Source organism: Xanthomarina gelatinilytica (assembly GCF_000348685.1).
GTDB lineage: Bacteria > Bacteroidota > Bacteroidia > Flavobacteriales > Flavobacteriaceae > Xanthomarina > Xanthomarina gelatinilytica.
In genome coordinates, this window is sequence record NZ_ANLA01000010.1 from 55,655 (window position 1) to 113,325 (window position 57,671).

The 57,671-nt window shown below is 34.3% G+C and carries 50 protein-coding genes (2 of these 50 running past the window's edge); 27 read left to right on the forward strand and 23 right to left on the reverse strand.

Annotated features, from left to right (window positions below):
• Positions 1 to 761 carry the 5' portion of a UDP-3-O-(3-hydroxymyristoyl)glucosamine N-acyltransferase gene (lpxD, locus tag D778_RS07405; RefSeq protein ID WP_007649253.1) on the reverse strand. It extends 268 nt beyond the left edge of the window, so only the first 761 of its 1,029 coding nucleotides appear in the window; the start codon lies at positions 759 to 761; its stop codon lies beyond the left edge, outside the window.
• 24 nt (positions 762 to 785) lie between these two features.
• Positions 786 to 2,015 (reverse strand): HD domain-containing protein, encoded by a 1,230-nt coding sequence (locus tag D778_RS07410; protein ID WP_155949912.1) that lies wholly within the window; start codon positions 2,013 to 2,015, stop codon positions 786 to 788.
• 37 nt (positions 2,016 to 2,052) lie between these two features.
• Here D778_RS07410 and porX point away from each other — a divergent pair, with 37 nt between their 5' ends.
• The 6 genes from porX to D778_RS07435 all read left to right on the forward strand — a co-directional run bounded on the left by porX (position 2,053) and on the right by D778_RS07435 (position 6,628).
• Positions 2,053 to 3,606, forward strand: a complete 1,554-nt coding sequence (gene porX, locus D778_RS07415) for a T9SS response regulator signal transducer PorX (RefSeq protein WP_007649255.1) — start codon at positions 2,053 to 2,055, stop codon at positions 3,604 to 3,606.
• A gap of 74 nt (positions 3,607 to 3,680) precedes the next feature.
• On the forward strand, positions 3,681 to 4,103 hold the full coding sequence (tsaE, locus tag D778_RS07420; protein WP_007649265.1) for a tRNA (adenosine(37)-N6)-threonylcarbamoyltransferase complex ATPase subunit type 1 TsaE: 423 nt from the start codon (positions 3,681 to 3,683) through the stop codon (positions 4,101 to 4,103).
• Positions 4,104 to 4,287: 184 nt separating this feature from the next.
• Complete coding sequence (locus D778_RS14685) at positions 4,288 to 4,440, forward strand: hypothetical protein (RefSeq protein ID WP_007649273.1); 153 nt, start codon at positions 4,288 to 4,290, stop codon at positions 4,438 to 4,440.
• Entirely contained in the window at positions 4,391 to 4,939 is a 549-nt protein-coding gene (locus tag D778_RS07425) for a hypothetical protein (protein WP_238307611.1), read from the forward strand. Before D778_RS14685 ends, D778_RS07425 begins: the two co-directional genes overlap by 50 nt.
• 63 nt (positions 4,940 to 5,002) lie before the next feature.
• Positions 5,003 to 6,202 (forward strand): alanine dehydrogenase, encoded by a 1,200-nt coding sequence (locus D778_RS07430; protein ID WP_007649277.1) that lies wholly within the window; start codon positions 5,003 to 5,005, stop codon positions 6,200 to 6,202.
• Positions 6,203 to 6,256: 54 nt separating this feature from the next.
• A complete protein-coding gene (locus tag D778_RS07435) occupies positions 6,257 to 6,628 on the forward strand; it encodes a DUF4258 domain-containing protein (RefSeq protein ID WP_007649279.1) in 372 nt (123 codons plus the stop codon).
• A gap of 56 nt (positions 6,629 to 6,684) precedes the next feature.
• Here D778_RS07435 and D778_RS07440 read toward each other — a convergent pair whose 3' ends face one another.
• Positions 6,685 to 8,193, reverse strand: coding sequence for a T9SS type A sorting domain-containing protein (locus D778_RS07440; protein WP_007649281.1), 1,509 nt, complete (start codon positions 8,191 to 8,193; stop codon positions 6,685 to 6,687).
• Between the two features lie 435 nt (positions 8,194 to 8,628).
• Between D778_RS07440 and D778_RS07445 the strand changes: the two genes are divergently transcribed.
• From D778_RS07445 to D778_RS07495, 11 genes are all read left to right on the forward strand, one after another.
• Entirely contained in the window at positions 8,629 to 9,723 is a 1,095-nt protein-coding gene (locus tag D778_RS07445) for a glycosyltransferase family 4 protein (RefSeq protein WP_007649283.1), read from the forward strand.
• Between the two features lie 68 nt (positions 9,724 to 9,791).
• On the forward strand, positions 9,792 to 11,066 hold the full coding sequence (gene murJ, locus D778_RS07450) for a murein biosynthesis integral membrane protein MurJ (protein WP_238307613.1): 1,275 nt from the start codon (positions 9,792 to 9,794) through the stop codon (positions 11,064 to 11,066).
• Positions 11,067 to 11,146: 80 nt separating this feature from the next.
• Positions 11,147 to 12,106 (forward strand): glycosyltransferase family 2 protein, encoded by a 960-nt coding sequence (locus D778_RS07455; protein ID WP_007649288.1) that lies wholly within the window; start codon positions 11,147 to 11,149, stop codon positions 12,104 to 12,106.
• Between the two features lie 20 nt (positions 12,107 to 12,126).
• Positions 12,127 to 13,245: an O-antigen ligase family protein gene (locus tag D778_RS07460; protein WP_007649289.1), complete on the forward strand. Its 1,119-nt coding sequence runs from the start codon at positions 12,127 to 12,129 to the stop codon at positions 13,243 to 13,245.
• A 5-nt stretch (positions 13,246 to 13,250) separates the two neighbouring features.
• Complete coding sequence (gene asnB / locus D778_RS07465) at positions 13,251 to 15,098, forward strand: asparagine synthase (glutamine-hydrolyzing) (protein WP_007649290.1); 1,848 nt, start codon at positions 13,251 to 13,253, stop codon at positions 15,096 to 15,098.
• Positions 15,095 to 16,183: a glycosyltransferase gene (locus D778_RS07470; protein ID WP_007649291.1), complete on the forward strand. Its 1,089-nt coding sequence runs from the start codon at positions 15,095 to 15,097 to the stop codon at positions 16,181 to 16,183. The genes asnB and D778_RS07470 overlap by 4 nt, the downstream gene beginning before the upstream one ends.
• Complete coding sequence (locus D778_RS07475) at positions 16,184 to 17,341, forward strand: glycosyltransferase (protein WP_007649292.1); 1,158 nt, start codon at positions 16,184 to 16,186, stop codon at positions 17,339 to 17,341. It begins immediately after the preceding gene.
• Between the two features lie 68 nt (positions 17,342 to 17,409).
• Positions 17,410 to 18,501 carry a glycosyltransferase family 4 protein gene (locus D778_RS07480; protein ID WP_007649293.1) on the forward strand — a complete coding sequence of 364 codons (1,092 nt, stop codon included), beginning with the start codon at positions 17,410 to 17,412 and terminating at the stop codon, positions 18,499 to 18,501.
• Between the two features lie 4 nt (positions 18,502 to 18,505).
• Positions 18,506 to 19,711 (forward strand): DegT/DnrJ/EryC1/StrS family aminotransferase, encoded by a 1,206-nt coding sequence (locus D778_RS07485; RefSeq protein WP_007649294.1) that lies wholly within the window; start codon positions 18,506 to 18,508, stop codon positions 19,709 to 19,711.
• Positions 19,708 to 20,298, forward strand: coding sequence for a sugar transferase (locus D778_RS07490; RefSeq protein ID WP_007649295.1), 591 nt, complete (start codon positions 19,708 to 19,710; stop codon positions 20,296 to 20,298). The genes D778_RS07485 and D778_RS07490 overlap by 4 nt, the downstream gene beginning before the upstream one ends.
• On the forward strand, positions 20,295 to 21,278 hold the full coding sequence (locus D778_RS07495; protein ID WP_007649297.1) for a polysaccharide deacetylase family protein: 984 nt from the start codon (positions 20,295 to 20,297) through the stop codon (positions 21,276 to 21,278). The genes D778_RS07490 and D778_RS07495 overlap by 4 nt, the downstream gene beginning before the upstream one ends.
• Here the strand turns inward: D778_RS07495 and D778_RS07500 are convergent.
• Together D778_RS07500 and D778_RS07505 are read right to left on the reverse strand one after the other, a co-directional pair.
• Positions 21,265 to 22,512, reverse strand: a complete 1,248-nt coding sequence (locus D778_RS07500; protein ID WP_007649298.1) for a GNAT family N-acetyltransferase — start codon at positions 22,510 to 22,512, stop codon at positions 21,265 to 21,267. The two genes, D778_RS07495 and D778_RS07500, sit on opposite strands and share 14 nt — an antisense overlap.
• The gene (locus tag D778_RS07505; protein ID WP_238307616.1) at positions 22,502 to 23,632 is read right to left on the reverse strand and encodes a GNAT family N-acetyltransferase; all 1,131 of its coding nucleotides are present in this window, start codon (positions 23,630 to 23,632) and stop codon (positions 22,502 to 22,504) included. Before D778_RS07505 ends, D778_RS07500 begins: the two co-directional genes overlap by 11 nt.
• A 513-nt stretch (positions 23,633 to 24,145) precedes the next feature.
• Here D778_RS07505 and D778_RS07510 point away from each other — a divergent pair.
• Genes D778_RS07510 through D778_RS07525 form a run of 4 tightly spaced genes read left to right on the forward strand, consistent with a single transcriptional unit; the run spans position 24,146 to position 30,371 of the window.
• Positions 24,146 to 25,288, forward strand: a complete 1,143-nt coding sequence (locus tag D778_RS07510) for a DegT/DnrJ/EryC1/StrS family aminotransferase (RefSeq protein WP_007649301.1) — start codon at positions 24,146 to 24,148, stop codon at positions 25,286 to 25,288.
• A complete protein-coding gene (locus D778_RS07515; RefSeq protein ID WP_007649302.1) occupies positions 25,281 to 27,191 on the forward strand; it encodes a polysaccharide biosynthesis protein in 1,911 nt (636 codons plus the stop codon). The genes D778_RS07510 and D778_RS07515 overlap by 8 nt, the downstream gene beginning before the upstream one ends.
• Before the next feature lie 11 nt (positions 27,192 to 27,202).
• Positions 27,203 to 27,991: a polysaccharide biosynthesis/export family protein gene (locus D778_RS07520; RefSeq protein WP_007649303.1), complete on the forward strand. Its 789-nt coding sequence runs from the start codon at positions 27,203 to 27,205 to the stop codon at positions 27,989 to 27,991.
• Between the two features lie 25 nt (positions 27,992 to 28,016).
• A complete protein-coding gene (locus tag D778_RS07525) occupies positions 28,017 to 30,371 on the forward strand; it encodes a GumC family protein (RefSeq protein ID WP_007649304.1) in 2,355 nt (784 codons plus the stop codon).
• A 5-nt stretch (positions 30,372 to 30,376) separates the two neighbouring features.
• Here the strand turns inward: D778_RS07525 and D778_RS07530 are convergent, their stop codons facing one another.
• Entirely contained in the window at positions 30,377 to 31,549 is a 1,173-nt protein-coding gene (locus D778_RS07530) for a proline dehydrogenase family protein (RefSeq protein WP_007649305.1), read from the reverse strand.
• A gap of 93 nt (positions 31,550 to 31,642) precedes the next feature.
• Here D778_RS07530 and aroB point away from each other — a divergent pair, with 93 nt between their 5' ends.
• Together aroB and D778_RS07540 are read left to right on the forward strand one after the other, a co-directional pair.
• Positions 31,643 to 32,710: a 3-dehydroquinate synthase gene (aroB, locus tag D778_RS07535; protein ID WP_007649313.1), complete on the forward strand. Its 1,068-nt coding sequence runs from the start codon at positions 31,643 to 31,645 to the stop codon at positions 32,708 to 32,710.
• A gap of 86 nt (positions 32,711 to 32,796) precedes the next feature.
• Complete coding sequence (locus D778_RS07540; protein WP_007649315.1) at positions 32,797 to 33,099, forward strand: hypothetical protein; 303 nt, start codon at positions 32,797 to 32,799, stop codon at positions 33,097 to 33,099.
• On the opposite strand, the gene D778_RS07545 is transcribed toward D778_RS07540, so the two are convergent.
• From D778_RS07545 to D778_RS07555, 3 genes are all read right to left on the reverse strand, one after another.
• Positions 33,100 to 33,618 (reverse strand): DinB family protein, encoded by a 519-nt coding sequence (locus D778_RS07545; protein WP_007649317.1) that lies wholly within the window; start codon positions 33,616 to 33,618, stop codon positions 33,100 to 33,102.
• A 64-nt stretch (positions 33,619 to 33,682) separates the two neighbouring features.
• Positions 33,683 to 34,162 carry an Lrp/AsnC family transcriptional regulator gene (locus D778_RS07550; RefSeq protein ID WP_007649318.1) on the reverse strand — a complete coding sequence of 160 codons (480 nt, stop codon included), beginning with the start codon at positions 34,160 to 34,162 and terminating at the stop codon, positions 33,683 to 33,685.
• Between the two features lie 71 nt (positions 34,163 to 34,233).
• Positions 34,234 to 35,394, reverse strand: a complete 1,161-nt coding sequence (locus tag D778_RS07555; protein ID WP_007649319.1) for a M14 family zinc carboxypeptidase — start codon at positions 35,392 to 35,394, stop codon at positions 34,234 to 34,236.
• A gap of 301 nt (positions 35,395 to 35,695) precedes the next feature.
• Between D778_RS07555 and D778_RS07560 the strand changes: the two genes are divergently transcribed.
• Positions 35,696 to 36,094, forward strand: a complete 399-nt coding sequence (locus D778_RS07560; RefSeq protein ID WP_007649320.1) for a helix-turn-helix domain-containing protein — start codon at positions 35,696 to 35,698, stop codon at positions 36,092 to 36,094.
• A gap of 67 nt (positions 36,095 to 36,161) precedes the next feature.
• On the opposite strand, the gene D778_RS07565 is transcribed toward D778_RS07560, so the two are convergent.
• From D778_RS07565 to D778_RS07595, 7 genes are all read right to left on the reverse strand, one after another.
• Positions 36,162 to 36,644 (reverse strand): hypothetical protein, encoded by a 483-nt coding sequence (locus D778_RS07565; RefSeq protein ID WP_007649325.1) that lies wholly within the window; start codon positions 36,642 to 36,644, stop codon positions 36,162 to 36,164.
• 23 nt (positions 36,645 to 36,667) lie between these two features.
• Positions 36,668 to 37,309 (reverse strand): hypothetical protein, encoded by a 642-nt coding sequence (locus tag D778_RS07570; protein WP_155949913.1) that lies wholly within the window; start codon positions 37,307 to 37,309, stop codon positions 36,668 to 36,670.
• Between the two features lie 21 nt (positions 37,310 to 37,330).
• Positions 37,331 to 38,125 (reverse strand): (Fe-S)-binding protein, encoded by a 795-nt coding sequence (locus D778_RS07575; RefSeq protein WP_007649329.1) that lies wholly within the window; start codon positions 38,123 to 38,125, stop codon positions 37,331 to 37,333.
• A 65-nt stretch (positions 38,126 to 38,190) separates the two neighbouring features.
• Positions 38,191 to 38,640: an LNS2 domain-containing protein gene (locus D778_RS07580; protein ID WP_007649330.1), complete on the reverse strand. Its 450-nt coding sequence runs from the start codon at positions 38,638 to 38,640 to the stop codon at positions 38,191 to 38,193.
• Positions 38,641 to 38,844: 204 nt separating this feature from the next.
• Entirely contained in the window at positions 38,845 to 40,152 is a 1,308-nt protein-coding gene (locus D778_RS07585) for a 4Fe-4S dicluster domain-containing protein (RefSeq protein WP_007649332.1), read from the reverse strand.
• Positions 40,153 to 40,168: 16 nt separating this feature from the next.
• Positions 40,169 to 41,116, reverse strand: coding sequence for an MlaD family protein (locus D778_RS07590; protein WP_040491819.1), 948 nt, complete (start codon positions 41,114 to 41,116; stop codon positions 40,169 to 40,171).
• A 55-nt stretch (positions 41,117 to 41,171) separates the two neighbouring features.
• On the reverse strand, positions 41,172 to 42,287 hold the full coding sequence (locus D778_RS07595) for an N-acetylmuramoyl-L-alanine amidase family protein (protein ID WP_007649336.1): 1,116 nt from the start codon (positions 42,285 to 42,287) through the stop codon (positions 41,172 to 41,174).
• Positions 42,288 to 42,485: 198 nt separating this feature from the next.
• On the opposite strand from D778_RS07595, the gene D778_RS07600 reads away from it, so the two are divergent.
• Together D778_RS07600 and D778_RS07605 are read left to right on the forward strand one after the other, a co-directional pair.
• Entirely contained in the window at positions 42,486 to 45,236 is a 2,751-nt protein-coding gene (locus D778_RS07600) for a putative LPS assembly protein LptD (protein ID WP_007649338.1), read from the forward strand.
• A 20-nt stretch (positions 45,237 to 45,256) separates the two neighbouring features.
• Positions 45,257 to 45,637, forward strand: a complete 381-nt coding sequence (locus D778_RS07605) for a Rid family detoxifying hydrolase (RefSeq protein ID WP_007649340.1) — start codon at positions 45,257 to 45,259, stop codon at positions 45,635 to 45,637.
• A gap of 201 nt (positions 45,638 to 45,838) precedes the next feature.
• Here the strand turns inward: D778_RS07605 and D778_RS07610 are convergent, their stop codons facing one another.
• Both D778_RS07610 and D778_RS07615 read right to left on the reverse strand, forming a co-directional pair.
• On the reverse strand, positions 45,839 to 46,357 hold the full coding sequence (locus tag D778_RS07610) for a hypothetical protein (protein ID WP_007649342.1): 519 nt from the start codon (positions 46,355 to 46,357) through the stop codon (positions 45,839 to 45,841).
• A gap of 153 nt (positions 46,358 to 46,510) precedes the next feature.
• Positions 46,511 to 48,886 (reverse strand): S9 family peptidase, encoded by a 2,376-nt coding sequence (locus tag D778_RS07615; RefSeq protein WP_007649344.1) that lies wholly within the window; start codon positions 48,884 to 48,886, stop codon positions 46,511 to 46,513.
• A 193-nt stretch (positions 48,887 to 49,079) separates the two neighbouring features.
• Between D778_RS07615 and D778_RS07620 the strand changes: the two genes are divergently transcribed.
• Entirely contained in the window at positions 49,080 to 50,120 is a 1,041-nt protein-coding gene (locus D778_RS07620; RefSeq protein WP_007649346.1) for a GMP reductase, read from the forward strand.
• Positions 50,121 to 50,122: 2 nt separating this feature from the next.
• Here D778_RS07620 and D778_RS07625 read toward each other — a convergent pair whose 3' ends face one another.
• From D778_RS07625 to D778_RS07645, 5 genes are all read right to left on the reverse strand, one after another.
• On the reverse strand, positions 50,123 to 50,485 hold the full coding sequence (locus D778_RS07625) for a methylglyoxal synthase (RefSeq protein ID WP_007649347.1): 363 nt from the start codon (positions 50,483 to 50,485) through the stop codon (positions 50,123 to 50,125).
• Positions 50,476 to 51,348, reverse strand: a complete 873-nt coding sequence (locus D778_RS07630; RefSeq protein WP_040491823.1) for a BadF/BadG/BcrA/BcrD ATPase family protein — start codon at positions 51,346 to 51,348, stop codon at positions 50,476 to 50,478. Before D778_RS07630 ends, D778_RS07625 begins: the two co-directional genes overlap by 10 nt.
• 70 nt (positions 51,349 to 51,418) lie before the next feature.
• A complete protein-coding gene (gene gap / locus D778_RS07635) occupies positions 51,419 to 52,417 on the reverse strand; it encodes a type I glyceraldehyde-3-phosphate dehydrogenase (RefSeq protein ID WP_007649350.1) in 999 nt (332 codons plus the stop codon).
• A gap of 53 nt (positions 52,418 to 52,470) precedes the next feature.
• Positions 52,471 to 53,457: a 6-phosphofructokinase gene (gene pfkA / locus D778_RS07640; RefSeq protein ID WP_007649352.1), complete on the reverse strand. Its 987-nt coding sequence runs from the start codon at positions 53,455 to 53,457 to the stop codon at positions 52,471 to 52,473.
• A gap of 122 nt (positions 53,458 to 53,579) precedes the next feature.
• Positions 53,580 to 57,671: the 3' portion of a translocation/assembly module TamB domain-containing protein gene (locus D778_RS07645; protein WP_238307618.1), read on the reverse strand. It continues 315 nt past the right edge of the window; 4,092 of the gene's 4,407 nt are visible here — the last part of the coding sequence; the start codon falls outside the window, past its right edge; its stop codon occupies positions 53,580 to 53,582.

Here is a 57,671-nt window from a genome sequence, read left to right on the forward strand (position 1 = left end):
TGGGCAGCTATAACTGTATTCTTGCCAATTTCAACATTATGGGCAATTTGAATTTGGTTATCCAGTTTAACACCTCTTCGTATAATGGTAGAACCCAATGTAGCCCTATCTATTGTAGTAGCTGCTCCAATATCTACAAAATCCTCTATAATAACGTTTCCTGTTTGTGGAACCTTATTATATTCCCCTTTTTCATTTGGAACAAAACCAAAACCATCTGCACCAATGATAACCCCTGAGTTAATGACACAATTGTTGCCAATGGAAGTTTCGGAATAAATTTTTACTCCTGCAAAAACAACCGTATCGTTACCTATAACCACATTATCTCCAATGTAACAATTTGGGAAAATTTTTACGTTGTTGCCAATTTTTACATTCTCGCCTATATAAGTAAAGGCACCAACATAAATTTGAGACCCATAAGTAGCAGAGTCTGAAATAAACGAGGGATTTTCTATCCCTTGTTTGTTAAGCTTTACCATATTATAATATTCCAACAACTTAGAAAATGACTTATAGGCATCTTCAACCTTTATAAGCGTGGTTTCTAAATGGTTTTCCGGAACAAAGGTTTTATTAACTATGGTAATGGATGCTTTTGTAGAATATATATAGGATTGATATTTAGGATTAGCCAAAAAGGTTAATGACCCTTTGGTCCCTTCTTCTATTTTGGAAAGTTTAGAAACTTCAACATCTGGATTGCCTACAATGTCGCCTTCTAATATTCCTGCTATTTGTTGTGCTGTAAATTTCATTCCAGCAAAAATAGGAAAAAAGTGCTAAAGTTTTTCTTTAGGATAACAGATATAATATTTTGTGACTGTTTTTGAGAGTGCTTTTAAGTTCAATTGGTCTGAAGCCTTAATAATATCCTGTATTTTACCGTTTTTATACAATATATTAATATGTTGCTTTTTAATTTGATAAGCTTGATTTGAAATCTCCCCAGTAAAGACAAAATAATTCGCTTCTTCGTTACTAATACCATAGGTCTCCATGAGCTTTTGAGCATGAACTTGAAGTTTTTCCTTTTTTATTTTTTTATTTTTAAGCTTTACTTTAAGCAAATCGCGATTAATGAGCATGTCGCAAAGGTTTTTTAGAACAAAATCCTCATGAAACTGCCATTCTTTCATGGCTGCAATAATATCGTAATCGTCCAATCTGGCAAACACGTCTAGCGTTTCCCTGTTAAAATTCTCACTGGTTATTTCCTGTTTTAAAAAGAATTGCAAGGCAGCACTTGCTTTCAAATCCACTCCCAAACTGGTTAGTTCCTTAGCTCGTTTTAACACCCTAATCAACAATTGTTCTGCTGCCAAACTGGTTTTGTGCAAATACACTTGCCAGTACATAAGTCTTCTTGCTACCAGAAACTTTTCTACACTATAAATGCCTTTTTCTTCAACTACCAATTCATTGTCCACAACATTAAGCATGGTAATTAAGCGCTCACTATTAATGTTTCCTTCAGCAACACCTGTATAAAAACTATCCCGTTTTAAATAATCGGCTCGGTCCATGTCCAGTTGTCCCGAAATTAACTGGCAAAGAAACTTTCTTGGGTGTTCGCCTTTAAAAATCTGGATGGCCAGCGTTAAACTTAAGTTAAAGTCTTTATTGAGCTGTTCCATAAAAAGCAGTGAAATTTCCTCATGGGAAACCCCATTTACTATACTATGTTCCATGGCATGGGAAAAAGGACCATGACCAATATCATGCAATAAAATGGCCATATAAAGGGCCTGTTCCTCATCGGCAGAGATGTCAATCCCCTTAAAACGCAACACATTAACAGCTTTTTGCATTAAGTGCATACAACCCAAGGCATGATGAAATCTGGTATGGTGTGCTCCTGGATATACTAAATAAGACATACCCATTTGCGAAATACGTCTTAAGCGTTGAAAGTATTTATGTTCAATTAAATCGAAAATTAACGAATTTGGAATGGTAATAAATCCGTAAATTGGGTCGTTAAATATTTTAAGTTTGTTTTGCACAATCAGGCTTAATCTTTGATATTAAAAATTTAAACAAATATACATGAACCATATAAATATTCTTTGGGTTGACGATGAAATTGATTTGCTAAAACCCCATATCCTTTTTCTTGAAAAGAAAAACTACCAAGTTACCACCTGCCAAAGTGGTACAGAAGCTCTTGAGATTTTAGACGACAAAAATTTTGACATTGTGTTTCTAGACGAAAACATGCCAGGATTAACAGGTCTGGAAACCTTAAATGAAATCAAGGAAAAACGCGATACGCTTCCTGTAGTAATGATTACCAAAAGTGAAGAGGAATATATTATGGAAGAAGCCATTGGCAACAAAATTGCCGATTACCTTATAAAACCGGTAAACCCCAACCAAATTTTACTGAGCATCAAGAAAAATTTGGATCATTCCCGATTGGTGTCAGAAAAAACCACATCCAATTACCAGCAGGAATTTAGAAAAATTGCCATGGACCTAAGCATGGTAAATACCTTTGAGGAATGGGCCAATCTATATCAAAAACTTATTTATTGGGAACTTCAACTAGAAAATATTGAAGATGCTGGCATGTTTGAAATTTTGGAATCTCAAAAAAGCGAAGCCAATACCCAATTTGGGAAATTTATAGACAAGCATTACCCAAGCTGGTTTGAACCACATACAGAAGCCCCAACCTTATCGCATACCTTATTTAAAAACAAAATTGTCCCAGAATTAAGCAAGGAACAGCCTACCCTTTTAGTAGTTATTGATAATTTAAGATATGACCAATGGAAAGCTTTTGAGCCCATAGTGAACAATTATTATAAAAAAGTGACAGAAACCCCTTTTTATAGCATTCTTCCAACAGCAACCCAATACGCTAGAAATGCCATATTTTCCGGATTGATGCCTAGCGATATGGAAAAACTGCATCCAGATTTATGGAAAAATGATACAGACGAAGGAGGCAAAAACCTGCATGAAGACGAATTTTTAAAAGCACAATTAAAACGCTTAGGCTTATCTCATTTAAAGACCGAATATCATAAAATTACCAATTTAAAAACCGGAAAAAAACTGGTTGACAACTTTAAATCCTTAAAAGATAACGATTTAACTGTGGTAGTTTATAATTTTGTAGACATGCTTTCCCATTCCAAAACCGAAATGGATGTGGTTAAAGAACTGGCTTCAAACGACAAGGCCTATCGTTCGTTAACACAAAGTTGGTTTAAAAACTCCCCACTTTTGGAAATGATTCAGCAAGCCCAACAACTAGGTTTCAAGCTGATATTAACCACAGATCATGGAACCATAAACGTAAAAAACCCTTCAAAAGTAATTGGAGATAAAGACACCAGTTTAAACTTACGTTATAAAACCGGTCGTAGCTTGACTTATGAAGACAAGGACGTATTGGTTGCCAAAGACCCAAAAAACATCCACTTGCCGTCCATAACCATGAGCAGTTCGTTTATTTTTGCAAAAGGGGATTTGTTTTTTGCTTATCCAAACAACTATAATCATTATGTAAGTTACTATAGAAATACCTATCAACATGGTGGTGTTTCTTTGGAAGAAATGATTATACCTTTTGTGGTGTTGAGCCCGAAATAAATCTGTGTAATGCAAAAAAATCCGTTGAAATACACAAATTATTAGTTTTTCTAAATTTTTATTCCTATCATTGTATGCAAAAATCAAACAATTTGAATGTTGATTATCGTATTGATGAGTTACAAACTGTTGCCAATCAACTCCTAAAAAACCTAAAAAGTAAAACCATTTTGCTTTACGGAAACATGGGAGTTGGCAAAACAACCTTAATAAAAGCGCTTGTTAAAGCCTTGGGAAGTATGGATGATGTTAGTAGCCCAACCTATTCCATAGTGAATGAATACGAATTAAAAGATGATAACATATATCATTTTGACTTATATAGAATAAAAGATCTTGATGAAGCCTATAATTTTGGCCTGGAAGATTATTTGAATTCTACCCACTGGCTCATTATTGAATGGCCAGAATTGATTGAAGATATAATAACCGATGATTTTGATTGTGTGACATTAACAATGAATGACAATCTCACTCGAAATCTCATATTAAAATAATTGTTTAACGAGCTAAAAAACCAAATAACCACCAAAATCTACCAAAAAAAAAGGTGATTACGGAAAAACCGTAACGAAAAAATGAAAAAAACGTGTTTTTAACACAATTTTAACATTTAAGCCTTTTAGCGTACTAAGTTCTCATATACATTTGGAGTATTAATTAATTAAATCCCTTAAGATTATGAAAACTAAAAAGTATGTAATTGCAATAGCAATTTTCGGTGGCATGTTGTTCACAGCTCAAGCAGCTAATTTATTCCAAACCAATGAAGACGCGCCAAAAATTGAAAGAAGTAAAATTAAAATTCCAGGACAAGGACAAGGACCTCAATAATATTGTCGCTAAAAAACAATTGTTTATAGGAACAATTATAGCTATAATAATTTCATTGACTCCTTATTTTTTTAATTTATACGAAAGTGTTCCAGACACTAAAGTTTGGGACACTTTTTTGTTTTCTTATGACAGTAAGTACTATGAAAGCATCTCTACATTAGCTTGGACTCTAATGAATAAATTAATTCCATTGATGTTATTGTTTATTTGGTTTTTTACTTGCAGACATTGGTGGTATCATACGCTTTTGGTCCCTATTGCCATGTATATTTATCAAGTAATAATAATATTAAATGATGACTTAAGTTTTACAGACAATACAAATCAAATTTTCTATCTATTGCCAATCATGGCATTTATAGTCCCATCTATTTATTTAATAAGGGCCCAAATGTTTAATAAGCTCAATACAGCCAACAAATCGTTGGAAGAGCTAGAGCAAGAGTTTATGATAAAGCCTACAACATTCTGGGAGAAAATAAAGCAGTATTTTTAAATTCCTATTTAACCATTCAAAAATTTATTCGTAATTTGACTCCTTATATAATGTGTGTCAACTATGTCTAAAGCTTTATCGCCATTTACCAAGCAACAATTACTTCCTCAAGAAGAAAAACTGGAAATTTTTAGTCGTAAGGGCAATCTATTTATTGGTATTCCCAAAGAAACAGCTTATCAGGAAAAACGGGTGTGTTTAACACCAGATGCTGTTTCGGCATTGGTTAATAACGGACACAGGGTATTATTGGAATCTGGTGCAGGTATTGGCGCCCATTTTACCGACAAGGAATACAGCGAAGCTGGAGCCGAAATCACAAAAGACACTGCCAAAGTATATGCCTGTCCCATGATTTTAAAGGTGGAACCTCCTACCCTTGAGCAAATAAACCTGATTAATCCGCAAACTATACTTATCTCTGCAGTCCAATTAAAAACCCAAACAAAAAAATATTTTGAAACCTTGGCTGCAAAACGAATCACAGCCTTGGCATTCGAGTTTATTAGGGACGAAACTGGCGCTTTTCCTGCTGTACGCTCGTTAAGCGAAATTGCCGGAACAGCTTCCGTACTTATTGCTTCAGAACTATTAAGCAATGTTAACGATGGAAATGGGCTCATGTTTGGCAATGTATGTGGTGTTCCTCCTATTGAAGTGGTTATTCTAGGCGCTGGAACGGTTGGGGAATTTGCTGCCAGAAGTGCTATTGGACTTGGAGCCAATGTTAAGGTTTTTGATAATTCCATTACCAAATTAAGACGTATACAGGTAAATTTAGGCAAGACCTTATTTACATCCACCTTACAACCAAAAAATTTAAGTAAAGCTTTAAAACGTTGCGATGTGGTAATTGCTGCTGTTAGAGGCAAAAACAGGTCGCCCATTTTGGTTACGGAATCCATGGTGGCCAACATGAAAAATGGTTCGGTTGTTATAGATGTCAGCATTGATATGGGAGGTTGTTTTGAAACCAGTGAAGTAACCTCACACAAAACACCAACCTTTACCAAACATGGCGTTATTCATTATTGTGTACCAAATATTCCTGCTCGATATTCCAGAACAGCTTCAATTTCAATAAGTAACATTTTTACGCCTTATCTTTTGAAAATTGCCGAGGATGGTGGCCTGGAAAATTCTTTGCGTTTTGACAGAGGTTTAAAGAATGGATTGTATTTTTACCACGGAATTTTAACCAGCAAACCTGTTGGGGAATGGTTCGATTTAAAACATAGCGATATCAATTTGCTTATTTTTTAAATTCCCAATAACAGCAAACCATTTTAATTCCTTGAAATTTTTAAGATAACATACATGAAATTACTACATCGAGTTGGGTATTATTTAGGTGGATTTGCCCTTGGATTGATTGTGCTGGCCTTTTTTTTAAATGGCAAAAAAGTGTCTTGCGATTATGGCCCTGAAGCCAGGGTTTTAAAAAACATCAATTTAAAACAGATTCAATATTCTGAAATCATTGAGTCTGCCATTTCCAATAAAAAAATAGATTCCGTAGCCATTAGGGACATTTTAAAGCATGGTGACATAGATTTTTCCAAAAGCGACACCAGAAAGAAACCTTGTGGTATTTATGCTGTTGAAGGAAACATAAATAAAACCGAAGTTTTGTTAACGGTTGAAAACTGCGACAGTATCGCTACCATAAAAACCATTGATTGGCCATAAAAAAAGCCTGAAAAATAAATTTCAGGCTCTGCTATTAAAAATTGATTGAATTTTCCCTAATTCAAAACGATCCGTTTGGTTACCGAACCATTATTTTCTGTTTGAAAAGACAACAAATAAACGCCTTCTGGCAAATGTGACAAATTCAAACTTTTCTCGTTAGAAACCATTTCTTCTGTTCTAATGGTTCTTCCAAGCATATCGTATAATTGTATAGATTTTACAGCAATGTTACCATTTAATTTAATGTGAACCATTCCATCTCTAGATGGATTTGGATACACCTTAATATGGTTGGTAGCAACAGCTTCATTTTCTTCTATACCCAAGGTTGCTGGAGCTTCTACCACAAAAGATGGTGGATGAGCTTCCGTAAATTGGTTATTCCAGTTACTGGCAAACATCACTTTACTTCCATCCCTATTGGGAACAGCATGGGCTTGATGCGCATAACCTGTATTTTCATTGGTATGGTGATAAGCAAATCTTTGGATCATGTCTGAACCATCCAATTTAATTGCAAATACCTCTTTTCTTCCAACAGTTTGACAGCAGCCTTCGTTTACATATGCCCAACCTGGTCTAGAGGTGTTTCTGCAACTAATATGTCCATTCCACACACCATAATCTGAGGTATAATGAAATAGAGGTGTTTGAACTCCATCAGAAAGTCTAATCATTTTCATATAATAGTCGTTGCCTCTTGTTACAGGGTCACCAAAAGTTACATATACATCATTTCCGTTGGCGTCAATACCTAAATCACCATGTTTGGTGTAATCGTCTAAATGTCTTCTGTTTGTAAGATCTATATTGAACACTTTCATACCTTGATCGTCAGCACTTCCATCGGCTAAATAGCAAGACACGGCATATTGTCCAGACTGACTGACAGAAAACCAACCAATGGCAGCAGTTCCAATATTTCGGGTGGCCACAACCACATCGTTTTCAACATCATATACAATTAAAGTACGGTTACTTCCATTTCTTCCAATAAGACCTACATATTTATCGTCTATGGACATGTTTCCTTTTGAACCTCCATATTCAATTACCGAGTAATCACTAAAAGTACGTATGGTCTGTCTGTTGTTTGTGGTAACATCGTAACTCACAAATCTATTTCCAGAGATGCCATACATGATGTTAGGCTCGGAATAAGACCAAGTGGCTGAACTAGGGATTCCAGCCCAATATAAAAACTCATAAGTGTCTGCATCTAAAATGGCAGCTGGATAGCCTGCCAACTTAATTAAAGAACCATCAGAATTCCATGGTTCATCAAGTGAATAGTGATGTCTTACATTAAAGTCTGTTGTGCCAAAAACAGCAGCATCACTGATTCTAGTTAATTTATTACCAAATTCATTGGTGGTTTCCTGCAGATATCCTGGTTTAGGACCTGTAGGGGTTTGATAGGATTCGTATTGCACATTATTTAATTGAACCGTTTCTGGGTAGGTTTGGGCAGTTATAATGATGCTGAAAAATAAAAAATAAATAAAAAATACTCTTTGAAAACCCTCACGATGTGAGAATTTTCCAACATATAAATGTTTCATAATTAGGGGTTTTGCTATTAATCTTTTGCTAATCTATTAAAATACAGTTCATATTTAGGTCAAAAAAATTATAAATTCGATAAAATACATCATTTTTGTAAGTGTAATATTACTTTAAATGTATTTTGTAGTATTTATGTTACTTTTTAACGGTTCGTCGATCGACAAACTGCATGTTAATAGACATCAGGTTTATATACGCAGGGAATCTGGTTTTGGATTATATAAAAAATTAAAAGTAATTAACAGGTTATGAACAATTTATAGAACTTCATACTTCTCCTACAAGAACCATTTTGTGCATTTTAAATTGTAAAATGGTTATTTCATCTAAATAGTTCAAGAGAAATATTTTTAGAATAAAAAATTACATATTTTTAAAGTCTCTTTAAAAGCTATTAATCTATATTTTTTGCAGCCTAACAATTTTTTAAATTGAAACAATCTATTGCTTTTGTAGTGCCCTGTTTAAATGCTGGTGGAGCCCAACGCGTGGTTAGCTCACTGGCCAACTTACTTGTTGATGAATATCAGGTGCATATAATTGCCTTATATCCTTGTGAGCCTTTTTACAGATTGGACAAGCGTATTAAAATAGCTACTTGCCAAGACACCTACTTGCTTGAGCCAACCTTGTTACAGTCGATAAAAAACAATTACCTGTTGGTTAGGAACCTTGCAAAAAACTTAAAAAAATTACAAATAGATATAGCCATAGGTTTTTTGCCTGCTACAAACGTCTATACCATCTTGGCGTGTAAAATGGCCAAAATACCAAGTATTATAAGCGAAAGGGCCAATCCGGAATTTAACCGTATCAACAAAGTCTGGCACACAATCAGAAAGCTTGTTTACCCTTATGCGCATTGCTTGGTGGTTCAAACAGAAGGCACAAAAAATTATTTTAAACACTATGTGAATTCTAAAATCCAGATAATTAAAAACCCCAACAATACAGAACTTTTGGATAAACGCGATGCCAATACTCCAAAAGAAAACATCATTCTTAATGTAGGCAGGTTAATAGACCTTAAAAACCAAGATTTGTTAATTCGTGCTTTTTCCAATATAAAAAATACTGATTGGAAAGTGGTTCTGCTTGGGGATGGCGATAATTTTGAAAGTTACAAACAGCTTATTTCCAATTTAGGGATGCAGGATCAAATACTGTTGGCTGGAAACATTAAAAACATTTCGGAATATTATAACAAAGCAAAAATATTTGCTTTTACTTCCAAACACGAAGGGTTCCCAAATGTTATTATTGAAGCCATGTCCTATGGTTTGGCATGTATTTCAACCAATTGTCCCTATGGACCATCCGAAATCATCCAACATAAAGTGAATGGGATGTTAATACCTGTTGGTGATCAACAAGCTCTGGAAGAAAATCTTTCAAGATTAATGAATGACACCAAGCTACAAGCCAAATTCAGTGAAAACGCCAAAGAATCGGTTGAGGCATACTCACCTACAGAAATAGCCTCGCAATGGCGTAAACTTATCCATAAACTCATTAGCAATAATTAAGTCTTCTTTTGAAATATAAAAAACATATCAGCTCTTTATTTCATAACCTTAGAAAAAACCCTATGGTCATGAATATTGTTGCAGTTGCAGCTGTAACCTTAATTGTGAAAGGCTTTGGTTTTTATAAAGAAGTGGTCATTGCAAGCAATTTTGGACTCTCTGAGCTTTTGGATACATTTTTAATAGCCTCTTTGGTTCCAGGGTTTATATATCAGGTGTTTTTAAGCGCATTTAAGTCGGTTTTTATTCCCAATTATATTATGGAACAAAAAACAGGCAGATCCATAGCATCTTTTCAAGCCACTAGTTTTATTGTAACCATTTCCACCACCTTCTTTTTTATGCTTCTTGCGTATTTGTTTACCAATACGTTTTTGGAACTGTTTTTTCCTAACCATACAGAAGCCTATTATCATCTAATTAAAGTTCAGTTTTTTTTCTTGCTTCCCTGTATTTTGTTTTGGGGGCTTTCCTCTTTGTTAAGTGGTTTGCTGAATATTCACGATGAGTTTAAATATTCTACTATTTACCCTGTATTTACTTCAATTTCCATCTTGATTTTATTGCTTTTTTTTAAAGATGTCTTTCAAGAGAAAGTGCTTGCCATAGGTATGTTAATAGGTAGTATTCTTGAGTTTACATTTTTGGCCTTAATTGCCAAGTCCAAAAAAATCATTCAAATAAGCAAACCGGATTTTAAGACCGATGGCACAAAACTAATGTTCAATCAATTACCCGCAAAAGTAAGTTCTGGGTTTTTATCTGGCTTGATCCCTATTACAGATCAATATTTTGCTGCACAATTGGTAGTGGGCTCCATTGCAGCTTTAAATTACGCCTTAAAAATACCTGCTTTTTTTACTGCCATAGCTGTTTTGGCGTTATCCAGGGTGTTATTGCCCCATTTTTCCAAATTAATAGCCAATAACAAACACGAAGCGTCTAAGCAGTTAAACAGGATGTTGAAATTTGTGTTTATTTCACTTGTGCTTGTCATTATTCCCATCATTGTTTTTTCTGAAAACATTGTATCCTTTATTTTTGAAAGAAACGAGTTTACCTCCCAAGATTCCTTATTGGTTTCAGAATTACAGATTTTCCTGCTAATAGGTGCACCATTTTATATATGCGACAATATAATTGTGCAATTTTTAACCAGCTTGAACAAAAATGCCTTTATGGCTTATGTGTCTTTTGGAAGCATGTTGTTAAATATTATTTTGGATTATATTTTTTTAAAACTATATGGCATTTATGGAATTGTACTTTGTACCACTACTCTATATATTGTAAGAAGTTTGGTGCTTTTTTCCTATGCCAACAAACAAAAGAAGTATTATTGATAGTATGAGACATTTTTTTAATAAGTATCTTGTTCCATTATGTTTAAAAATATGTGTAACCTGTTTTTTATAAGTGCATTATGAATTTGAAAGCGTTGGTACCAACATACAAACCCTTGGAAAAGGCTTCTAGCTTCGACTATAAATTTACTGTTTTCACACCAGTTTATAATCGTGCAGAAACCATTCATCGTGTGTTTGAGTCGCTTGAAAAACAAACATTCAAAGATTTTGAATTGATAATCATCAATGATGGTTCCTTGGATAATTCCCATGAAGTCATTCAAGAATTGATGGGTCCTTCCAATTTAAATATACGTTATATAAACAATGCCGTTAACCGTCATAAAATGGCTTGTCTTATGGAAGCAGTTGCCATTGCCAAAGGAGAGTTTTTTCTTCCATTGGACTCTGATGATGCTTGTGTTGAAAATGCCCTTGAAGTGTTTATTGAAAGGTACAACAGCATTCCTGAGGATAAACGACAAAAAATAAGTGGCGTAACTTGTTTGTGCGCAGATCAAGATGGACATTTGGTAGGCGAAAAATTTAAGGAAAGTCCGATGTATAGCTCTACGTTTGAAAACAGACTTAAAAACGAAAGCCTTAAGGAAAAATGGGGTTTTACCAAAACAGATATTTTAAGAAGCATTTATGTACATCCTGAGAATTTTTCCAAAGGCTGCATTCCTGAAGGTATATTATGGAATCTAATTTCAAAAGAAGGTTTTAAGATTATGTACACAAACGATGTCCTTAGAACCTACTATTTAGACACTTCCAACAGGGTCTCCATAGAAAAGCATGAAAACAATGCGTTAGGAATGGCTATTTTTTCATTATGCTTGCTAAATTGGTTTTACGAAGATTATTTTTGGAAAAACCCAAAGGTTTTTCTAAAAAGGATATTCACCCTTTTACGTTCAGCCAATTATTTAAATTATAAAAAACAGGATTACACCAAAGCGCTAAACAATTTCAGTTTAAGAATTATATTTACCATAGGTTGGCCATTTAAAAAATTAACCACTGTTATTTAAGCTGCAACTTAAATTAAAGAATGAAAATATTAAAATACATATTACTCTCCATCACCTTACTTAACTTTGTATCCTTTAGCGCCATTGCTTTTGGCTCAGGAGTTGGAAGTGTGGTGAGTGCCATGTTTTTTATTTTAATTTTGTTCTATTACTTTGTAAGCCCAAAACCAAAATTGGTTACTTCCTTCATTGTTTTGGGCCTTGCCTATCATTTAATTGCAGGTATAAATTATTCAGGGGAAATAAGGGATTTTTATCTGGATGCATTAAAATATTTCATATTCATAATTGGAATTGTGTATTTGGCAAAAGATACCACGCATACCGAATTGGGCTTATTTGCCTTTATTGGGTCCATGAGCATTTTGGTAAACGCAGTAGCTTTTTCCACTCTTTATGGTAGGTATGGAGGTTTTTATATAAACCCAAACAATGCTGGAATAATTTGTTTGATTGCCTTCTCCTTAACGTTTAACATTAAAAACACCATTTTAAAATTAGGCCTACAACTACTTATAGTCACAGCAGGAATCATGACACTATCCAGGTATTTCATTTTATTACTGGTACTTATTAATGTGATAGCAATTATATCCAACAAAAAAAACAGTGTTAGTTTGGTGGCTGGAAGTATCGCCATAGTGATAGTTTTAACCGTTTCTTCCATTTTTAATCTGAATGCCGTAAGGTTTTCTGCTTTTCAAAGTTTGTTTGGTGGTGATCAAATTGAAACAAAAACCATTACAGAAAATTCCAGAAACGAAACTTGGGCTTTATATACCGATGTTATTTTGGACAATCCAGTATTTGGTGTAGGCTACAATGCACTACACGGCAAAAAAAACAAACATATTGATGTAGGTGTGGGAGTTCACAACACTTATTTAATGGCTATTGGAGAATCAGGAATCATCCCCTTTATGTTATTCATCATTATTTATTTATCGCTTATGTTTAGAAGCTTTAAACACCTTTACTCCAATCCCGAATATGCCTGTATTGCTACCATATTGGCTACATATCTATTGGTATCCCATAATTATTTTGATAATTTCTTGGTACTGTTTACCTCTATTTGGCTTTATCAAAGAGTAAAATACAGTCCAGAAAACCAAACCCTTAACACTTTAAACCCTTAAACAATATGTGTGGAATTTACGGCTCTACAATACCTTACAATAACGCTCAGATCAATGAAAAACTGGAACGCTCTAATTTTAGAGGTCCAGACAAATTGAAGTTTGATTATTTTGGGGACAAAAACCAAGTCATTTTTGGCCATAACAGGTTGGCTATTATAGATTTGGACGAACGTTCCAACCAACCTTTCACCTATCAGGGAAACATTCACCTGGTTTTTAATGGTGAAATCTATAATTTTCAAGAAATCAAAAAGGTTTTGATAACCAAGGGCTACACCTTTAATACAACCAGTGACACTGAAGTTATTTGTGCTGCTTATTTGGAATATGGGGAAGACTGTGTCAGCCATTTTAACGGCATGTTTGCCTTTGTTATTTTCGACCAGGTTAAAAACCTTTTTTTTGGAGCTAGGGACAGGTTGGGACAAAAACCTTTTTATTATTATCACAATGGGAAAGATTTTGAATTTGCCAGTCAACTATCGGTTGTACAACTTTACAATCAAAATTTAAGTGTTTCAAAAAAAGCTATCTCTTTGTACTTGGCTTGGGGAGTGATTCCTGATCCTTATTCCATATTTAACGAAATTAAAAAACTTCGCGCAGGACATTCGTTTGTATTCGATTTAAACACTTACACCTTTACAGAAAAAACCTATTGGGATATTGACTATAAAGGGGAAAATGCATATAAAGGTACGTTTGAAGAAGCTGCTAATGAATTGGACCACACCTTGAAAGACGCTGTTAAACTTCGTTTGTTTGCCGATGTTCCTGTTGGAATTTTCCTTTCAGGTGGTGTGGATTCCTCTGTGGTGGCAGCATTGGCAACCAAAAGCACCAACAGTAAGGTAAAAACGTTTTCGGTGAAATTTAATGAAAAAGGATTTGACGAAAGCCTTTATGCACAACAGGTGGCAGATCATTTACAAACAGACCACCATGTGATAGAATGCAATTACGAGGAAGGCAAAAGCCTGATAAAAAACTTTTGCCATTTTTATGATGAACCGTTTTCAGATTCGTCTGCCATCCCTTCCATGCTCTTGGCAAAACATACAAGAGAAAAAGTTACCGTTGCGCTTTCTGGGGATGCAGGAGACGAAAGTTTTATTGGCTACCACAGATACAACTGGATTAAAAAAGGTCAGAAAATAAATATGTTACCTTTGTTTTTCAGAAAATTTTGCGCTTCTATTTTAAACCTATCCTCTAATTATAGGCTTAAAATAATAGCCAAGGCACTAACCTATAAAAACACAGATGATGTGTATTTGGCATCTATGACCAATCTAGATTTTTCATGGATTAAAACCAATGTCGATGTTTACGATTTAGAAGAAATAAAATACCTGAAACACAAAAAGAAGAATTTATTTGAACGCATTTCGGATTTCGATTTGAAAACCTATCTCATTTGGGATATAAACACTAAAGTAGACAGAGCAACCATGGCATTTTCCTTAGAAGCCAGAGCACCTTTACTGGATTACAGAGTGGTGGAATTTGCAAGGTCCTTACCTACTTCCTTTAAATTTAAAGGGAAAAACCAAAAACGTATTTTAAAGGAAGTTCTTTATAAATATGTGCCCAAGCATATTTTTGACAGACCAAAATCTGGGTTTTCCATGCCTTTTGCCGAATGGTTTAAAACAGATTTAAAAGACTTTGTACTTACTGAGTTAAGTGATGAGAACCTTAATAAAATACCTTGTATTGAACCTGAGATTATTAGTGCATACATTAAACAACACATGGATGGCAGCTGGAACCGGTTTACCATTATTTGGCAAGTATTGGTGTTAAAACAATGGTTGGACAATAATGGAAAAGGCTACGAAGTAAAATGAGATCCAAAAAAATAAATATTGTTTTTGTAATCCCTTCCCTTGCTGCAGGAGGAGCCGAACGCATATTGTCTTTTGTGGCTCAAAATGTAAACAAAGAGCTTTTTAAAACAACGCTCTTGGTTACTGGTTACCAAAAAGACACAGTATATCATTTAACAGACCTGGAGATTGTTTACCTAAACAAACCAAGGGTTTTAAAATCGTTTTTCAGTATTTTTTCGTATATAAAAAAGAACAAACCAGATGTGGTTGTAAGCTCCATAGTGCATTTAAATGTGTTAATAGCCTTTATGTCGCCATTTTTTAGCAATACCAAATTTGTGGCTCGTGAAGCCAATGTGCTGAGTGTTTTAAACAAATACAACCCTTCCTCCTCCATATTCTTTTCAAAACGCGTGATCAATCTGGCTTACAAACTGGTGGATTGTATTATTTGCCAATCAACAGACATGCAACAAGATATGGTAACCTATTTTCATGTTAAAAAAAGCAAAACGGTTCTCATTAACAATCCCATTACAAACAATTTCAATTTAAAAACCAGAACAAAAAGTGAGCAAGACACCATTAGGTTTATTACCATTGGGAGGTTGAGTAAAGAAAAGGGGCACCTAAGAATTATTGAAGCCCTCTCTCAAGTAGATTTTCCTTTTAAATATACCATTATTGGCAATGGCAAAGAAAAAGAAACCATCTTTGAGAGCATAAAACAAAATGGATTTATGGACAAGATTGAATATGTTGCATTCACCAAGGAAGTGGATACCTATTTAGCAAAAAGCGATTTATTTTTGCAAGGTTCTTTTGTAGAAGGGTTTCCAAATGTGCTTATTGAAAGCTGTGTTGTTGGCACACCTATTTTGGCTTTTAGGGCACCAGGTGGTTTGGATGAAATTATTGAAATTGGAGAAAATGGCTATATTGCAGAAACAACCGAAGAATTTATCAATTATTTAAACAACATAAACAAGAGTTATGATTTTAATCCTGAAACCGTTAGCCAAGTAGTAAAACAGCGTTTTAGCAAGGATAAAATTATTTCTAAATACGAAAGTTTATTTCTAAATTTGGTTAACTCAAACTAAATGACAAACAAAAAAAAGATTGCTTTATTTGTTCCTGCAATAGGATTTGGTGGAGCTGAAAAAGTTGTTAGCCTGCTTACTTTCGAATTGCCAAAATATTTCGATGTCACCTTGATATTGCTTTACGATGTTAAAAAACTTCCCATCTCAAACGATGTGAAAGTTATTTTGCTCTCCAAGGAAGGTGAAACATTCAAAACCTCTCGCATCAGTCATTTTACAGACTATTTCAAATTTCTTTTTCAATACACAAAAGTTTTGAAAGCCGAAAAAATTGATGTGGTTGTTTCGTTTATGCTTCGTCAAAATATCATGACAGGATTTGCAAAAATGTTCAACCCTCATTTAAAATCCATTATCAGTGAAAGGTGCTTTCCCTCTAAACGTTACACAAACACCAAGCTGACTTCGCTTATCACCAAAACCATGATTCCTTTGTTTTACAATAGGAACAACAAGCTTTTTTCAAATTCTATTTATATAAACGAAGATTTAAAAAAGCACTTTAATGTTAACATTGACACAAGTGTTATTTACAATCCAACTGTTTTAAACAAGGAAAAGTTACACATAGACAACCACAATCACTTAACAGAAACCTTTAAAGTGGTTACTGTTGGACGTTTAATTCCGGTAAAAAACCAACAACACATCCTGAAGAGCTTAAGTATTCTACCCAAAAACATTCAATTGGATATTTATGGAGATGGCGACCTGCTCGAGGAATTAAAGCAATTGACTACAGATTTAAACTTGCAGAACCATGTTGATTTTAAAGGTAATGTGCTTAATGTGCATTCAGAAATTATAGATAGCCACTGTTTTGTGTTAAGCTCTTCGACCGAAGGTTTTCCAAACGTACTTCTTGAGGCCATGTCTGTTGGCTTACCAGTAATAGCAACTAACTGCATGTCTGGACCCTTGGAACTGTTAAATGAGAACGAACCTGTAACTATTGAAAAAGGAGGGTTTTACAAAGCCAAATATGGTTTATTGGTAAATGTAGATGATGTAGAAGGTTTGGCCGAAGCTATCAAATATTTTCAGGAAAACAACGAACAAAGAATGGTTTATGGTGGTTTGGGCTATTCACGTTCCAAAGATTATGGGATTGATAAAATTGGATTACAACTAAAAACACTTATTGACAGTGTTTGATAAATCATAATAATACAAGAAAACAGATACTTAAGTAAGTATCAAAAACTTGAACTGATTATAATTCTATGGCAAAAAAAATCTGTTTAGTAGGTGGCGAGGATGTACATAAAAGGATTCTTTTGTCCAGCTATTTAATGGATGCCGGTTTTCAAGTAACCATAGTTGGAACAAGTGACCATAAGTTCCCTAAATCTGTTAACTATATTTCCTACAACCTAAACAGGAGCTTCTCTCCTATTGCTGATTACAAAACAATTGTATGGCTTAAACGGTTTTTTAAGGATAATGCGTTCGATTTAATTCATACGTTTGATACCAAGCCGGCATTCTTGGTGCCATTATCGCAATTAAAAACCAATACACCTATAACCAGGACAGTCACAGGCTTGGGCACCATTTTCATGTCCCAAAGCCTTTTTAGCCATATTTTAAGAAAGGTTTATATCCTGCTTCACACCTTGGTAAAAAACAGAATAACCAATACCATTTTTCAAAACGAAGACGATAAGGACCTATATTTAAAACACAACTTGATCTCAAACTCCAATTACAGTTTAATATTAAGCAGCGGCATTGAATTAAAGCAAATAACCCAAAAAGCCAAACGGAACAACAATCCCTTCACCTTTATTTGTGTTGCCAGATTGGTTTATGAAAAAGGCATTATCAATCTATTGGAAGCAGCCAGGATATGCCGTGACAAAGGCCACGATTTCAAATACTTATTGGTTGGTCCTTTAGAAGAAAATTCCAAAAAACTAAACAAAGATATCCTCCTGCAATATTCAGATATCGTAGATGTATTGGGTTCCAGAAACGATGTTTTGAATTTACTGGAATCATCTGATGCTTTTGTGTTACCTACCTTTAGAGAAGGGTTTTCCAGGGTTTTACTGGAAGCAGCTGCAGTTGGTTTACCCATAATTTCAACAAATGTTACAGGTGTGAGGGATTTTACCAGACATGGCAAAGAAGCGCTTTTGGTTGAGCCAAAAAATTCGCAAGCTTTGGCTGAAGCCATGATTAACATAGCCACAAACAAGGAATTAGCCGATAAATTAGTCGAAAATGCCTTAAAACACGTTAAAGAGTTTAGTCTTGAAAATGTATCTAAACAATATATAACTATATTTAACACAGCTATTAATCATAATTAAAATCATGAAAATTCCATTTTCACCTCCATACATTAACCAAGATGTCATTCAGGAAGTTAACAGTGCTTTAGAGTCTGGTTGGATAACCACTGGGCCTAAAGTAAAATTATTGGAAGAATTGGTTTGCGAATACACTTTGGCACCAAATACCCTTTGTGTCAATTCGGCCACTTCTGGGCTTATGCTGGCCTTAAAATGGTACGGAATTGGCTCTGGAGACGAAGTCATCATTCCTGCTTATACCTATGCTGCAACTGCTTTGGCTGTGATACATGTAGGAGCAACTCCTGTAATGGTTGATGTTGAGGCCGATTTTAATATTTCGATCCATAACATGGAAAAAGCCATTACAAGCAAAACCAAAGCAGTAATTCCAGTAGATATAGCTGGTTGGCCATGTGATTACGAAGCCATTGATGCCCTTGTTAAAAACAAAAAAGATTTGTTTAAACCTTCCTCTGAAAACCAGGAAAAACTAGGCAGGATTTTAGTGATATCGGATTCTGCACACTCCATTGGAGCTACATACAACAACCAATATTTAGGAGCCATTACAGATATTACCGTATTTTCATTTCATGCTGTAAAAAACGTTACCACTGCCGAAGGTGGAGCTGTTTGCATTAATTTACCAAAACCATTTAATAACCAGGAAGAATACAACTACCTGCGTTGTTTTTCTTTAAACGGCCAGACCAAAGATGCTTTTACCAAATCGAAAGCTGGTGGCTGGAGATACGATATTATCTACCCTGGATTAAAAATAAATATGCCAGATATTTTGGCTGCCATTGGTGTTGCCCAATTGCCTGAATATTTTGAAAAAACCCTGGATAAACGCGTGGAGATCTATGAGTACTATCACAAGTTTTTTCAAGCTAAAGCATGGGCTGTCTTGCCTCCTTACAAAAGTGAAAACAAAACATCTTCCTGTCATTTGTATGCTTTGCGAATAAAAGATATATCAGAAGCCACCAGAGATGCCATTATTGAAGAGATTTCAAAAAATGGAGTGGCTGTTAATGTGCACTTTCAACCGTTACCTTTACTAACACTGTTTAAGAACATGGGCTATGATATAAATGCTTTTCCCATGGCTTTTAATAATTACAAGTGTGAGATCTCGCTGCCTATCTATCCGCAACTTACCCAAAAAGAACTTGAATATATAGTAAACACAGTAACTAAGGCTGTTGAATCTAAAATATGATAAAACGCATTTTTGATATCATTTTTTCTTTTTTGGGTTTAATTTTATTACTACCTTTATTACTCCTTATAGCATTACTAATTAAACTGGAATCCAAAGGCTCGCTTTTCTATTTACAAACAAGAGTTGGCAAGCATAATAAAGATTTCAAAATATTTAAATTTAGAACCATGTTTGTTGGCTCTGACCAAAAAGGGTTGTTAACTCTTGGAGACAGAGATCCACGAATAACCAAAACAGGTTTTTTTTTAAGAAAATATAAATTAGACGAACTTCCCCAACTAATTAATGTTTTTATTGGCAACATGAGTTTTGTTGGCCCAAGACCAGAAGTGCGCAAATACGTAAATTATTATTCTCAAGAAGATTTAATAATTTTAAGCGTGAAACCTGGAATTACAGACTACGCTTCCATAGTTTACAGAAATGAAGCAGAACTGTTAAAAGGCGTCAACAATCCAGAACAGTTTTATATTGAAACCATCATGCCGGAAAAAATAAAATGGAACAAGAAATATATTAATAGCCACAATCTGTTAACAGATTTTAAAATTATTTTTAAAACGATTCAAATTATTATTTCATGAGGGAAGTTTCTAATGGTTATTTTGTTATTTCTTTGGATTTTGAGTTGCATTGGGGCATTTTCGATAAAAGATGTGTGGCAGAATACAAAGAAAACCTGGAGAATGTTAAGTTGGTCATTCCCAAATTATTGGAGCTTGCAGAAAAACATGATATAAAACTAACTTTTGCCACTGTAGGCTTGTTATTTGCAAAAAACAAAGCAGAACTCCTAAACAACAACCCTAAATTGCTTCCTGGCTATTCCAAGCCAAGGTTTAGTCCATACAATCAATTAGACACCATAGGAAATTCAGAATTGGATGATGAATTCCATTACGCATCCAGTTTAATAGATTCAATAATAGAAACCAATAAACATGAAATTGGCACTCATACCTATTCGCATTACTACTGCTTGGAAGATGGCCAAACCATAGATCAATTTGAAGCCGATTTGATTGCAGCCATAGCTTGTGCTGCCAAAAAAGGCATTAGCATAAAAAGTATTGTGTTCCCCAGAAACCAAGTAAACAAAGCGTATTTGGAAGTTTGCTCCAAACATGGCATTACCTCCTTTAGAGGAATAGAAAAGCATAGGATTTATAATACCGAAGATAGAAATCTCAACAAAAAGCAATCCATTAGAGCGCTTCGACTCATAGATTCTTATGTAAACATTACAGGTTACAATACTTATCCCATTAATAATTTAAACACCATAAAAGGTATTACAAACATACCATCAAGTAGTTTTTTAAGACCTTATAGCAAAAGCCTAAGCGCTTTAGAGCCTTTAAAAATAGCTCGTGTTAAGAAGGCCATGACACATGCAGCCAAGCATAATGAATTGTTTCACCTTTGGTGGCATCCACATAATTTTGGCAAACATATGGATGAAAATTTTAAAGGTTTAGAGGCTATTTTAAAACACTACATACACTTAAACAATAAGTTTAGGTTTAAAAACGTAACTATGGAAGAATTAGTTAGTTTGGTTTAAATTCTATTTGAAATTTATTTGTGTTTCCAACCACCAAATAATTTACCAAATCCTTCTCTCTTTTGGTGTAAATCTTAATATTGGAAATAGGTTCCGGATTTCTATAGAGCAAATCTAATATGGTTCTATTTAAAAAATTCAAATTTTTGTCTTCCATATCAACTTGCCTTAATTCATTTAAATCAATGGTCGTGTCCAAAGGCTTGATGAACACTTCCGGATCTGCCTTTAAATTGGGTTTTGCCGAGTTTTTAAATTGGAACTTTAGTTTCTTAAACAACAAGTTTACGTTTTTGTCCCTTAAGTATTGCTTTAACCTAAAATAAAGAGCCAATAAAGAAGCTGTCAACCTGCATTTTATATTTGAAGCATCATACAGGATATGACAATCATAACCATACTCTTCATTGGTCCATTTGGTTTTATATTCATACTCTCCCTTGGAAAAATCCAATATTTGTATGTTGTTGTCAAAACACCATTCTATAAGCTTTCCTAGCTCTATATGGCCAATGTTAAACTTGTAGTAATCTGGATTGAAGGCTTTTACAGAGCCTATCATTTTATTTCCTTCAATATATGCCAAAGACATGGAAATTGGCTTATTGTCTACATTCACACAAATTAAAAGCGCCTTTCCTTTTTGAATCATTGGAAATATCAATTCATGGTAAAAATTCCATTTTGCAATGATGTTGGTGTCAATCTTCAAGTCCTTATGTCTTTCTACTATTAATTTTTTAAAATAAGTCAAGGCCTCGTCACATGCTTCTTTAGAGGTATCTTTATAATATATTTTATAGGATACCGAAAAGCAGTTTTCAAATTTTCGCAACGTGCTTCGATGCTTGTTCCTGCTTTTGGCACTCATTACAGAAGCCATGTAGTCTTCCAAACTGTTGAACCCTTTAAAATTGGCAAGGAACCCTTTGTACTGCCTTATTTTATAGCCTTTTAAGCGACCAACATCACTGGGAAATTTATTGGTGTTTGCAAATTCAGGTACATCATAAACCAAAAAGGTTTTGTTTTCATAATCGGTTGCTGCTTCATTTAAATCGTAGGTAATTCCGTTGGTAACATTTTTTCCAATATTAACATAATAAGGAAGAAACGCATGTTTTATAAACTTAACGTTTGGAATAAAATTGAAAGCATAAGGCTGTTTTCCCTTAGCAAAATGCTTAAGCCATAACTCTTGATATAGATGTGATGTAAAGGGATTACGACTCATTTTTAGCAACTTTTATTGTGTATTTTTCACCAAAGGCATAATAGGTTTCTTCTTGATTTTCATCGAAATATAATTCAATCGATTGTGCTTTTTGAGGATTCATGTATAAAAAATCATAAATAGCACGTCTCACCGATAAGAATTCCGGACTTTCTATATCCAATTTCTGCAAATGTGCTTTTTGAGGCTTGCCATCCCCTATTTTTTCAACATGGAAAGGCTCTATAACAACAGGTTCCGGCTTGTTGTCGCCAAACAATTTGTATTTAAGCTTATGATAAATTTTGTTGTAATTTTTTTCCCTGAAAACACGTTTAAAATTAAAATAAAACACCACAAAATTGGCAATAAAAACACTTATTATGGATTTTGAGTCGTACAATAGATGATAATGAGTTTGGTAGGTGTCACTACTCCATCTTTTTTTATATTCAAAATCCCCTTGGGTATAATCAAAAATTTTAATGTTGTTTTCAAAACTCCACTCCAGCATTTTCAAAATAGTTGTATGACCTATATTGTATCTATAAAAATCTATGTCAAAAACAGTTAAGGCTTCAATTAGTGTATCACCAAAATGATAACTAAACGTAACGCCAATGGGTTTTTTATCGCAATAAATCACAAACAAAGAAGCCGTTTTCTCGTTTATCATGCTGTAAGCCAATTCGGTGTAATAATTCCATACCACAGGATTTAGCTCACCACATGGTTCGTTTTTATTGGCATAACGTTTTTCAAAAAGATGATAAAACTCCTGAAACACATTCTTAAATTGTTCTTGGGAAATATCCCCAAAATACATCACATAATCCACGTTAAAACTTGCCTGCAATCTCTTAATGTTCCGTTTAAGTTTAGAACGTGTATTGGACTTGTATATAGATCTTAAATAATCATCTAAACTCTCGTAATTAGAAACCCTGGTTATATAACCTTCATATTGAAATATTTTTTTTAACCTTAAAGAACCATATGGTTTAAAGGTTGGTAAGTTAAAATACGTAGGAATATCCCTTATCAAAAAAACCTTATTCTTGTAATCTTTCTCTTTTTGGGTGGAAATTTCATAATCGAACCCATTGGTTAATTTTACGCCTACATTTATGTAATATGGCAAAAATTTATGTTTCACAAAACTGACCCTATCAATGAAACGAAAAGAAATCCCTTTTTCATTTTTATTAAAATGTTTTGTCCATATATCAATAAAAGATTTTGAATTAAACGGATTTAATGTCATTATGCAATTGGATAGTTTTAAAAACTAAAATAAAAATTTAGGTAGAATAAGTGGATAAATACCTCATATTTTAGATGTATGAAATAAAAACTATTATGAACGGTTCACTTTTAAAACATACTATCGTTTTTTTTGTATATTAGTCCTTTCAGGAATAGCCCTGAAAATTTTAATATTTTAATGACATTCTTCCCTTTTTTTAATTTTTAGCATGTTTAAAAGCATTAAGTTTGCTCTTAAACCAAATAGTTTCATTAATTAATACAAACGATTAAATACCATTTTATTCAGATTAAAGAAACGCATTAATTTAAATAAAATCTAAAAACGTAAAAATTAGTTATTTATCGTATTTATTTGATGATTGCTGTTGAAACGTAGATATTTACTATGGCTAAAAATGTATCTGATTTGAATTCCAAAATATGGTTATCTGCACCACATATGAGTGGTCATGAAGAAAAATTCATCAAGGAAGCATTTAACACAAACTGGATTGCGCCTTTAGGACCAAATGTAAATGGGTTTGAAAAGGATTTGGAAACCTATTTGGGCAACAACGTGCATGTTGCAGCTTTAACAACAGGAACAGCTGCCATACATATGGCTTTATTGCTATTGAACGTAACAACCAACGACGAGGTAATATGCCAAACAAAAACATTTGCAGCCTCGGTTAACCCAGTAACCTATTTAGGTGCAAAACCGGTTTTTGTTGACAGTGAAAAAGACACGTGGAACATGTGTCCAGATTTATTGGAGCAAGCCATTAAAAATAGAATAAACCAAGGAAACAAACCAAAAGCCATAATTGTTATAAACCTTTATGGCATGCCACATAAAGTGAAAGAAATAAAAAACATATCAAACACATACCATATCCCTATTATTGAAGATAGCGCCGAAGCCTTGGGTAGCAGCTACTTTAATGATAAATGTGGTACTTTTGGCGACTTGTCCGTTTTGTCTTTCAATGGAAATAAAATCATTACAACGTCTGGTGGTGGCGCATTGGTTTCAAAACACATTCACACAAAGGAAAAGGCCATTTTTTTAGCAACCCAAGCCAAAGAAGCCGGTTTGGAATACACACATAAAACGGTAGGATACAACTATAGAATGTCCAACATTTTGGCTGGCATTGGCAGAGGTCAAATGGAAGTTTTGGAAACATATGTGAGGTTAAGAAGGAAAAATCATCAATATTATTTAGAACACTTAAACGACATTAAAGACATACGTTTTTTAAAAGAACCCGAAGGGTTTTTCTCCAACAGGTGGTTAAGCTGCATCCAGCTAAGTTCCCAAAGCATGAGAGATCAGCTACTTATGTTGTTGCAAAAACATAACATAGAAGCCAGGCCTTCATGGAAACCCATGCACTTGCAACCTGTTTTTAGGGACTATCCCTCTTATTTAAATGGGGTTTCAGAGCATATTTACAAAACAGTATTGTGCTTGCCTAGTGGCTCTAATTTAACAACAAAAGAACGAAACAGAATTGTTACAACAATAAGATCTTATTTTGGATAGATATATAAACATATTAAGAAAACTTTCAAACCAATACGCATCCAAGTGGTTGGTCTTGCTTTTTGATTTGTGTGTTGTTGCATTTACCTTTTTCCTTGCCTATATCATTCGTTATAATTTTGAAATTGATTTTGATTTCAATCTATTTTTAAAACAAATACCTTTTGTTTTAATAGCAGCCTTGATCAGTTTCCTAATAGTTAATTCACATAAAGGTGTTGTTAGGTTTACTGGAGTTAAGGATGTGATTAACCTGATTATAGGAATAAACATCCTGGCAACCATTTTAATAGTGACCACCTTTTTAAGTAGAGAATATCAATTTGATGTTGTTTTTGATATTCCTGGTTCAATAATTTACATTCATTTATTATTGAATATCTTCTTTTTGGTTGGATCTAAATTTTTTGTAAAATCCCTTTACAGAAGTATCGTAACAGATTTTGAAGAACAAAAATCGGTGTTGATTTATGGTGCAGGAACTTCAGGCATGATTACCTATGATGCTGTAACAAACGATCCAAAAAGCAATATTAAAGTAGTAGGGTTTATTGATGACAACGACAGCAAAGCTGGCAAAAAAATAAACCTTTTAAATGTTTACGAACCAGAAAAAATCACCAAGGAGTTTATTGATAAAAACGGGATAGACGAAGTTATTATTTCCATACAAAGCATCGACTCCAACAGGCTTTTACAAATTACCAGCAATCTTTTTGCACTTAACTTAAAGGTTAAAATTGTACCAGCTGTAAAAAACTGGATTGATGGCGATTTAAGCATTGGGCAAATTAAAGATATTAACCTGGAAGATTTGCTTGGCAGGGAACCAATAAACATAGACAATCCTATGCTTATTGAAGAATACAACAATAAAGTCATTATTGTTACAGGCTCTGCTGGATCTATTGGTAGCGAATTGGTAAGGAAGTTAACCCGTTATAGTTTTAAAAAATTAATTCTTGTTGACAATTCCGAATCCCCATTATACGATTTACAACAGGAATTACACAGAAATGGCATTGAAAATATTGTATCCATAATTGCAGATATTAGAAACCAAATAAGACTTGAGAATATTTTCAATGAATACAAACCAGACATTATTTTTCATGCTGCTGCCTACAAACATGTGCCATTAATGGAGCAAAATCCTTACGAAGCTGTAAGTGTTAATGTAAGAGGTACCAAAAATGTTATTAATTTATCAGTAAAATATGGTGTTGATAAATTTATTTTAATCTCTACAGACAAAGCTGTTAACCCAACAAATGTTATGGGAGCCACCAAGCGCATAGCAGAAATGATTGTCTGTTGCCAAAATACAGTTGCTGCTGGCAAAACCAAGTTCATTATTACCAGATTTGGCAATGTTTTAGGTTCCAATGGCTCTGTAATCCCTTTATTTAAAAAACAAATTGAAAGTGGAGGCCCTTTAACTGTTACGCATAAAGACATTATTAGGTATTTTATGACCATTCCAGAAGCCTCACAATTGGTATTGGAAGCTGCTGCCATGGGATTGGGTCAGGAAATTTTTGTGTTTGATATGGGTAAACCCGTTAGAATATTTGATTTGGCCGTAAACATGATCACGCTCTCAGGCTTTAGATATCCAGAAGACATTAATATTAAAATTACAGGCTTAAGACCAGGTGAAAAGATATTTGAAGAATTGTTGGTAGATGGCGAAAACACCAAACCTACCTACAACGAAAAAATCATGATAGCCAAATGCAAACCCATAAATAACAAAGAAGTTAAAAATATCATAGATGAATTATGTAAATTAGGACCTCATATCCAAAACATTGAAATTGTTTCCAAAATAAAGGATATTGTTACAGAGTACAACCCAAACAACACCAAATACGACGTATTAAACAAAATAACCAATAGTTAAAAACTTTAAGCATGAAAGTAAGACTAAAAAGACTCATTCTTCAACAAACAGTAGCATTTTTTGTGCTAATTGCTTTTTCATCTTGCACTACAAGTAAGGAGATTATTTACTTTCAAGATGAACCACTTAGTAGTTTAAACACTTTAAGTACCACTCCAGAAATTACCTATAAACCAAACGATAAATTAACCATAAATGTTTCAGCCATAGATCCAGAAACAGTTAGGCCATTTAATCTCCCACTAATTACCAATAGCTACGATGCCATTAACCCACAAGGAACCACAACCTTTCAAACATATATAGTTGACGAACAAGGACTTATAGAGTTTCCAGTCTTAGGCACTATAAAAATAGGCGACTTGACAAGAAAACAAGCCACCAAGTTACTAACGGAAAAAATTTCTGAATATGTTAAAGACCCAATCGTTAATATTAGACTAACCAATTTTACAGTTACCGTTTTGGGAGAAGTTAACAGTCCAGGCACCTATACGGTTGAAGAAGAACAAATGTCGCTTTTGGAAGCAATTGGATTAGCCGGAGATTTAACCATACATGGCATTAGGGAAAATGTGTTTTTAATAAGGGAACAAGATGGCGTTAAACGGTTTACAAAGTTTGATTTAACTTCTATAAATGTTGTAAACCACCCCAACTATTATATTCAACAAAACGATGTTATTTACATAGAGCCAAATCCTGCCAAAATACGCTCTGCATCCTATAACCAAAATTATGTATTGATTATTTCTGCTGTTGGCACTTTAGCTACCATTGCTGCCATCCTAGTCAGATAACACTAAATAATAAGCACAAAAAAACATGAACCAAAATATTGATTTTAAAGAAGTTATAACGCCTTATTTACATAAATGGAAATTTATTGTTTTGTGTGTTATAGTTGCCATATCCTTTGCCTTTGTATATTTACGTTATGCAGATTATGAATATCAGGCAAATGCAAAAATTAAAATCAAAGAGACTGAATCCAACAAAACACTGCCTGAAATCTCTCAATTACAAAATTATGGCTTGTTTAAAACCGAAAACAACAATGTACTGGACGAAATTGAAGTCATTAAATCCAGGATTATTATTGAACAAGCAGTCAAAGACTTAAAATTCAATATTCAATATTTTGTTGAAGGTCGCATTAAAGCAACCGAAGAATACAAAAATCCACCTCTCAATATCAATTTCAGTGCGCCAGATTCCATCATCCATACCATTGACACGACGTTCAATATTAAAATTCAATCTGCCACCAATTTTCTTCTAAAAGGAATCAATTTTTCAGAAAAACTTAATTTTAAAAACAATGAAGATGTCGATTTAGATGATGAAGGCACTGTGTATGCCTTTGGAGAAAGCATCCCAACGAGTTTTGGCGCCATTACCATAACGCCTAGAATTGGCGAATCGGCTACCAAAATTGGCTCAAACATTAAAATAAAAATAAATCCTCTTGCTACTGTTGTATCAAAATACAAAAGCAACTTGATTATTGGACATCAAGAAATGTCCAGCATCATTACTTTAACCATTAATGATAATGTCCAGGAAAAAGCCAGTCTGTTCTTAGATAAATTAATTGAAAAATACAATGAAGATGTACAAAACGACAAACAAATGGTTGTTGATGCCACTTCTAAATTTATCAATAACAGGTTGGAAATTGTATCTGAAGAATTGGGTAGTGTGGATTCCAATGCCGAAACCATTCAGAAAACAAATAAACTTACCGATCTGGCCACACAATCCAATATCTATTTGGAAAGTGAAAGACAAAATGAAGATAGATTGGTTGAAACTGCCATGCAAATTCAGCTTATAGACTATATGAACCAACATATAGATAAAGATAAAGACAATACAGAACTTCTTCCTGCCAATATTGGGATTGCCGACAACTCTGTGGAACAATTAACGCAGCAGTACAACAATCTGGTATTGGAGAAAAACAGGCTCTTAAAAAATTCCAGCGAAAAAAACCCTACAGTTGTAAACTTAACAAATCAAATCAATCAATTAAGAACCAACTTAAGTCAGAGTTTAAATAACATCAAGCATACCAACGAAATGAATTACAACTCGTTGGTGGCCGAAAACCAAAGAATAAGTTCCAGAATTTATTCAGCTCCAAAAAAACAAAGACAATTCAGGGACATAAAAAGACAACAGGATATCAAAGAAGGATTGTATTTATATCTTTTGGAGAAACGCGAAGAAGCTGCCATTACACACGGCGTTTCCTCGCCAAATGCTAAAATTGTAGATAAATCCTATGCTTCTTCCAAACCTGTTGCACCTAAACAATCGGTTATTATTCTAGCTGCTTTGATCCTAGGTTTTGGTATTCCTGTGGCTCTTATTTATCTTTTGAATTTACTGGATGATAAAGTTCACAACATCAACGATGTTAAAAAACAAGTTACCATTCCTTTTATAGGTGATATTCCAAAGTCCAAAAAATCCCAAAAGCTAATCTCAAAAGTAGATTACACACCTAAAGCTGAGGCCTTTAGAATGGTTAGGACCAATTTGGAATTCATGCTCCAAAATATTGAAAATAGAGCTAAAGTTATATTTGTCACTTCCACTACCAGCAAAGAAGGCAAATCCCATACAGCAACAAATTTAGCTTTGTCTTTATCTTTTTCAGAAAAAAAAGTTTTACTTGTAGAAACAGATATTCGTGTTCCAAAAGCAACAAACTATCTAGCGGTTGATAACGATTTTGGACTGACAAATTTTATTGGCAACCATAAAATAGAACCTCAGGGAATTATTTTCAAGCACAAGGATAATGAATATTTTGATGTTATTCCTTCTGGAACCATCCCTCCTAATCCTGCTGAATTACTAATGAGCAATCGTGTAAAGGAATTATTTGATTACGCTTCCGAAAAGTATGAATACATTATTGTAGATACAGCAGCTATTGGTTTGGTAACAGACACCTTGTTAATTAGCAAATATGCCGATTTATTTATTTTTGTTGCAAAAGCCAATTATATAACCAAAAAACAATTGGAGCTGGCACAACGTATGTACACAGAAAACAGGTTGCCTAACATGACCATTTTGCTTAACAATGTAGATCATAAAAAAGGTTATGGTTATGGGTATGGCTATGGCAATCATCCAAAGAAAAAGAAATGGTGGAAATTTGCCTAAAACCCTTAGCTTTTTCTTCTGGCTTTTTCTTTTGTCAACAACATAAGCTCTCTTCCTGTTTGTCCTGCCACAGAAGTGTTTTCTTCTGCCCTACGTATTAAATAAGGAAGCACATCTTTAACTGGCCCAAAAGGTACATATTTAGCTACATTATAACCAAGATGAGCCAAATTAAAGCTAATATGGTCACTCATGCCATAAAGTTGCCCAAACCACACGCGATTGTCGTTTTTGGCAATGCCCTTTTCCTTCATTAAATCTAAGATAAGATAGCTACTGGCTTCATTATGTGTTCCTGCAAAAAGTGAAATGGTATCCAAGTGGTCCAAAATAAATTTTGCGGCTGCATTAAAGTTTTCATCTGTTGCAGCCTTACTTTCACAAATAGGTGTTGGATATCCTTTTTTAATGGCACGTTCGTTTTCTTTTTCCATATAAGCACCACGAACAATTTTATAACCTAAGTAATAACCATTGGCTTTGGCATGTTCCAATTGCGCTTTAACAAAAGCCATCCTGTCATGTCTGTACATTTGTAAAGTATTGTAAACAATAGGTTTTTCGGTGTTGTATTTCTGCATCATGTTTGTCACCAAATCATCAACGGCTTGTTGCATCCAGCTTTCTTCGGCATCAATTAACAGTTCCACATCCTTTTCCTTGGCCAATTTACAGACCCTGTCATATCTCTCCTCTATTCTATTCCATTGCTCCTGTTCATCGGCTGTAAAAAGCTGTCCTTCACTTTTCTTTTCGTACAAGTAAGGTTTGCCAAAACCTGTTGGTTTAAACACAGCTATAGGCATGGCTTCTTTGTTTTGTGAAAATTCAATGATCTCCAAAGTTTTTTGCATCGCAGAATCAAAAAAAGACTCCACTTCTTTTCCTTCAACCGAAAAATCCAGTACAGAGCTTACACCTTTTTCGTACATAGCATCAATAACAGGTAAACAATCTTTTTCGTTTACACCTCCACAAAAATGGTCGAAAACCGTTGCTCTTATAACACTATCAACCGGAAGGTTTGCTTTTATGGCAAAATTGGTAAGAGTCTTACCTACCTTTACCAAGGGCTCGTAAGAAATCATTTTAAACAATAAAAAAGCTCTGTTAAGTTCTGAATTGCTTTTTAACGAAAAAGCGATTTCAGTATTGTCGAAAAGTTGTTTTGTAGACATGTTGCAAAATTATTTGCAAATATAATTATAGTATTCTTACGTTTTTAAAAAAAAATGATATAATTTTCACCCATTATTTTTCTAAAAAACCTCATGAATTCCATTAACACATCCAATTACCCAATTCATTTTAAAACAAGCAGTTACACCGAATTAAACACGCATTTAAAAACGGCGAATTATTCCAAAATTTTTGTTTTGGTAGACCAAAACACACATGAATTTTGCTTGCCTTATTTTTTAAGCAATCTGGAAACAGACTTGGAGGTTGAAATTATTGAAATTGAAGCTGGGGAAATCCACAAAAACATAGAAACCTGTTCAGGGGTTTGGAATGTGCTATCGGAACTGGAAGCAGATAGAAAAAGCTTATTGATTAATTTGGGAGGTGGTGTAATCACAGACCTTGGAGGTTTTGTTGCTTCTACTTTTAAACGTGGTATGGCCTATATTCAAGTGCCAACTACCCTATTGTCCATGGTCGATGCTTCCATTGGAGGCAAAACCGGAGTGGATCTGGGACATTTAAAAAATCAAATTGGCGTAATAAATACCGGAGAAATGGTTTTAATAGACATCAATTATCTAAACACCTTACCAGAAAACCAAATGCGCTCTGGACTGGCCGAAATGCTCAAACATGGTTTAATTTACAGTGAAGATTATTGGAATAAATTCACAGCCTTGGAAAAGCTTAGTTTGGACGATTTGGATGTCTTGATTCATGAATCCATTGACATTAAAAATCAAATTGTGGAAAAAGACCCATTGGAACACCATGTAAGAAAAACACTTAATTACGGTCACACGCTTGGGCATGCCATTGAATCCTATTATTTAAGCCAGCCCGACAAAACAGCTTTCCTTCATGGCGAAGCTATAGCCATTGGGATGATATTGGCCAGTTTTATTTCCACAAAACTAACTGGTTTTTCAACCGAAACCTGCCAACACATAAAAGACACTATTGTGGACGTTTTTGGACAACCAAAAATTTCAGGCAAAGACATACAGCCCATAATCGATTTGTTGAAATTCGATAAAAAAAACGAACATGGAAAAATCAATTTTGTGCTTTTGGAGGCCATTGGAAAACCCAAAATAAACTGCCAAGTGGAAAATAACTTGATTTTTGATGCTTTTAATTTTTACAATTCTTAAAATTCAATTCAAATTATTTGTAACTTTATAAAAATTGCTAGAGAAAATTAGTATAGATTTTTTATTAATTTTTAAACCCTTTAGTAATGAAAAGAGTTATTGTTGATTTTAAAAAACTGACTCCAAAGCTTCTAAAATTACTAACCGATAAGTTTCCAGATGGTTATGACGACAACGACATAATTACCTTTGAAAACCACAAAAATGAAATTATAGAAGCTGTTGAAGTACGTACAAAAGACACTATTTACCTAGTAAAGGTAAGCAGCAAGCTACACTACACCATGACCAATTTTGAAAGCATTGAAGAAGTGGAGGTAGACGATCTTGGCCACATAGTTATTAACGATGATATTAAAGCAGAAACCTTTAAAGACGAAGAGGAATAGTTATAAGTAGCGTGATTTTATTACTTGACAATGGTGTTTTTCATGACCAATTGTTACAAACCCAACAGCCCTAACAGACATATTAGCCCCACTCGCCTTTCCTATTTGCAAAAACATATCTTTACAAAAGCTTTTAAACAAACAAATGGTGGCTTGCCTTACGGTTTGGTACTCTTCCAACAAATCTTCTTTCGTTCTCTTGTTGGCATGTGCTGTAACAGCATACTGGTTTTCCTCAAAACCTGGCAACACAGTTTCATCCTGTCTTGCAAAACGCAAAGCCCTATAGGCAAAAATACGCTCAGTATCTATTATATGTTGTAGGATATCCTTAACAGTCCATTTTCCGTCTTGATAACGATATTCCAACTTGTCGTTGGGAATAGACTCAAAAAACGACAAAGTTTCCTTAAAACTGGCAGTTAATCCAGAAATCAAGTCTTTTTTGCCTGCCAACTTGATATAATTGGCATAAAATTGGACGTATTCCGTTTCAGGTAAATCAGTTACATACAGCATGATACATACAAAATAAAAAACCTCTTTTAAGTAAAAGAGGTCTTAAAGATACTTATAATTTTAACTACATATCATTAAAAATAGAGTGCATTAAACGCTTTTTGTCGTTTAAGCTTTCTTCCAAAGAAATCATGGTCTCTGTTCTGTAAACCCCTTCAATATCGTCAAGCATGAAAATAATATCTTTGGCATGCTCAGTGTTTTTAGCCCTTATTTTACAGAAAATGTTAAATTTTCCTGTAGTAATGTGAGCAACAGTTACAAAAGGGATTTCGTTAATACGTTCCAAAACAAATTTGGTTTGAGATGTATTTTGAAGAAAAATTCCAACATAAGCAATGAAAGAATACCCTAATTTTTTGTAGTCCAAAGTCAAGGAAGAGCCTTTAATGATACCTGCATCCTCCATTTTCTTGACCCTTACATGAATGGTTCCTGCTGAAATTGACAGATTTTTAGCAATATCAGTAAAAGGAACCCTTGTATTTTCAATTAACATATCTAGTATTTGATGATCTATTTCATCCAACTTAAATTTTGCCATTTTATATGTTTTATTAAATAAAAGGCAAAAATAACATATTATTATTTGATTTTATCTATCAAAATCAAAGATTATGTAAGTTTTATTGAATATTTAACACTGTCAATAATAACATATTCTACTTCAAGACCTTCAGTGATATTCAAACCATTTTCCAAAACCAATTCAAAGCCTTCGGCTGAAAGTTCCCTATGTCCAAAATAAGTGCTTAAATCCCCTATTTTTTCAACTTTGGCTACAAACTCTATCGTGTTGTTTTTTAAAATTTCTTGATATTGAATGGCAACATCCACCACTTGTGCTTCAGGATGCTTGATTATTTTGGCCTGTCTAATAAGAACATCAAAATGATTTTTAAAATTTTCAGGGATATTTAAGTAAGGTTCAAATCCTTCTCCTGTAATTCTAGTCGCTGAAATATAGTATATGCTATACAAAATGGCCTGAAACATATAAAACCTAGTGATTTCACGTTGATAATCGTTTTCAAAATGACCAGCTTCAAACAAAATGGTAGGGCAATTCAGGGTTTGGAAGGTGTCTCCTACGCAATTATCGTTATACGTATCGTCATATCTGCCAATTTGATTGGGAATTTGTTCCTGCAACACCTTATTGGTAGCGGCAATTACCTCCATGGCAATTTTGCGAGTCTCCGTTATGGAACAAGCCTGGTCCTGAGCAGGTGACAAAAAAGATAAAGTAGCCGAATTGGCTGTGTTTCCTGCACCAAATATGGTGCGTTGTCCATGCAAATTAAAGCAATAATCTGGTTTAAAAGTTTGGAACAGGTCCCTTAAAACCCGACTTTCAGGCTGTGAAAGATTCTTGGCGTCTCTATTTAAATCCACGTTGTTTGCATTGTGTCTTGTATATAATTTGGAACCATCTGGATTCAACATAGGTACCAAAAACATAGTACATGTCTCTAAGATATGCTTTATAATACTATTGGAGCCATCATTAAAAACATTACAGATATCAAAAACTGCTTTTGTGGTTGTACTTTCATTGCCATGCATTTGGGACCACATCAAAATCTTTTTTGGACCTGTTCCAATTTTTATTACATGAATAGGTTTACCCAAAACCGAATGCCCAATCACATCAACTTGAAATGACATTTTTAAATTTTCAATTAATGGAGTTATATGCTCCAGATGGATATATCGATTTTCAAGAGCGGATTCTTTGTGCAAATCGAATAAGTTTTTTAATAAGGAGGAAGTCATTTAAAATGGTTTGCTACAAATGTAAACAAATAACAATTTACAAATGTAAACAGTAAAAATACCATTTTTTGTTTACAATGGTTAACATGAAATAGTTTAAAGATGTGGTTTGTTTACAGAAGAATCATAAAAACACACTAACTATTCTGTTATAATTTTAGTTATATGTATTTCAGTTGATTAAGTTATTTTATATAAAGTATTACATGATGTGATTTATGTTAAATTTTAAATATATTTAGTGACCTATCTGTTTAATTGTTACATTTGTAAATACAAAACCATTTACTTATAGTTTACAATGATAAACAACGAAGAATTCTCAAAAAGGCTTCAAAAAGTCATGGATTATTACAACGAAAGTGCCTCTTCTTTCGCTGAAAAAATTGGTGTACAACGTTCCAGTATTTCACACATACTTTCCGGTAGAAATAAACCGAGTTTGGATTTTGTGTTGAAAGTGCTCTCCTCTTTCCCAGAAGTTGAACTCTATTGGTTGTTAAATGGAAAAGGACAATTTCCTGTTGAAGAAAAATTGCAAGCTGAAATCCCTTTTGGAAATAATGTAAAGGAAACAAGATCCCAACCTGTTGTTTCAGAAATAAAGCAAACTGAAAAAAACACTTCCAAAGAAAAAACCATAGAACGTATTGTGATTTTTTATTCGGATGGAAGCTTTAAAAGTTTTGAAGAGTTTTAAGCCATAAAAAAAGCCTGAATTAAAATTCAGGCTTTTGTATAACTTTGTTATTATAAAAAAAAAATTATTATAAAAATCGGCTGTGCCAACTATCGCTGGCAGGAACTTCCCAATTTTCATTAAATTCTGCAATATTCACAACCAAGTTGTTAAATACTATGGTGTTTTTGGACACAGCCCTATCCTTGGCCATTTGTTTAAAATCTGTCAAGGGTTTATAAGCAATAAAATCCCCTTGCTTATAAGAAACGTTCATTTTGTCCAACAAATCTACTTGATACTCTTTTTCCAATTGTTGAATAAAATGTACTGAGGCATCAATAGAACAACCTGTGGCTGTTCCATGCTGTTGATTTAAAGCAATGACAATAAAACGCTTATAAACAATTTTATAACCAGCTTGCAAATCGCTACCATGAGCTGTCCAGTTTTCAAGGAAAACATCCAGCTTTGCCTCTATTTCTTTAAGCTCTTGATCTGTAAAAGAACGGTTGCACTGATATATCCATACTTTGGATTCTTGGGGTAAGGTGTTAAAATCTACTAACATGTTTTTTCTTTTCAGAGGGATTTTTAAATCAATTCTAAATATTTAATAACTTTTTTTAAAACATAACGTTTTTCGCTCAAATCGAAATATTCCTCTTCTTTGTAGAAAATCCTGAAATTCTTTTTATAATTTGATTTATTGAGAAGGGAATAATCTTCAAATTGTTCAGACACAATAAATATATGTTCTTTATTGAACTCATCTGTTACCATTATATAGGACACAGCATCATTGTTTAATGACACCAATTTTGCTTCCATGTTAAGATCTTCAAGATTTTTTGGTGCAGGTGGAGGAGGCACATCGTTAAATCCATCTTCTTCCATGTATGAGCCTGCCATTGCCATAATTATTTTTGGACATTCATTCATCATCTTGTAAGCAATGTCTTCTCCCAGCTTTATCAAGGTGCTTTCATCATCAAAAGACAAATTAAAAAATGTATCTACATCTGCTTTATGATTGCCATAGCTTTCTAAAATGCACAATCCTAATTCCAATTCTAATGTATCTGAATTTACATTGGAAAAATCTACATTTTTAGCATTAATACAATTACAGGTTTCCTGTGCCATTGTATGTAATAGTTCGTCCTTTGAGAGTTGCTGAGCAATGGACAGGTTGGTTGATATTACAACGAATAGGAAAGCGATTTTTTTTAACATGGTAAGTTCATGGTTTTAATTTTATAGATTTTGGGAATTGGCAATTAATTCGGCAATATCCATCACTTGAACACTGTCTTCTTTTTCTTTGGCTTTTACGCCATCGGTCATCATGGTATTGCAATAAGGGCAACCTGTAGCAATAATATTTGGGTTGGTTTCCATGGCATCCTCAGTTCTCAAAACATTAATGTCCTTATCTCCTTTTTCGGGTTCTTTAAACATTTGTGCACCACCTGCTCCACAGCATAAGGCTGAATTTCGGCTGCGTTTCATTTCTACCAAATCCACACCCAAAGACCTTAACAGGTTTCTTGGAGCTTCGTAAACATCATTTGCCCTACCTAAATAACAAGGATCATGAAACGTGATGCGTTTGCCACTTAACTGGTTGGAGCCTTCAATAGTTAAACGTCCAGATTTTATCAGTTCATTTATAAACTCCGTATGGTGTTGCACCTGGTAATTTCCTCCTAGTTCCGGATATTCATTTTTTAAGGTATTGTAGGAATGAGGACAGGCAGTAACAATACGCTTTATTTCGTAAGCATTTAAAACCTCAATGTTGGTAACGGCTTGCATTTGAAACAAAAATTCGTTTCCGGCACGTTTTGCCACATCTCCTGTAGAACTTTCCTCGGTTCCCAATACGGCAAAATCTACATTAGCCTTGTTAAGGATTTTCACGAAAGCTTTGGTTATTTTTTTTGCTCTATCGTCGTAACTACCAGCAGCTCCAACCCAAAAAAGAATTTCTGGTTGTCTGCCTTCTGCCATACATTGTGCCATGGTAGGCACTTTTAATTGTTCGCTCATGTTGTTAATGCTTTAATTTTTTAAAATTTATGCTTTGCTGTTTGCTAACAAGCAGTTGCAAAAATTTATGACTCATGATGACCATCATCAAAAACCTGAATGGTCACTTTTTTATCCACTAAATCTGTAAACTTACCTTTATATCTGGTTGCTTTTACCAAGTGGTTGTCTATCCAATGGTAATTTCCGCCTCTTGGTTTTCCCATAAGCAAACTATGGAATTTAAAACCGTGTTTGTTCAACCAGTTTGTGGTCACTTCTCTATGATCTTCTGTTCTTGAAGTGAAAAAACAAATTAAATGTCCTTCGTCATACCATTTGTTACAGGTTGCCAGTGCATCTGGATAGGGTTTACAAGTTGCCATTCGTTCAGGTTCCTCATTAGGAATATCGTCTGTAATGGTCCCATCTATATCAATTAAATAATTTTTAACGTCTTTTGGCAAAATTGGACTGACTTTTTCTCCTGCTTCAACTTTTTCATGTAATAGTTTATCTGCGTCTTCTCTTTTCATGCTCAACTTCCTGCAAAGGCAGGATTATTTTTTAATTAATTTGGCTTTTAATAGTTTACTTTGGATATGACACTTATTAACGATTAAATAAATTGAAAAAATTTAGACTTTTTAAAGCCATCCGAATTCATTAATTCATTACAACGTATTTGTTATAGATTCACTGTTTTTTCAATAAGGTTCCTGCAAACGCAGAGGAATTCGTTATTCGTCCTTCCAATTCAATCTATCCATTTGGTTGTAAGGCCAAGGCGCTCCATTGTTTTCAATATTTGTCATCATATTGTTAAGTTCCACTGGAGCAGCACTTTGTTCCATTACCAAATAACGTCTCATATCAATGATAATAGATAAAGGGTCTATACTTACTGGACAAGCTTCCACACAAGCGTTGCAAGTGGTACAAGCCCAAAGTTCTTCGGCAGTTATGTAATCTCCCAAAAGTTGTTTCCCATCCTCTTTGAATTTGCCATTGTTTGCGTCTATATTCTTACCAACTTCCTCCAATCGATCCCTAGTGTCCATCATGATTTTTCTAGGGGACAGTTTTTTTCCTGTTAAATTGGCAGGACACTCACTGGTACATCGTCCACATTCTGTACATGTGTAAGCATTTAATAACTGAACCCAAGATAGGTCCTGGACATCGCTTGCCCCAAATTTTGCAGGCATTTCGGCGTCGGCTCCTTCTGGTGGTGCAGCAAATGGATCGACATTTGGATCCATCATCATTTTAACTTCTTTTGTAACCGATTCCAGGTTGTTTAATTGTCCTTTAGGTTTAACTTTTCCATAATAAGTGTTTGGGAAAGCCAAAAGAATGTGTAAGTGCTTGGAATAGTATAAATAATTTAAAAAGACCAATATCCCTAAAATATGCAACCACCAGGCTGCTCGTTCTATGGTATGAATGGTTGGCTCTGACAAACCACTGAACCAAGGCGCTATATATTGACTGACCACATTTCCGGAATTCATTAATTGAAAATGAATATCTGTAGCATTCATAACCAAAAACAAGGTCATTAATACCATTTCGAAATACAAAATATAATTGGCATCGTTTTTTGGCCAACTGGTCATTTCACTTTTCCAGAAACGTTGAATTTTAATGATGTTTCTTCTAATCCAGAATACGATAACAGAAATTAAAACCAAAACTGCCAAAATTTCGAAAGTACCTATTAAAACTCCATAAAGCTCTTGGTAATAAGAGAATATTCGCCAAGTCCCGAATAGTCCATCGATAACAATTTCCAACAATTCAATATTGATGATAATGAAACCTACATATACAATAACGTGCAGGAATCCAGCAATGGGTCTTTTAACCATTTTACTTTGTCCCAATGCAATCATGGCCATGTTTTTCCAGCGTTGGCTTTTATTATCACTTACATCTACATCTTGTCCTAACTTGATGTTTCTAATAAGTTTTTTAACATTTCTGGCAAAAAACCCTAGTCCAGCAATAAGTGCTATAGCAAATAATATGTTTGGAAGGTAATTCATAATAAGATTAGGTTAGTTATTGTCTTTCGTCTTCTGGCTTTACGTATCCTTCTTTATTTTTTCCTCCAAAAACAGATACATTAACATAGCGTTTTGGATTTAACTTTACATCCTGAAGCAATTCGCTTAATTGTTGTGATGCCACTTCCAAATTGTGGTAAAGTTTGTCGTCTTTTAGCAATTTCCCTAAGGTTCCCTCACCATGTTCCATATCTGCCAAAAGGGCATTCACTTGTAGCAAAGTGGTATCAAGACTTGAAATGGTTTTGGAAATTTCAACATCCTTTAAATCGTTTGATAACACTGCCAAGTCTTTACTAATTGAGTTAAAGTTACTGATAACTTGTGTTAAACTGTCTTGGTTTTTGGCAATCAAGGAGTTAAAGGAACCAGAAAGGTTTTTAAAAGAAGTTAAGGTTAAATTAAGCTCTTTAATAGCGTGTTTAAGACCTTCTTTTGAATCGTCTTCCACCAAACCGTTGATACTTACCAAAAGGGAATCGGCAGATTTTAAAGTGTCGTCCAAGCCTTCACTTAGACCAGAAAAATTTTCGGAGAGGTTTTTAATAAGACCAGGTTCCACTTCAGACTGCAAGAAATCGCCATCTTCGGCAATTTGGTCGTCATCAGCGGGAATAATGGCAAGTCCGTTGCCATCCAAGAGACCTAAAGGATAGAGTCTCATTTTACTGTTTTTAGAGAATTTCAATTCGTCATCAACTGTAAAAGACACTCTGGTTTTACCAGTTTCAACAATGTATGTTATCTTGTTGATTTTACCAACATTATTCCCTTTAATAGTAACAGGAGAGGCTGTTGTTAAACCATTATAATCAAATTCGGTATAGTAAGCGTCGGAAACATTGAATAAATTTTTACCTTTTAAATAATTAAAGCCAAAAATAAAGAACAGAATTCCAAATATGACCAAAATAGCCGTTTTAACTTCTCTAGATAGTTTCAAATTGTATAAATTTAGTTACCTAACAAAATTAGAAATAAAATTATAAAGAATGGCTCTAATTTGCAGTTGATTTTAGTGCTTCTTCCAAAGGTATTTGTTTTCCATCTTTGTATGCCACAATAAAACTAGAGACATATCCTCTGGATTTTGCATAATTCTGGAATTCTTTGATCTTGGTATAGTTTGAGGTATAACCATAAAAGTATTTGTATAAGCCATTTATTTTATCCCTTGTTACATCTTCCAGTCCTTTAAAGTTGTATGGTTTCAATTCAATTTCTTTTGAACTGGCTGCTATTTGGACTTTAAATACCACATTTTTAAAAATTTCATCAGGTTCAGTACTTAATGTTTCTTCTGTTTGGGTTTCCTGATAAACAAAATCGTCCACATTTTGGTATATGGCATTTTTATAATCCAAGATGGCTTTTTCAATGGCAGTAGCCATATCTTTTTGTCCTTTATTGGAGTTTAAATAAGCTCCTTCAGCTTTATTGGTAATAAAGCCTGTTTCCACCAAAACACTAGGCATGATTGTTTGATGCAAGACGATAAATCCAGCCTGTTTAACACCTCTATTCTTACGTTTTAAGACATTTGTAAATTTATCCTGTATTAAACTGGCCAATAAAATGCTTTGATCTAAATACTCTTCTTGCATGAGTGTTAAACCGATGAAGGAACCTGGGGAATTTGGGTCGAAACCTTCATAGTTTTTCTCGTAATCGTCTTCCAAATAAATTACCTCGTTTTCTGCTTTGGCCACATTAAAATTGGTATCGTTTCTATGAATTCCCAGAACATAGGTTTCAGAGCCATAGGCTTGTGTATGGTGTGCATTGCAATGAATGGATACAAACAAATCCGCTTTGGCCTCATTGGCAATTTTACCTCTTTTAAACAAATCCACAAAAACATCTTTTGTTCTGGTGTAAACCACTTTAATATCTGGATTTTTTTCCAATTCTTTTCCTACTTCCAAGGCAATTTTAAGGGCAATATCCTTTTCTTTATATCCTTCTTTAGATGGTTTCCCTGGGTCTTTACCTCCATGACCAGCGTCTAAAACCACCACAAACTTATTTGAGTTATCTTGTGCAAGCAAGGAATTGCTGAAATTTGACAAAACAAACAAAGCAGATAAGAAAAGTAATACCAATTTCGATTTCATAAAATAATATCTATTGTTTTTATAATTATCAACATGTCACACAAAGCATTGTACGTTTTAAACTTTTAAAGATGCAGCTTAAGTGTTTCATATAATAATAACAGCTATAGAGCGAGTTTATTACCCAATTTAATTAAGTAAAAGTTTATTTTCGAATTTTTGTGAATATTAAATTAATCACAAAAAATATATGTAATTTTGGCAATTCAAAAACCGAGCCATACTTTTACAAAAATACATTTAAAAGCGTTGCGTACAAACAACTTTTACATACTTTTTGCCTTAAGTTTTACAGTGTTTATCAACACTTTTGGCTTCGCTCAAGATATTCCAAAATCTGGAGGTACAGTCTCACCAGAAAAAGTCGAGGATACCGTTTCGGTAAATTTAAACACCTTAGAAAAACTAGAGGTTTCCGAAGTTGGTCAGGATTCCACCTTACAAGATTCTGTGAAGCCAAAACCAGAACTCTTAAGCGCCACAGTTACCTATAAAGCCAAAGACTACACCTCATTTAACATGAAGGAGCAAAAACTTTATTTATATAATGAAGCTGAAGTATATTTTGAGGACATGGAACTGAAAGCTGGAATTATTGTTATAGATTACAATAAAAAAGAAGTATATGCTGGACGCATTAAGGATTCTGCAGGTGTTTACTCACAACGGCCTTCTTTTAAACAAGGAGACAATTTGGTTGAACCAGATTCCATAAGATTTAATTACGATACTGAAAAAGCCTTGATTTTTAAATCGAAAACCGAACAACAGGGCATGCAGATATATGCACCAATCACCAAAAAAGAAAACGATTCCGTTATCTTTTTATATAAAGGTCGTTTTACCACATCCAAAGACATAGAAAACCCAGAATATTATTTTCAAGCCAATAAAATTAAATTGGTACCAGGAAAAAAAATTGTAGTAGGTCTTACCAACATGGTTGTGGCAGATGTACCAACACCTATTGGGTTGCCTTTTGGTTTTTTCCCTTTAACAAAAAAACAAACCTCTGGAGTTTTAATCCCTAGTTTTGGTGAGCAAAGCAGTCGTGGTTATTTCTTGCAGAATGGTGGTTATTATTTTGCAATTAGCGATTATATAGACTTAGCTGTTTTAGGGGATTATTACACCAATGGCAGTTATGGGTTACGTTTTGAAAGCAACTATGCCTTACGTTATAAATTTACGGGGAATTTAGGTTTTAGGTACGAAAACCTCATCAATAGTGAACGTGGATTTCCAGACTATTCCAAAACCTCCATATACAATATTAGGTGGTCTCACACCCAAGATGGAAAATCCAGTCCCAATTCCAGATTTTCAGCATCTGTAAACCTTGGAAGCAGCAAGTATTATCAAGAGTCCATAAATCAAGTTAACTCACCAAGTTTTCTTAACAACACCATGGCTTCCTCCATTTCTTATTCCAAAACTTTTCAAGGGGAACCACAGGTAAACTTAAGTGTTGCTGCCACACATTCACAAAACACCAATACAGAAAGCATTAACATGACACTGCCTACCCTTCAGGCAAGTGTAAGTAGAATTTATCCGTTTGAGCCAAAAGTAGGATCCAAAAAAGGAATTATAGAAAACATCAACTTTCAATATAACATTAGGGCAGAAAACAGGATCCAAACCACAGATTCGCTTTTCTTTAAGAAAGAAATGTGGGACGATGCCCAAAACGGCATAAACCATAGCATTCCTCTTACAACCAATTTTAAAGTTTTTAAATATTTAAGTCTGAGTGCTGGCACAAACTATAGCGAAACCTGGACCTTTAAAACAGTGGATAAATATTACGACCAAACCACGAGGGAGGTTATTACCAATGAAAACAATGGGTTTGCTTCCTATAGAACCTATAATTTCAATGCTAGTTTGGGTACCACACTTTATGGAATGTTCAACTTTGAGAAGGAAGGTGAAGATAGAAAAATAAAAAAGCTAAGGCATATTATGAGACCTTCCATTAGCTATACCATCAATCCTTCTTTTGATCAGTATTATGATACTTACGAAGTAATAAGCGCAGATGGTTTAACATCGGAACAAGTTGAATACTCCAAATTTGAAGGTTCTGTCTTTGGAGCTCCAAATAAAAATTATTCCAATACTGTTGGATTTGCATTGGGAAACAATATAGAAATGAAGGTTCGCGACAAAGATTCCACTCAAACAGAACCTAGAAAAATCAAAATATTGGACAACCTAAATTTCAGTACAGGCTATGATATTGCTGCAGACTCTTTAAACTGGAGTCCAATGAGGATTTCTGGAAGTACACAACTACTTAAAGATAAAATGTCTGTGAATTTTGGAGCTACCCTAAATCCATATGCATTGGACAACAATAACAACCTTGTGGATATGTGGAATATTGATAATGGAGGTAGTTTGTTTAGGCTAACAAGTGCCAATGTTACTATGAATTATACCCTTTCAAACTCTACCTTTTCTGGAGGTGAAACACAAGAAAGCTACGAAGAAACCTTAAGAAGTGGTGGTCGAGCAGACGATTTGTTTGGACGTTCCTTAGATTACGAAAACCCTAGTTTTTATGAAGATGACGATGAGGAAAACCAAACACCAAGCGATTTATATACCACTGTGATCCCTTGGAGCTTACGCCTGGCTTATGCCGTGAACTACTCCAATTCCAGAAGAGAAAACGAAATTTCATCACATTCCTTAATGTTTTCTGGTGATGTTGAAATATCTCCTCGTTGGAAAGTTGGAGCCTCCTCCGGTTACGATTTTAAAAACAATGGCTTTACTTATACCTCTTTACGATTTGAAAGGGATTTATTGAGTTGGAGAATGAGTTTTAACTGGATCCCTTTTAGCGATAGAGCCTCTTGGAATTTCTTTATTGGCATAAAATCCAATCTGCTTAAAGATCTTAAATACGATAAAAGAAGACAACCAGATAAGCAATTATAATTTTAAAACACACATAGGTCATGAAAAAAATAATAAATACATCTCACGCACCTGCTCCCATAGGACCATACAATCAAGCTGTTTTAGTAAACAATATTTTATACACATCTGGACAAATAGCCTTAAACCCTATTACCATGGAATTGGTTTTAGACGATATAAAAACGGAAACCAAACAGGTTATGGAAAACTTAAAAGCTGTTTTAAAAGCTGCTGACATGACTTTTGAAAATGTTTTTAAAACCACTATTTTTATTAGCGACATGCACAATTTTTCTAAAATAAACGAGGTGTATGCAACTTATTTCAATGAAGAAACAGCTCCTGCCAGAGAAACGGTTGAAGTTGCCAACTTACCAAAGTTTGTAAATGTAGAAATTAGCATGATGGCTTGTAAATAAGCTTAAGCTACTTTTCAAAAAAGTAATTAAAGTAGATGCTTTTTTTCTCTTGTCTGGACAATTCATTAAAGTTATTTCAAAAAACTTTAACTTTTAGCCAACTATACTGTCTATATCCAAAACTGTAAATAAACTCTATAGCTTTTTTATGCGTGCGTTTTATAAATATATGTCTAAGGCTTTCATATAATTATTCGGAAATTAGAAGGTTTTATAAAACACCATTTTTCCATTAACATAAATACCTTTTGGTAGTTGATTTCTAAACTTATTAAACTTTTCTATTAGCTTAAGTTTTGAAATAGTCTTAATTAAAAAGTTATGAATGTTATTTATTTTTAGCACTCCATGAACTTCATATTCATTGTTAGTAGATAACCAATAGGAATATCTTTTAATTTCATTTTTATAACCAAATTCAATTATATAATTATAAAGTCCTTCAATTTTTAGATTATTGTCTTCTATATTATTTGAAGCATTTAAGTATCTCAATTCTTCAAAATTAATTTGATTTAATAGTTTTTTGGTTTGTTTTGAAGTCAGTTTGTTTTCTTCATGTATATAATCCACATATTCATTTTCAAAATTATAATGAGCTATAAAATTAATGATACAGCCTAGATATATATTTTCATCTTTTTTATATAATTCAACAACCTGACCGTTTGACCAGATTCGAATACCTTGAATTGTATCCAATTTGCCAAAACTATCCAAATTAATGGCGTTCTGAATAGAGTCAATATTATTAATTAGATAGGATTCAGGTTCATTTTGAGAAAATGCCTAAGTTGAAAAAAAACAAAATACTAGAATTATTTTTTTTCATTATTGTATGGGATTTTTTTTAAGTAATAATACTAATTAGATTTATTCTTCGAGCAAACTCTCTTGAAACAGCTTATAAATCCTTAAATACTCATCGGTCCAGCTACTTGGCTCTACAAAACCATGTCGTTCTAATGGATATATGGCCATTTCCCAGTTTTCTTTTCCCAATTCAATTAAACGTTGCGATAAACGAACCATATCCTGAAAGTGTACATTATCGTCTATCATGCCATGCAGTATCAATAAATCGCCTTGCAAACCTTCGGCAAAATAAATAGGTGAACTTCTTTTGTATGCTAAACTATCAGTTACTGGAGTGTTTAAAATTCTTGCTGTATACCCATGATTGTATGCAGCCCAATCCCCTACAGAACGAATAGCAGCTCCAGCTTTAAAGGTTTCAGCTTCATTAAACATGGCCATAAGTGTTATAAAGCCACCATAAGAACCACCATAAATACCAATTTTATCAGCATCAATGTCATAATTCTTAATTAAATATTCAGCTCCATCTACTTGGTCAGATAGATCCTTTCCTCCCATATGTCTGTAAATTCCAGTTCTCCAATCCCTTCCGTAGCCTGCACTTCCACGATAATCTATATCCAACACAGTATAACCATTGTCAACCAATAAATTGTGGAACATATATTCACGATAATAACTGCTCCACCATTTATGGGCATTTTGCAAATATCCTGCTCCATGCACAAAAATAACAGCTGCTTTGTTTTTAACCTCAGTTTTTGGCTGGTACAATCTAGCATGGACTTGTGCTCCATCGTCTGCTTTAAAGCTAATGACTTCTGGGTCTTTCCATGGATAGTCGTTAAAAACTTTAGATGTAGAATAGGTAATCTGTTTAGGGGTAGTTGCTTTTGATGCAAACAACGGATTTGCCTTTACATATAGTTCTGTTGGCTTGTTTGAATAGGAATACAAGATTGCCATTTGCTTTTCGTCTGGGGACAGAACGACCTCATTGTTACCTATGCGCTCTGTTAATGCTGTAAATGTACCTCCTTGAATTGGCATACTATAAAATTGGCGATCTCCAGGGTGATTTTTATTGGCAGTAAAATACCAACGTTTTTGATCCTTTGAAATCTGTGGTTTATATATTTCAAAAGAACCTGCTGTAAGCGCTTTTTCTTTTTTAGAATTCACATTCAAAGTATATAAATGCGAATAGCCTGTTTTTTCAGATTGATACCAAATGGATTTATTATCTGGCATCCAACCTAAAACGCCTCCTCCGTAACCTCCAATTCCAGGACCAGCAATCCAAGCTTCGTCATGCTGATGATTTAGGTTTTCTATAGTGCCATCTTCAACGTTCAATAAAACAATCCAACGGTCTTTATAATCGTTGGCAATAATATCCAAAACGGCATAATTACCATCTGGACTCCAAGTAGGTCCGGAAATATAACCAATTCGGTTATCGTTTTTATATGGTTTATCAGGATACTCCTTGGTGTATTCTGGAATATAATCCAAACCTTCTAAGTTATCTAAAATTACAGGATAGATATTCTTGTTTGTAATATCATAAACAAACATACTATACTCAGTAAGCTCATCCCCTACTTTAGAACGCGTGTTTTCATTTTCGGTATAACCAGATTCCGTTACGTAATGAGGCATGATGGTTTTTTTGTTTTCTGGCTTTTTTGCAGTTACGTAAGTCACATACTTACCATCTGGACTCATTTTTTGGTTTATTACAGACTTTCCATCAAGCACAATCTTTAAAGGTTTTTTAGTGTCAAAACGGGTCATCAAGCTATCGTGCTTATCAGATTTTTCTTTACGTGTTCTTAAAACCTCAAATAATTCCAACTGATCTTTTTCTAACCAAATGTCTTTCTCACTCTTAGGTTTTTCAGTCTTCTCCTTATTAACAAAGTTTGTGACTTGGGTTGTTGTTCCTGTTTCCAAATCCCAGGTGTAGATATTTTTTTCATTAACATATGCTATTTTTTTATCGTTATCTGTAAAATGTGCCTGACTTTCGTAATCCATTGTTTGTGTTACCTGTAGGGTTTTATTGGAGGAAACATCAACCAAAAAAACATCTCCATGTTTTGTGTAAACTTTCTTTGTTTTGTCAGTGTTGAAAATAAAATCAAAAGACGCTAATGCATACTCTGTTTCAAAATCTACTTTAGAAATTTTATCGTTTTTTAGATGATACAAATAAAGCGAGTCGCTTAATGCTGCTTCCGGATTCCAATCAAAATAGATCTTGTCACTATTATTGGACCAATTAACATGGGATGGTAAATGTCCCACAAATCCATCTCCTTGCATGATTTCTGGAATGGTAAGCTTTGAAAGATTGTTTTTTTGAGCATGGCTAGTGACATACATAAAACATAAAATCACATAAAACAGCAAGTTATTAAACTTCATAATATAGAGGGTCTAGAAAATATTTAGGAAACGAAGTTACTCTTTCTAAAATGAAATTCAAACCAAAAACAGCTATTCAGTAATTTAGTTTCTATAAACATATTGTTAATAAATGAGTTTTTAAATTTTACTTTTTCAAAGGAGTTTTTTCCAAGAACTTGTATTTTTGAAAGTAACCAAACCCATTGACAAGATGCGCATAGAACAAGACATTAAATTAGGTTTTAAAGATGTGATGATAAGACCCAAACGTTCCACTTTAAAAAGTAGGTCTCAAGTAAATCTGGAACGGGATTTCACTTTCTTAAACAGTCAGTTACCTTGGCATGGCATCCCAATCATGGCAGCCAACATGGATACTGTTGGTACGTTTGAAATGGCTAGGGCATTAAGCAAACATAAGTTGTTTACTGCCATACACAAGCATTATTCCATTCCGGAATGGAAAGAGTTTTTAAAAAATGCTCCTGAGCAAATTGAAGATTATATTGCCATAAGCACAGGAACTGGAAAACAGGATTCCGAAAAATTAGCCACTATTTTTAAATTGCATCCTCACTTAAAATTTATATGTATTGATGTGGCCAATGGTTACTCTGAACATTTTGTAAATTTTGTGAAGAAAACCAGGGAACAATATCCAAAAAAAACCATAATTGCGGGAAATGTGGTAACAGGGGAAATGGTAGAAGAACTCTTGTTGTCTGGAGCAGATATTATTAAAGTAGGCATTGGTCCTGGTTCCGTATGTACCACACGAGTAAAAACAGGTGTTGGTTATCCGCAACTTTCCGCCATTATAGAATGTGCTGATGCTGCTCATGGATTGGGAGGCCAAATAATTAGCGATGGAGGTTGTACAACTCCTGGAGATGTGGCGAAAGCCTTTGGTGCTGGAGCCGATTTTGTGATGCTTGGAGGCATGTTGGCAGGACATCAGGAAAGTGGTGGAGAAACTATTGAAAGACATGGCACAAAGTTCAAACAGTTTTATGGAATGAGTTCTGCAACAGCCATGGACAAATACGTTGGTGGCGTAGCAGAATATAGAGCCAGTGAAGGTAAAACCGTTGAAGTACCATACAAAGGCGAGGTAGAAACCACACTTCAGGACATTTTAGGAGGCTTACGAAGCACCTGTACTTATGTTGGTGCCCAACGATTAAAAGAACTGACCAAAAGAACCACTTTTATTCGGGTTGCAGAACAGGAAAACAGGGTTTATACAGAATAAATTTACAAACCTTTCATTAATAACTCAGCTGTGGCAGGATTGGTTGCTAAAGGGACATCATGCACATCACAAAGACGCATGAGCATGAGTACATCTGGTTCATGAGGATGTTTTTCCAAGGGATCTCTAAAAAACAAAACCATGTTGCATTTACCTTCAGCTACCCTTGCAGCAATTTGCGCATCTCCACCCAAAGGGCCTGAAAGTAATCTTAAAACTTCAAAGCCTGCCTTTTTAACCTTTTTTCCAGTTGTTCCAGTTGAAACCAGGGAAATATTTTTTTGAAGCAGAATCTCTTTATGTTCATTTAAAAACTGAACCATCTCAGCTTTTTTTCCATCGTGAGCTATAATTGCTATTTCCATGAATGTAATTGATTTATATGATAAGTTACCAGTCCTTCTATGGGACGTTTAACAATATTTCCAACTTTATATTTGAATTCTTCGGCAATTTCAAAAATTTCTTCTTTAGACAGGAAAGCTATGGAACCAACAAAGTGTACTGGAACTATTTTTATTTCTTCGGAAAATTGCAAAACCATGTTTTTAGAAAACGTACGAAGCCCTTGTTTAATGAGGTTTTTTATATATGTCGAATCCTTATGCGAAAACATGAATTCAGCAAAAGAAGCCAAATAAGCGTTTGGGTTTGGTTGTTTGTATAAATTGAATTTAATGGTATCTGCTTCTACATCATAGGCTTGTGAAAAAGCTGTTTTTAACGAATTTGGCATATGATGAAAATAATAATCACGAAGTAACTGTCTGCCATAATAATTTCCGGCTGCATCGTCCATAATGCTATAACCCAAAGACTCTACCCGTTGGTGCAGGTTTTTACCATCAAAATAACTGCAATTGGAACCTGTTCCCAAAATACACACAACTGCAGCTTCATTTTCATGATTTATGGTTGCCCTAACTGCTGCCAACGTGTCTTCTTGGACTTCTACTTTTGCTTGAGTAAAAATGGATTCCAACACCTGCTTAAGCAAGTGTTTTGGCTTGTCTGTACCACAACCTGCACCATAAAAAAATATATGGGTTACTTCAGATTTATGGAATATTAAGTTAGCATTGGAAAGAATGACATCTTGAAGTTCTTTTTCATTTAAAATGGCAGGATTGAGCCCTTTGGTTTGAATTTTATCCAAAAGCCGATGTCCTTTAGAATCCACAGACATCCAATCTGTTTTTGTAGACCCACTGTCAACAATTAATATCATGAGTTAAAAATATAAAAATTCCACATACTATTAATTAAAACAGCATATGGAATTTAAAAAGTTAATACGTTTATAACGAATGAACAAGTTCTGACAATTCCACTAGTTTTACCGAATAAGCATATTCGTTGTCATACCAGGCTACCAGTTTGAAAAATTTTGAGTTTAATTCAATGGCTGCATCTGCATCAAAGACACAAATTCTTGTTTCACCCACGAAATCCTGAGACACCACTTTTTCTTCGGTATAACCCAGAATCCCTTTCATTTCGTATTCTGAAGCTTTTTTAAAAGCTGCTTTAATTTCATCGAGAGAGGTTTCTTTCTGGGTTCTCACGGTTAAATCGACAACAGACACATCTGCCGTTGGCACTCTAAATGCCATGCCTGTTAATTTTCCATCTAATTTTGGGATGACTTTTCCAACTGCTTTAGCTGCTCCTGTGGATGCAGGTATGATATTGACCAAAGCGCTTCTTCCTGAACGAAAATCTTTTCTGGATGGGCTATCTACTGTAAATTGTGATGCTGTTGTGGCATGAATGGTTGTCATAAGGGCTTCTTCTATACCAAAATTATCATCCATGACTTTAGCCATAGGAGCCAAACAGTTTGTGGTACAAGAGGCGTTGGATACAATGGTGTTTGAAGCCTTGATGTCTTTATGGTTTACACCCATAACAAACATAGGGATGTCTTTACTTGGAGCAGACACCACAACTTTTTTTGCTCCAGCTTCAATGTGATAATGAGCCGTTTCCAAAGTCTTGAAAACACCTGTACAATCTGCAATTACGTCTGCCTGAACCTCGTTCCATTTAAGGTTTCTTGGGTCCTTTTCTGAAGTGACCCTAATGGTTTTTCCATTTACTATTAATTGTCCATCTTTTATATCAATGGTTCCATCAAATCTGCCATGTACAGAGTCGTATTTCAACAAATAGGCCAAATGATCTACTTCCAATAAATCGTTGATACCTACAACTTCAATATTCTGTTTTAATGCTGCTCGAAATACGAGTCTTCCTATTCTTCCGAAACCGTTAATTCCTAATTTTAAATTTGACATTCTTATATGATTATTTATTCTTTGTTATTATAAATTCTTATCATATTGAAATACTAAGTGGTCATGATATCTGATACACGAAGCAATTCCATATTTATTTCCGACTTTCCTTTAACGGCCTTATCCAAGGATGTTAGCTCCATTTTATTGTCCAAGATTCCAACCATATAATTGGTTTTTCCTTCCAATAAGGATTCTACTGCTTTTACTCCCATCCTACTGGCAAGTACACGATCAAAACAAGATGGTGAGCCACCACGTTGCATGTGCCCCAGTACAGAAACACGAACATCGTACTCTGGCATGTTTTCATCAATATAGTCTTTCAGTTCAAACACGTTTTTGCCTATTTTATCGCCTTCTGCAACCACAACAATACTGGAGGATTTTCCAGAAGCTTTACTTCTTTTTAATGATTCCACCAATCGGTCCAGTCCTAAATCTTCCTCAGGGATTAAAATTTCTTCGGCTCCAGCCCCAACACCTGCATTTAAAGCAATATGACCCACATCGCGACCCATAACCTCAACAAAAAACAGACGCTTATGCGAACTGGCAGTGTCCCTGATTTTGTCTATGGCTTCAACCACTGTATTGATGGCTGTATCGTAACCTATAGTGAAGTTTGTTCCGTAAATATCGTTATCTATGGTTCCTGGAATTCCTATTATTGGGAAATTAAATTCGTTATTGAAAATCAATCCTCCAGTAAAGGTACCATCTCCTCCTATTAAAACCAATGCATCTATGCCTTCTTTTATTAAATTTGAATGGGCTTTTTTTCTTCCTTCCTTGGTTTTAAACTCTGCTGAACGAGCCGATTTTAAAACGGTTCCACCTGTATGAATGATATGATTGACACTTCTTGCGGTAAGCAATTTAAAGTCTCCATCCATCATGCCCTCATAACCTCTGTAAATTCCAACACATTCAATGTTGTGATAGGCACATGTTCTTACTACAGAACGAATGGCAGCATTCATACCAGGAGCATCGCCTCCAGATGTCATGACACCAATTTTACTGATTTTTTTACTCATTTATATCATGTTTATTGTAGTAAATTTACTAAAGAATACCCAATAAAAACAGGGTTTTACAATAAATTTAAGAAGAATTAAACTAGAAAATAATTAATTTAAAATACTATGATTTTTATCAATTATTCCGATTTTTCTTTTTTGAATCCCACATAAGAAGGCAGCATACTTTCCTCTTTTTTACTTGTTTCTTTTTTAGGCTTTTCCACTGTTTTTACCTTGCCTCTAAAAATTTTATTAAGTAGCTCTTTAAAGGTGTCAAAATCAACACTGTATGCAATACCAACCCCTTGTGTATATCCTATTTCTTCCCCAAAATTCCGGATACTGTTCTCTCTGTTAAAAACTTTGGCAGTAAGCGTGCCTTCTTCATTCAACAAAAAGTCTATTTGTACGTCTCCTGCAACAACGGTTTCACTAACACCTCCAACAGGGACTCCCACTTTCCCGTTTATGATAACACGTTCTGAAATATTTGTTTGCAAGGTAACACCCAACCTATCGTCTGTTTGGTATTCTGGAGTGTTTTCGCCTGCTTCGTAATTTAAGCCTATATTTACCTTATTGTCACCACTTGTAATCAGACCGTTGATGATGCCATTTAAACGTTCGGTTAGGGTTCCTGTAATGTTTACATCGTTCAGTCTATTGGAAAAAGCTCCTGTTGCCAATAAATAAAGTGCTTGATTGTCCCTGTCTTCTTTGGAACTCAACCTGTATTGAATTTCAGATTTTACAGTGGAACTTAAATTTGGAAAGGTAAATCCGAAATCAATGTCTGGTTTTTCCAATTGCCCTGTAAGAGTGGTTTCAACATACACAGGAATACTTCTATTAATAGGATTGTCCAGTAATGGCGAAGGGTTTGCTTGGGTTCTATATAAGGCTTTAATGTCTATTCTGGCACTTAAAGGGTCTCCATCCCAACCCAGACTACCTTCTTGGACTATAAATTTCTTTTCGATCACACCTCCATATTTAAAATTGTAAATTCCATCGAAAACCACAAAATCCCCAAACATTCTAAACTTACCATTGGTGTTGATCTCAATTAACAAGCCTCCTTCCCCTTTTCCCCTAATGGTGCTTCCAGAGTCTTTATCAATAACAATTTCAATATCTGCATCTTGGGTAATATCCAAATCAAAATCCAACTCCAAACCATTTACTTCTTTTATCACATAATCTTCGCCTTTTAGTTTGGCTTCTTTTTCTTCAGGTGTTAAAAAGTGAATGTAGGAGTTATCGCCAAAAGATTCCATATCGCTTAAAGGAATCACAAAAGTGGTTCCTGGATTTGTTTCTGCAATAACACTTATTACTAGTTGATCTGATGGTCCTTGAATTTTTGCCGAGCCTCCTATAAAAGCCGTTCCGTAGTACAATGCTTCTTCATCGTCTTCGGCATGTGTGTCCAAAACCACTAAATTATCTGTTTCTACTTCTAAGTTCAACTTCCAGTCGGAAAAATTGGTGTGGCTTAACGAACCGTTTAACTCCCCTTTGGTATCAAACTTGGTATCTGTGAGTTTTAATGCATTGAAATTGAAGCTTTGGTTGCTAAGGCTTACATCGGAATTGTTGGCAAAACTATAGTCCACATTTAAATACGGAATTCTTAAACCACCATTGTTTAAGCGCAAGTCGCCATTGATGCTAGGTTGACTCAAATTCCCCGTAACTTTGGCTGTGCCTGAAACATCGCCTCGAATATCACTTAAAATATCCACTAAAAAGGAATTGATAAAACTCAATTGAAATTCATTGAACAAAAGGTTCACATCAATTGTGGATTGATCGCCTTTAAAACCTATGTCTCCAATGGCAGCAAAGGATTGAGAGACATCGTCTTTAATTTTTATGTTTACATTGTAATTGGTTAGGTCTTCGTTACCAACAATAGCCGCATCAAACGATCCCAATGCCAAATTATTTACCACAAAATGGTCAATGGTTATTTTTGAAGTGGGTAAATAGATGCCATTTTGTTGAAGCACATCCAGCTTGCCATTAACATTTCCCAACAGTTCCAAACCTTCAACGGAAGGCGTTATTTTTGACAAATCGACATCTTTAAAGTCCAAATGTAGATTTTTATATGTAGAATCCTTTAAAACACCAGAAAGCATGATTTGTTCCTGATTGTGGTTCATAACCATTTGTTCAATTTTAATATCTGTAAACTTATTGTCGAATATAATTTTATTCAACCTGTTTTTCTCTTCGTTAATGGTCCATGTGTTGCCTTTAAAGGTAACATCAGACTTTTTAAAACCTACTACAGATTTATTGTCCTTATTGATGGTGTGATAAAAGTTTAAATTATAGACATCTTTATTTTTAGGACCACCTTGAAACTCAGACCTTACAAACAAGGTATCATTAAGCGTGATATTTATTAAATTGAATTTTGAAGCATTGTAATATTTGGTATTGATACTGTCTATTTCCACGAAAGCGTTAAAAACCGGGTTTTTGTTGTCCAGTTGCAGTTCTATTTTATCTGCAAAATAATCGAAGAGCTTAATTTCTGGCGACTTAAAGGTTAATTTAAATTCCTTTTCATCGCTTTCAACCCTTCCTCTAACATAAGTATTTTTACCCAGTTTTAATTCTGGCACAAAAACTTCAACTATTTTATTGTAAATTTTAAAGTTGAAGTCTATGTATTGGTTTTGGTTAACTTTATGAGGTTTATAATTGGTATAAATACTTCCAATGGCATTTTCAAACAGTTTACCAATCTCTTCAAAGACAAATTCACCACTAAGTTCCCCTTCAATAATATCTGGGGAATTAACACTGATATACCTAACCTGATCTTCAAACTTTGAAGTTATTTCAAAATCGTTAAAGAAATAATCGTCGTTTTGATTTTTGTAGGATGTCTTGTTAAATTGTATACTACCAACAGCATCGTCTATGGTAGTGCCTTCCATTTTCATATCTACCATGCCTTTAAAAATTGAAATATTGTCTTTACTAACAAAGTTTAAAGCGTTTAGGTTGGCATAGGATACATTTGCAACAAAGTCGAAGGTATTTATTTCCTCGGAAAAATTTGCCAGTCCATCAAATTCCAATTGCAAATTCTTATCGTTTGATACAAGTTTCCCATTAAATATCTTGTTTTTTAAATTCCCGGAAACATCAATGTTTTCGTAAGTGTAGTTATTGTAGACTACAGAGAAGATATCTCCATTTAAATGCGTATTTACGTTTTCCTTGGTAAAACCAGAACCATCAACATCCAAATTTAAAGAGGTGATGCCAAAAGTTTGGTCATTAATAAACTTTCCAATGTTAAAGTCCTTAAAAACCACATTACCTGAATAGGAAGCATTATCAATATCGTTAATCTTCTGCATGTCCAAATTGGCATCAATCAAACCTATTTGTGTATTGATAACCACATTTGCCATTATGGTAGAAGTTGTTATTTCCGTAACGCCAACCACGTTGAAATTTCCTAATTTATCGAAAGCCGTTGGTATGGACTCCCCTAAAACATTTGGCAACAAAGCCCTTAAATCCCTATAGTTTGAAGTTAATTGGCTAAAATCCCCTTTCATATAGAAATTATTTTCTTCTTTGTTGAACAGGTTTTTAAAATTAATATCTCCTACAATTTTACTTCTGGTACTTGTAAACAGTTCCAAATTGCTTACTTGCAAATTGTTAAGGGTTCCCGAAAGTTTGGCACTTAGCTTAGCCCTTTGATTGACACCAAACTCATTATAAAAGGTATTTAACTCGTTTAAAGCCACATCGCTTTTGGTAAAGGTGGCATCTACCTGAACTTTATCAGTAAAATATTTAAGTTCTTCTCTATCGTAAAAAAACTTTACTTCGCCTTCCAGTGAAGAATTGGCTGTTTTTATGCTCAAATCCTCAAGCAAAATATTACTGGGCGTATAGGTAAAATTGCTTATCAGGTTTTTCACTTCCAATCCTCTACTATCATGAAAAGCCAAGGTATTTATTCTAGTACTTACATCGCTTCCATGAATCAACAAGTTAGTAGTATTGGCTTGTATGTTGGTAAACTCAAGTATTTTAGGTGTTTCGTTGTTTTCATTTATCAATCTAAAAATACCATCGTAAATAGTTACATCACTGGAAGAAAGTAAAAAGCCACTTGATTCGGGAGAAGGATTGTCTTCATCAAATTTGGCAACAAAAATATCCAGGTTGGTATCAATTTCGCCTTCATA

Excerpts from the sequence above, each read along its gene's own strand:
- porX (WP_007649255.1), top strand. The coding sequence starts at position 2,053 with ATGAACCATATAAATATTCTTTGGGTTGACGATGAAATTGATTTGCTA.
- tsaE (WP_007649265.1), top strand. The coding sequence starts at position 3,681 with ATGCAAAAATCAAACAATTTGAATGTTGATTATCGTATTGATGAGTTA.
- D778_RS14685 (WP_007649273.1), top strand. The coding sequence starts at position 4,288 with ATGAAAACTAAAAAGTATGTAATTGCAATAGCAATTTTCGGTGGCATG.
- D778_RS07430 (WP_007649277.1), top strand. The coding sequence starts at position 5,003 with ATGTCTAAAGCTTTATCGCCATTTACCAAGCAACAATTACTTCCTCAA.
- D778_RS07435 (WP_007649279.1), top strand. The coding sequence starts at position 6,257 with ATGAAATTACTACATCGAGTTGGGTATTATTTAGGTGGATTTGCCCTT.
- D778_RS07440 (WP_007649281.1), bottom strand. The coding sequence starts at position 8,193 with ATGAAACATTTATATGTTGGAAAATTCTCACATCGTGAGGGTTTTCAA.
- murJ (WP_238307613.1), top strand. The coding sequence starts at position 9,792 with ATGAATATTGTTGCAGTTGCAGCTGTAACCTTAATTGTGAAAGGCTTT.
- D778_RS07455 (WP_007649288.1), top strand. The coding sequence starts at position 11,147 with ATGAATTTGAAAGCGTTGGTACCAACATACAAACCCTTGGAAAAGGCT.
- D778_RS07460 (WP_007649289.1), top strand. The coding sequence starts at position 12,127 with ATGAAAATATTAAAATACATATTACTCTCCATCACCTTACTTAACTTT.
- asnB (WP_007649290.1), top strand. The coding sequence starts at position 13,251 with ATGTGTGGAATTTACGGCTCTACAATACCTTACAATAACGCTCAGATC.
- D778_RS07470 (WP_007649291.1), top strand. The coding sequence starts at position 15,095 with ATGAGATCCAAAAAAATAAATATTGTTTTTGTAATCCCTTCCCTTGCT.
- D778_RS07475 (WP_007649292.1), top strand. The coding sequence starts at position 16,184 with ATGACAAACAAAAAAAAGATTGCTTTATTTGTTCCTGCAATAGGATTT.
- D778_RS07480 (WP_007649293.1), top strand. The coding sequence starts at position 17,410 with ATGGCAAAAAAAATCTGTTTAGTAGGTGGCGAGGATGTACATAAAAGG.
- D778_RS07485 (WP_007649294.1), top strand. The coding sequence starts at position 18,506 with ATGAAAATTCCATTTTCACCTCCATACATTAACCAAGATGTCATTCAG.
- D778_RS07490 (WP_007649295.1), top strand. The coding sequence starts at position 19,708 with ATGATAAAACGCATTTTTGATATCATTTTTTCTTTTTTGGGTTTAATT.
- D778_RS07495 (WP_007649297.1), top strand. The coding sequence starts at position 20,295 with ATGAGGGAAGTTTCTAATGGTTATTTTGTTATTTCTTTGGATTTTGAG.
- D778_RS07500 (WP_007649298.1), bottom strand. The coding sequence starts at position 22,512 with ATGAGTCGTAATCCCTTTACATCACATCTATATCAAGAGTTATGGCTT.
- D778_RS07510 (WP_007649301.1), top strand. The coding sequence starts at position 24,146 with ATGGCTAAAAATGTATCTGATTTGAATTCCAAAATATGGTTATCTGCA.
- D778_RS07520 (WP_007649303.1), top strand. The coding sequence starts at position 27,203 with ATGAAAGTAAGACTAAAAAGACTCATTCTTCAACAAACAGTAGCATTT.
- D778_RS07525 (WP_007649304.1), top strand. The coding sequence starts at position 28,017 with ATGAACCAAAATATTGATTTTAAAGAAGTTATAACGCCTTATTTACAT.
- D778_RS07530 (WP_007649305.1), bottom strand. The coding sequence starts at position 31,549 with ATGTCTACAAAACAACTTTTCGACAATACTGAAATCGCTTTTTCGTTA.
- aroB (WP_007649313.1), top strand. The coding sequence starts at position 31,643 with ATGAATTCCATTAACACATCCAATTACCCAATTCATTTTAAAACAAGC.
- D778_RS07540 (WP_007649315.1), top strand. The coding sequence starts at position 32,797 with ATGAAAAGAGTTATTGTTGATTTTAAAAAACTGACTCCAAAGCTTCTA.
- D778_RS07545 (WP_007649317.1), bottom strand. The coding sequence starts at position 33,618 with ATGCTGTATGTAACTGATTTACCTGAAACGGAATACGTCCAATTTTAT.
- D778_RS07550 (WP_007649318.1), bottom strand. The coding sequence starts at position 34,162 with ATGGCAAAATTTAAGTTGGATGAAATAGATCATCAAATACTAGATATG.
- D778_RS07555 (WP_007649319.1), bottom strand. The coding sequence starts at position 35,394 with ATGACTTCCTCCTTATTAAAAAACTTATTCGATTTGCACAAAGAATCC.
- D778_RS07560 (WP_007649320.1), top strand. The coding sequence starts at position 35,696 with ATGATAAACAACGAAGAATTCTCAAAAAGGCTTCAAAAAGTCATGGAT.
- D778_RS07565 (WP_007649325.1), bottom strand. The coding sequence starts at position 36,644 with ATGTTAGTAGATTTTAACACCTTACCCCAAGAATCCAAAGTATGGATA.
- D778_RS07570 (WP_155949913.1), bottom strand. The coding sequence starts at position 37,309 with ATGTTAAAAAAAATCGCTTTCCTATTCGTTGTAATATCAACCAACCTG.
- D778_RS07575 (WP_007649329.1), bottom strand. The coding sequence starts at position 38,125 with ATGAGCGAACAATTAAAAGTGCCTACCATGGCACAATGTATGGCAGAA.
- D778_RS07580 (WP_007649330.1), bottom strand. The coding sequence starts at position 38,640 with ATGAAAAGAGAAGACGCAGATAAACTATTACATGAAAAAGTTGAAGCA.
- D778_RS07585 (WP_007649332.1), bottom strand. The coding sequence starts at position 40,152 with ATGAATTACCTTCCAAACATATTATTTGCTATAGCACTTATTGCTGGA.
- D778_RS07595 (WP_007649336.1), bottom strand. The coding sequence starts at position 42,287 with ATGAAATCGAAATTGGTATTACTTTTCTTATCTGCTTTGTTTGTTTTG.
- D778_RS07605 (WP_007649340.1), top strand. The coding sequence starts at position 45,257 with ATGAAAAAAATAATAAATACATCTCACGCACCTGCTCCCATAGGACCA.
- D778_RS07615 (WP_007649344.1), bottom strand. The coding sequence starts at position 48,886 with ATGAAGTTTAATAACTTGCTGTTTTATGTGATTTTATGTTTTATGTAT.
- D778_RS07620 (WP_007649346.1), top strand. The coding sequence starts at position 49,080 with ATGCGCATAGAACAAGACATTAAATTAGGTTTTAAAGATGTGATGATA.
- D778_RS07625 (WP_007649347.1), bottom strand. The coding sequence starts at position 50,485 with ATGGAAATAGCAATTATAGCTCACGATGGAAAAAAAGCTGAGATGGTT.
- D778_RS07630 (WP_040491823.1), bottom strand. The coding sequence starts at position 51,348 with ATGATATTAATTGTTGACAGTGGGTCTACAAAAACAGATTGGATGTCT.
- gap (WP_007649350.1), bottom strand. The coding sequence starts at position 52,417 with ATGTCAAATTTAAAATTAGGAATTAACGGTTTCGGAAGAATAGGAAGA.
- pfkA (WP_007649352.1), bottom strand. The coding sequence starts at position 53,457 with ATGAGTAAAAAAATCAGTAAAATTGGTGTCATGACATCTGGAGGCGAT.